The sequence below is a fragment of the Micromonospora sp. Llam0 genome (genome assembly GCF_003751085.1).
Lineage (GTDB): Bacteria > Actinomycetota > Actinomycetes > Mycobacteriales > Micromonosporaceae > Micromonospora_E.
Genome location: NZ_RJJY01000001.1, coordinates 5,866,467 through 5,924,137 on the forward strand (window position 1 = coordinate 5,866,467; position 57,671 = coordinate 5,924,137).

The 57,671-nt window shown below is 69.6% G+C and carries 29 protein-coding genes (2 of these 29 cut by a window edge); 3 read left to right on the plus strand and 26 right to left on the minus strand.

Features of this window, described 5'->3' with window-relative positions:
- From EDC02_RS25550 to EDC02_RS40420, 15 genes are all read right to left on the minus strand, one after another.
- A protein-coding gene (locus tag EDC02_RS25550; RefSeq protein WP_233606285.1) for a sigma-70 family RNA polymerase sigma factor crosses the window boundary here: on the minus strand, positions 1–466 show its 5' portion. Its footprint begins 74 nt before the window's first position; 466 of the gene's 540 nt are visible here — the first part of the coding sequence; it begins with the start codon at positions 464–466; the stop codon falls past the left edge of the window.
- Between the two features lie 212 nt (positions 467–678).
- The gene (locus tag EDC02_RS25555; protein WP_148083619.1) at positions 679–4,311 is read right to left on the minus strand and encodes a discoidin domain-containing protein; all 3,633 of its coding nucleotides are present in this window, start codon (positions 4,309–4,311) and stop codon (positions 679–681) included.
- 206 nt (positions 4,312–4,517) lie between these two features.
- On the minus strand, positions 4,518–6,455 hold the full coding sequence (locus tag EDC02_RS25560) for a DUF1996 domain-containing protein (protein ID WP_123604137.1): 1,938 nt from the start codon (positions 6,453–6,455) through the stop codon (positions 4,518–4,520).
- Between the two features lie 76 nt (positions 6,456–6,531).
- Positions 6,532–6,942 carry a zf-HC2 domain-containing protein gene (locus EDC02_RS42880; protein WP_123604138.1) on the minus strand — a complete coding sequence of 137 codons (411 nt, stop codon included), beginning with the start codon at positions 6,940–6,942 and terminating at the stop codon, positions 6,532–6,534.
- Between the two features lie 119 nt (positions 6,943–7,061).
- Positions 7,062–9,401, minus strand: a complete 2,340-nt coding sequence (locus tag EDC02_RS25570; protein WP_199757765.1) for a right-handed parallel beta-helix repeat-containing protein — start codon at positions 9,399–9,401, stop codon at positions 7,062–7,064.
- A gap of 129 nt (positions 9,402–9,530) precedes the next feature.
- On the minus strand, positions 9,531–9,845 hold the full coding sequence (locus tag EDC02_RS25575; RefSeq protein WP_123604140.1) for a hypothetical protein: 315 nt from the start codon (positions 9,843–9,845) through the stop codon (positions 9,531–9,533).
- A complete protein-coding gene (locus EDC02_RS25580) occupies positions 9,838–10,305 on the minus strand; it encodes a YbaB/EbfC family nucleoid-associated protein (protein ID WP_123604141.1) in 468 nt (155 codons plus the stop codon). Before EDC02_RS25580 ends, EDC02_RS25575 begins: the two co-directional genes overlap by 8 nt.
- Positions 10,298–11,233, minus strand: coding sequence for a hypothetical protein (locus EDC02_RS25585; RefSeq protein ID WP_148083620.1), 936 nt, complete (start codon positions 11,231–11,233; stop codon positions 10,298–10,300). Before EDC02_RS25585 ends, EDC02_RS25580 begins: the two co-directional genes overlap by 8 nt.
- Positions 11,234–11,244: 11 nt before the next feature.
- Positions 11,245–13,911 carry a hypothetical protein gene (locus tag EDC02_RS25590; RefSeq protein ID WP_148083621.1) on the minus strand — a complete coding sequence of 889 codons (2,667 nt, stop codon included), beginning with the start codon at positions 13,909–13,911 and terminating at the stop codon, positions 11,245–11,247.
- A 95-nt stretch (positions 13,912–14,006) separates the two neighbouring features.
- Positions 14,007–14,303, minus strand: coding sequence for a WXG100 family type VII secretion target (locus EDC02_RS40415; RefSeq protein ID WP_158632299.1), 297 nt, complete (start codon positions 14,301–14,303; stop codon positions 14,007–14,009).
- 37 nt (positions 14,304–14,340) lie between these two features.
- Positions 14,341–14,667, minus strand: a complete 327-nt coding sequence (locus EDC02_RS25600) for a type VII secretion target (protein ID WP_158632300.1) — start codon at positions 14,665–14,667, stop codon at positions 14,341–14,343.
- A gap of 117 nt (positions 14,668–14,784) precedes the next feature.
- Positions 14,785–16,197 (minus strand): type VII secretion protein EccB, encoded by a 1,413-nt coding sequence (gene eccB, locus EDC02_RS25605; protein WP_123604146.1) that lies wholly within the window; start codon positions 16,195–16,197, stop codon positions 14,785–14,787.
- Positions 16,198–16,212: 15 nt separating this feature from the next.
- Positions 16,213–17,610, minus strand: coding sequence for a type VII secretion integral membrane protein EccD (gene eccD, locus EDC02_RS25610; protein ID WP_123604147.1), 1,398 nt, complete (start codon positions 17,608–17,610; stop codon positions 16,213–16,215).
- A gap of 26 nt (positions 17,611–17,636) precedes the next feature.
- A complete protein-coding gene (locus EDC02_RS25615) occupies positions 17,637–18,503 on the minus strand; it encodes a hypothetical protein (protein ID WP_123604148.1) in 867 nt (288 codons plus the stop codon).
- Positions 18,504–18,788: 285 nt separating this feature from the next.
- Positions 18,789–19,697 carry a hypothetical protein gene (locus tag EDC02_RS40420; RefSeq protein WP_158632301.1) on the minus strand — a complete coding sequence of 303 codons (909 nt, stop codon included), beginning with the start codon at positions 19,695–19,697 and terminating at the stop codon, positions 18,789–18,791.
- A 165-nt stretch (positions 19,698–19,862) separates the two neighbouring features.
- Here EDC02_RS40420 and eccCa point away from each other — a divergent pair, with 165 nt between their 5' ends.
- On the plus strand, positions 19,863–23,831 hold the full coding sequence (gene eccCa, locus EDC02_RS25625; RefSeq protein WP_123604149.1) for a type VII secretion protein EccCa: 3,969 nt from the start codon (positions 19,863–19,865) through the stop codon (positions 23,829–23,831).
- A 36-nt stretch (positions 23,832–23,867) separates the two neighbouring features.
- On the opposite strand, the gene mycP is transcribed toward eccCa, so the two are convergent.
- The 7 genes from mycP to EDC02_RS25660 form a co-directional block, all read right to left on the minus strand.
- Positions 23,868–25,091 carry a type VII secretion-associated serine protease mycosin gene (gene mycP, locus EDC02_RS25630; RefSeq protein WP_199757766.1) on the minus strand — a complete coding sequence of 408 codons (1,224 nt, stop codon included), beginning with the start codon at positions 25,089–25,091 and terminating at the stop codon, positions 23,868–23,870.
- 2 nt (positions 25,092–25,093) lie between these two features.
- Positions 25,094–25,873, minus strand: a complete 780-nt coding sequence (locus EDC02_RS25635; RefSeq protein ID WP_123604150.1) for a zf-HC2 domain-containing protein — start codon at positions 25,871–25,873, stop codon at positions 25,094–25,096.
- Positions 25,874–25,897: 24 nt separating this feature from the next.
- Entirely contained in the window at positions 25,898–27,610 is a 1,713-nt protein-coding gene (locus EDC02_RS25640) for a S8 family serine peptidase (protein WP_123604151.1), read from the minus strand.
- Complete coding sequence (locus EDC02_RS25645; RefSeq protein WP_123604152.1) at positions 27,607–29,280, minus strand: RICIN domain-containing protein; 1,674 nt, start codon at positions 29,278–29,280, stop codon at positions 27,607–27,609. The genes EDC02_RS25640 and EDC02_RS25645 overlap by 4 nt, the downstream gene beginning before the upstream one ends.
- Before the next feature lie 173 nt (positions 29,281–29,453).
- Positions 29,454–30,011, minus strand: coding sequence for a sigma-70 family RNA polymerase sigma factor (locus EDC02_RS25650; RefSeq protein WP_123604153.1), 558 nt, complete (start codon positions 30,009–30,011; stop codon positions 29,454–29,456).
- 62 nt (positions 30,012–30,073) lie between these two features.
- Positions 30,074–30,382, minus strand: coding sequence for a hypothetical protein (locus tag EDC02_RS25655; RefSeq protein WP_123604154.1), 309 nt, complete (start codon positions 30,380–30,382; stop codon positions 30,074–30,076).
- Complete coding sequence (locus EDC02_RS25660) at positions 30,379–30,669, minus strand: hypothetical protein (protein WP_123604155.1); 291 nt, start codon at positions 30,667–30,669, stop codon at positions 30,379–30,381. The genes EDC02_RS25655 and EDC02_RS25660 overlap by 4 nt, the downstream gene beginning before the upstream one ends.
- Positions 30,670–30,791: 122 nt before the next feature.
- Between EDC02_RS25660 and EDC02_RS25665 the strand changes: the two genes are divergently transcribed.
- Both EDC02_RS25665 and EDC02_RS25670 read left to right on the plus strand, forming a co-directional pair.
- Complete coding sequence (locus EDC02_RS25665) at positions 30,792–32,030, plus strand: hypothetical protein (protein WP_123604156.1); 1,239 nt, start codon at positions 30,792–30,794, stop codon at positions 32,028–32,030.
- Entirely contained in the window at positions 31,967–34,099 is a 2,133-nt protein-coding gene (locus EDC02_RS25670; RefSeq protein ID WP_123604157.1) for a hypothetical protein, read from the plus strand. The genes EDC02_RS25665 and EDC02_RS25670 overlap by 64 nt, the downstream gene beginning before the upstream one ends.
- 5 nt (positions 34,100–34,104) lie before the next feature.
- Here the strand turns inward: EDC02_RS25670 and EDC02_RS25675 are convergent, their stop codons facing one another.
- From EDC02_RS25675 to EDC02_RS25690, 4 genes are all read right to left on the minus strand, one after another.
- A complete protein-coding gene (locus EDC02_RS25675) occupies positions 34,105–36,849 on the minus strand; it encodes an AAA family ATPase (RefSeq protein ID WP_123604158.1) in 2,745 nt (914 codons plus the stop codon).
- A 19-nt stretch (positions 36,850–36,868) separates the two neighbouring features.
- On the minus strand, positions 36,869–39,586 hold the full coding sequence (locus EDC02_RS25680; protein WP_123604159.1) for a LuxR C-terminal-related transcriptional regulator: 2,718 nt from the start codon (positions 39,584–39,586) through the stop codon (positions 36,869–36,871).
- A complete protein-coding gene (locus tag EDC02_RS25685; protein WP_123604160.1) occupies positions 39,587–40,075 on the minus strand; it encodes a hypothetical protein in 489 nt (162 codons plus the stop codon). It lies immediately after the preceding gene.
- A gap of 109 nt (positions 40,076–40,184) precedes the next feature.
- Positions 40,185–57,671 carry the final stretch of a toxin glutamine deamidase domain-containing protein gene (locus tag EDC02_RS25690; RefSeq protein WP_123604161.1) on the minus strand. It continues 25,653 nt past the right edge of the window, so 17,487 of the gene's 43,140 nt are visible here — the last part of the coding sequence; its start codon lies beyond the right edge, outside the window; the stop codon is at positions 40,185–40,187.

The window sequence follows — 57,671 nt, forward strand, 5'->3', positions numbered from 1 at the left end:
CGGTGCCGACGGGGATGCCCAGCGATTCGGCCGCCTCCGCACCTGATCGGTCCCGAAGATAGACTTCGACCAGTACGCCACGCAGCCGGTCGGGCAGCGCCGCGATCGCGGCCCGCACCTCGGCCGCGTCGAGCATTCGGTCGACGGGGTTGTCTGTATCCGCGTGTTCGTCCACCGGCTGCGTCTGTCGGGCAGTCCGCAGGTAGTCGATGGTGAGGTTCCTGGCCACGGTGAACAACCACTGCCGGCGCCACCGGCCGTCGTCGGACCGGGCCTGCGGGTGCCGCCATGCGCGCAGCAACGTCTCCTGGAGGATGTCCTCCGCGCGGTGCCGATCCCCGTTGGTGAGCCGCACGACATAGCCCAACAGCGCTGGAGCCTGGGTCTCGTAGAGCTCTCGCAACGCGTCGTCGTCCGTCAACGGCCGCCCTGGTTGCGCGGCACCGGCATCCGCCACCTCGGTCACTCCGGAGATCCGTCCTGCCTCGCCACGTGGTCGGCACCCGTCCGTACTCGTTGACAAGCTATCCGACTGATATCGACCGCGTCGAGACGAGACTGGCAGATTGACCGTTTCCGACCCTCAAGATGACGTCCATGTTTCACACCGATATCAAGTTGACCCTCCGTGTCCAAGATGTTGCTACGGGATGGCCATGTGCCGCATGGAGGGCCTTGTCAACGCACCTCGAACTCATACAACGAGTAGCCGTACGAGCCCGACCGTGACGTTCCGTACATGCGTACATAGCGGGCGACCGCGGATGGCACGTCAACGACCAGGGTGCCGCCGCTGCCCCTGCTGGTGCGGAACACCGTCGTCCAGTTTGTGCCGTCGCGCGAGACCTCGACCCGGTACTCAGTCGCGTAGGCAGACTCCCAAGCGAGCCGCACTTCACTAACGACCCAGTTCTCGCCGAGGTCCACGCGGATCCACTGCGGATCCTTCCATGCGCTGCCCCACCGGGTGCTTGCGTCGCCGTCGACGGCGAAGGCCGGCGCCCAGTGTTCGCCCTCCGAGCTGGACGCGGTAACGGTGGCACCGAGCGCGAGGTTGCGGCCAGCGGAGTTCGTCCGTCCACCGGCCGGCGTTTGCGCCGGGGCCGGGGCCGTGGTCCGCGCGGCCGTCGGCACCGGGGTAGTCGCCGGCGGACCTGCGGGCACCGGCTCAGGGGCGGACTCGGTCCGGCCAAGGGCAACCGTCGACGGGGTAGCTACCGAGGTTGGCCCGGCCCCGCCACCCGACGGGGTCGCCGAAGCGCTGGGGGCGCCGCCGGGGGTGATCGGATCCGCCACCCGCACCGGCGCAGGGGTGGTCGGTGAGTTCGACGGTTGCTGCTCGGCCACCGCGCCACCGGGATTGAAGATCTGCGCCGCAGCCCCACTGCCCACGGCCACGATCGCGACGACCGCAGCCGCCACGAGGGCCACTTGCAGGTTCCGCCGGGACGGCGACGCGTCTGGCTTCTCTCCTGGTACGGGCACCCGGATCGGCACCGTCGGACCGGACAACGCCGGCACCGCCGCATCGGACAACGCCGGCACAGCGGGACCGGACGTTGCCGGACCGGACAACGGCGTCGGCCGGTCGGCGACCCACGGACGCGGCGGCCCGTCGATCCCTCGGACCTCGGTCTGCGACTCATCGGTCGGCGCGAGGGCGGCCGGTGCCGGCCCGAGTGCAGCCGGTCCGAGGGCCGGTGCCGGCCGGAGATCGGGTGCCGGTGGGTCAGGTAGCCGCCAGAGCCGGGCCGGCATCACCTGTTCCGCCGGTAGTGGTTCATCCTCAGACAGGCTGTTCACATCGTCGTGAACAAGCCTGAGGGTCGGACGCGGAGACTCGGCGGCATCGGCATCGCATGCACCGACCGTCACCGGATCCCCGGCTACATCGGCATCCACCACGTCCGAATCCGCCACCTCGGCATCCGCTGCGTCGGTCGAGCTGTCCGGCGCCACTGCATCATCGTCGGTGTCGAGGGGGACGAGATCGTCAGGCGGCTCGGCGAGAACAGTCATCAGCGGTACGCGGTCCCGCTGTTCGAACGGGTCGACCTGGTCAACCGCGCCTGGCCGGCTGGACGGATCCGCCGGAACCGGAGGCTCCACTGGTGCGGCCCGGCCCGGTAGACCTCGCAGCGCGATGGCACGCCGGATGCCAGCCGCCGCGTCCAGCTGCCCGGTTCGCTTGAGATCGGCGATCGCGCTGCCGTGATCGACCCCGGTCCCCGTCGGTCGACGGGGACGAACGTGGTACCACTGCGTCTCGTCCCCGCCCGGATACTCAGGGAGTCGATCAATGGGCACCGTCACCTCGGCACCGAGGTAGTTCGCGAGAAGCTGGAGATTGACCTGGTCAATCTCCTCGATGTCCAGCCTGACCAGACAGTCGCCATGGGTCCACTCGGGCCGTTGGGTCGCGACCGCCGTGGCCACGAACCAGACACCTGCCGGTATGTCAAACAGCCGAAACGGGCGCCGGACGTCGGGACCACGGCCGACTACGATCAGCGGACCGGGCGTCGACGTGGTGGCTGCGGTCGGTTCGTTGTCGTACCGAGGCTCGGCGGCGCTGGCCTTGGCCCGGTCGGTACGCAGGTCCAACGTCGCCCAGGTGCCCTCATGTGCCGACCGGCTCAGGGCGGCGGGAGCCGCCACCGAGGTGTCGACCAGCGCCTTCAGGTCAGCGTCCGAGAACGGGAACCGACCGCGAATGCGGACCGGGCTCGACTCGTCCCGGCCGATCTGCCGAGGCAGGACCGCCGTCCAGCCGTCGTCGGCGGGCTCGCCGCTGATGACGGCCGCTTGGACCTGGTCAGCCAACCGCTGGCAGAACTCACGCGGCACCGGGTCTGCCGAGATCAACAAGATCGGCCGTCCGGCCCACTCACCGTGCGCGGCGGCGATCTCGCCCAGCTCACCCGCCCCCACCTCGCCCGATTGGGTCACCGTCCGATCACCATCTGCGGCACCGATCAGCACCGTGAAGAGCCTCGGGTCGGCACGCCACCAGTCTGGCGTTTCGGTTCCGTCGTCGACGAGCGCGATGTCGGGCGCGTCCTGTCGCGGCTCTGGACCGAGTCCCAGGTCCGCCGCCACCTCCGGTGGGGAAACGACGACCCGCCGACGGACCGTGGCGGGCAGCCGGGACAACAGCTCGTGCAGCACCGGCCGCACGTCGTCGCCTGGCGATACACCGGGCACTCCGACCACGAGTTCCAGCCGGCCGGGCTGCCATGGGCGGCCCCGCACCGCCGGGCCGTGTCGCCCGGCGAACGGCGGGCGAACCCACAGCCCGCACTGCACGGCCTCGACCACCCACCGCTCGTTCAACCGGTAGGTAGCGGGCTCCGCCGGGACCGAACTCGCCGGGGCCAGATTGGCCAGCGCTTCGACCGGTCCTGCCGGCCGCGGTGGACCGGACGGCGCAAAGACGAGTTGGCGGACCGGCTGTGGCCAGCAGTTCGATGGATCGGCCTCGACTGCGATCGACGCCGGCCGGTCGTCGACGTCCAATGTCGGTAGGCCGGTGGCCATCGTGACGGCGCTGCGCCACCGGCCGCACAGCGCCTGGGTCAGCTCCCGACACATCGCCCCGCCGGAGCCGTACGGCACGACGATCAGGCGGCTGCGTAGCTGGGCCGGCAGCGCGTCGACTGCGGCCACCACCGCGCCCACGTCCGGTGTCGGGGAGCCGGGTCGCCCGACCAACAGGACCGGGCGGTTCACGTCGAGCGGGATGGCGTAGGCGAGATCGTCCGGCCCGGGCGCGGCCAGGTCCGGACTCTTCGGATAGATCCATACACCGGCTGGAATCGCCGTTCGGATCAGTCCGGGGTCGCCGTCGGCGGTCAGGGCGTCGATCGCGGCCTCCCAGGCCGGCGTCGGATGCCGCCGGCCCGCCATCACCGGTACGGCCGTTCGCCGGAACCGGCGGAAGCCGTCAACGGCGAACAGCGCGGCGCCGGGAACGAGTAGCAACCGGCCGGCGGGTGCCAGCACCTCGGACCCGAGCTGCTCGGCGATACCTGCTGCCGGAGACCAGCCGGTGTCGTCCGACGCGCCGGCCCTGGCCACCGCCAGCAACGCCGAGACGCCGGGCGGAACCGCGATCGGGAGGGCCTCGACGACCGCCCGCCAGTCCGCCGGTCCGTTGAGCTGCCCCACCACTGTCACGACCCCGGGCACTGTGGGTATCGATCGGGCCAGCTCCGCGGTCACCTCGTCGTCGGCTGCGCCGACCATGGCGACCGTGTCGGAAAGCCAGCGTAGCGCCGTCGAGCCCGAGGACGAGGGTCGGTTCGTTTGCATGTCGCCATCCCTGGTTGGGTCGCCGGGTGTTGAGCGGTCCACGTCCTGCCTGGTTCGGCGCAATCGATCGTCCGGCGCGGCGGTCACCGCCGCAGCCGCAGGTCAGTTGTCCGTCCGCAGGCTCCACCATCAAGACGATCCGGCCTGCCCCGAGGTTCACGATGGCGAGTGCGATCTCGTCAGGGCAGGCCGGATCAGTGGGTTGACTAGTCGTACGCGACGATCTCGGCGATCGACCACCAGTTGCTGCCGGATCCGGTCTGCACCACTTTGATGTAGCGGGCGGCGCGCCGGTCGAACGAAGCCACGGTCAGCTCACTGGTTCCCTTGCCGCTGGCCACCGGTCCGCCCCAGCTGACACCGTCGGTGGACAGATACACCTCGTACGCACGCGGATGGTCGGCACCGCCGGAGCGTAGGGCGATCTGGCTGACCGACCGGACCGCCGACATGTCGACCGTGACAGCCATCCCGGGGGTCATCGCGGTTCCGCTGGTCCACCGCGTTCGGGCGTCGCCGTCAAGCATCTTCTGCGGGCCGTCCGAGTCGCCGGAACGCGACGAACTGGCGGTCCAACCGGCGCGGCTCAGCGCCGTACGGCTGCCGGGCAGCTGGTACATCTCGTCGAGCGCGGCGCCGGCGTCCGGGTCGAACTGGGAGTAGCCGCGGGCGTCACACTGACGTCCGGCGTTGATGCAGTGGCTGACCAGGGCTTCCAGGACCGGCATCTCCCATGCGTTGTAGAAGTCGTAGTGGAAGGAGAACCCGCGGCCGCTGGCGAGCTCGACCTGCGACATGTCACCGCTGACCGGGAAGGCCATCTTGAACTCGATCATCGGAACCGCCACCGGGTGGTCGTCCGGGCAGACACCGTCCACCGGATAGACGATGTGACTGACGTGGTCCGGGGTGTCGAGATGGCGCCCGTCCCAGCAGCTGGGCGCCTGCATTCTGATGTTCAGCTGGGTGCCCGCCGGGCAGGTCGCCGGGAAGTCGACGTTGTCGTAGCTGTCGCCGCACTCCCAGCCCTTCTGGTACGCGGGCGAGGCGACGAACTGGGCAGCGGTGGTCGTCGGGCTGCCGACCAGGAACCGCAATCCGGCCGGGAACGGGCGGACGCTGGTGTAGTCACGCACCCCGCTCTTGTAGTAGATGACCTGGTGACCGACCGGCGGCACCGGGGTGTCCCCGTTGAACAGGGTCGGCATCCAGTAGCCGGACCGGTCTCCCGGGACCCGGCACAGGGTTCCACCGGCCAGCAGCGACTGGGTGGTGCTCGCGGCGTCGGTGGTGGTGTTGCCCATGAAGGTGTGGTTGTGCGAGTCTCCCGGCCGGTTGGGGAAGACTATCGGGTCGTCCGACTTGAGGTGGCTGACCGCACAGTTCGCCTGGAATTCGCGGTGCGCCTTGCGGGGCGGGTTCGCCCGCGACGGGACCACTCCGGTCACCGGGGGATCGGCCAGGACGTAGTCACCTGGGCCGGGGCCGTGGTCGCCGGGTGAGGAGCCAGGGGCCGGCGTCCCGGGGTGCGACGTGTCCGGATCGGGCGTGCCCGGGGCGGCCGACGGCGAGTGGTCGTGGGTGGGGCTGGCCGACGCGCCCGGGGTGGCGTCGGACGCCAACTGGCCGAACACTTGGAACTCCCACAGCGAATACCCGTACCTGGTGGCCCTGGTGATGCCGTGCATCCGCACGTACCGGCCCTGCCCGGTGATGTCGAGCCGCTGGACGCCGCCGGCACCGTCGGTGGTGCGGTAGATCGGCGCCCACGCCGAGCCGTCCACCGAAACCTGGATCTCGTACGCCGTGGCATGCGCGCTCTGCCAGTGCAGCACGGCCTGATCGACGTTCACCAGACCGCCGAGGTCGACCGCCAGCCATTGCGGGTCGCTGAAGGCGCTGGACCATCGAGTGTCGAGATCGCCGTCGACCGCAGCCGACGGCGACCAGTGGCGGCCCTCGGTACTCGACGCGGTTGCCGGCTTCCCCTGCGAAATCGGTGTCACGTCGGCGGCTGCCGTCCGCCACGGGCCGGCGACGGACCAAGACGCCGCAGCGGTCGTGCCGGCCAGGATCGCGGCTACCAGAAGGTACCGCCAGGGTCTGTTACGTCGCGCGGTCGCGGGCAGGGCTCGGGAGAACATCCGGCCTCCAAGGCTCGTTCGGGTCGACGCGGGCGCGTCTCGCTCCGCATTGCAACCCGGTCGATCCGGCAGCGGCTCAGGGCTGGCGTACCGGCGGGCAAGTCGCGGGGGTTCCCTCGGGAGCACCGGACACCTCGGAGGTGCCGCTGTCCCCGACGGTCCGCCGGCCCGGTGGCGAAAGGCGAGGCCTGCGCCGGTCACGGGCACCGGCCAGCAGGTCGGATCGACAGCGGGTCGGCACGACCGGAAGGGGTCCGAAAGAGCCGGCGCGGGTGGTCGGCGCTGGTCCGTTCGGGCCGCCTGCCACCTCCGAGCGGCGCAGCAGCTTCAGGGCGACGGCCACCGAACGCAAGCTGGTCACCGACTCCCGACACGACCGGCAGCCGGTGAGGTGTCTACGAATCGACTCCGCCTGGTCCAGGCTTCCGAGTACGTATGCGCCGAGCAGACTCTGCGTCGCCGAGTCGCCGCATGCTCCGCCGATCATCCGTCCAGCCGATCCGGAGCGTTGTCATCTGTGGTGTTCATGCCTCTACCTTCAGCGAGACGATTGTTCAGTCAGTTAACGAGCGGGGAACGAGGGCAGTTCAAGCTGAACACTACGAACTATTTCGTCGAGCTGACCTCACGTACGTCATTCACCGCGACCGGCAGATCCTCGACGGTGAGCAGGGCAAGATCAGCGTTGCTGACCTCGTCGGCGGCGGCCAGCCGGGACGCCTGCATGTCGGCCATCCGTTCGAACACCTTCCTGGCTTCCCGGCCGTTGCCGAACGTCCCGTCCTTGGGGATGTGATCGAAGTACGCCAACAACGCCGAGGCCGCGGCCGGGTCGAGTTGGTAGTCGTGTCCGGCACACTGGTTCTCGACGATCGTCACCAGCTCCGCCGGGCTGTAGTTGGCGAACTCGATGGTGCGGCTGAATCTGGATTCCAGCCCGGGGTTGGCCCGCAGGAACCGCTCCATGTCGGCCGAGTAGCCGGCCGCGATCACCACCACGTCGTCCCGGTGGTCCTCCATCAGCTTGACCAGCGTGTCGATGGCTTCCCGGCCGAAGTCCGGGCCGGTGCCGCCTCGGCTGTTGCTCAGGGTGTACGCCTCGTCGATGAACAGCACCCCACCGAGTGCCGAGTTGAACGCCTCAGTGGTCTTGATCGCCGTACCGCCGATGATCTGCGCGACCAGGTCGGCGCGGGCCACCTCCACCAGGTGGCCTTTGCGCAGCACGCCGAGCTCGGCCAGAATCCGGCCGTAGAGCCGGGCGATGGTGGTCTTGCCGGTGCCGGGTGAACCGGCGAAGACCAGGTGGCGTGCCATCGGAGGGGCGGACAGCCCGGCCTCCTGGCGACGCTTGGACATCTTGTTCAAGTTGATCAAAGAGGTCACTTCCTGTTTGACGCCGCTCAACCCGACCAGCGACTGCAGCTCACGCAGCGGGTCGGATCCTCGCGCCACCGGCTGCCGTTCCTCCCCGGTTGCCGCCGCCGGTCCGGCCGAGGCCCCGGCGGTCGTACCGTAGGCGTCCGGCAGCCGGTTACGGCTGCTGGTCAGCCCGTCAACGGTCAACTGGGCATCCGGATCGTGCTGCCGCAGACCGGAGCCCTCGTTGTCGCGCACCTGGCAACCCGTCAGCCGCACCGCACCCTGGGTGCGCACGACGATGCCGTCGCCGGCGTTCGCGGTGAACTCCGAGTCGACGACCGTCGCGGACGCGCCCACCCCCAGGTCCAGGCCGGCACCGTCCGCGTCGTGCACCCGGCAGGCCGTCAGGGAGACGCTCGCCCCGGAGCCGATCCGCATCCCCTCGGCACCCGCTCCGGCGATCTCGGAATCGGTGAACGACGCGACGGCATCGGCGATCTCGACTCCGACGGATCCGCCGCGCAGACTCAGCCCCGCCACCGACGTCTGTGCTCCCCCGCCGATCGCCATGCCGACGCCACCGCACCGATCGATCGTGACGTTGTCGAAACGGCCGCGTGCGCCGTCGACGACCTCGATCGCCGGGCCGCCGCAGCCGTGTACCTCCAACCGGTGCAGCAAGGGATCGGCACCGCCGTCCAGGCGTACCCCGACGCCGGTGCAGTCGCTGACCACCATGCCGGTCAGCTCCGGCGTGCTCCGGTCGCCGATGCTCACGCCGACACCGGCGACGCTGGTGGCGGCGCAGCCCTCCAGCCGGCCGGCGGATCGACCGCTGAAGCGGAAGCCGCTGCGCCGGGTGCCGCTGACCCGGCACCGGCGCAGCGTCGGCGCGCTCCGCTCACCGGTGAAGACACCGTCGGCGGCGCTCCCGTCCACCAAGCAGTCCTCCAGCACCGACGCTCCGGTGGTGGCGAGATAGACACCGACGCCCTTGGTCTTACGCACCGTCAACCGGCGTACGGTGACCTCGGACTGTTGCTCGGCGGCGAGCGCCGGCTTGGTCGTACCGCTGATCTCGGAATCTTCGATCGAGATGCGGCCGTGGCCGTTGAGGCAGATGCCGTTGCCCCTGGCTTCCCGCACGGTGCAGGCACGGACCCGCAGTGCGCCGTGCTCGGCGACGACCACACCTGAGGTGCCGAGCTGCTCCACCCGGCAGTCGTCGAGCATGCTGCCAGCCGCCGACGTCACCACCACCCCGGCACCGACCTGGTTGGTGACCCGGCTGCCCCGCATGGTCAGCGAACCCTGGTCGCGGACGAAGACCGCCGCCCAGGCGGATGCCGTCAGCTCGCACTCGGTGACGCTCAACTGGCCCGAGGTGAGGGCCAGCGCAGGGCTGTCACTGTCCGCCGCGACGATCGTCAGCCCGGACAGAGCGGCCGACTCGGCGGCGAGCACCACCGGGATCCCCGACTGGGGGGTTACCCGTACCGTGCCCGGTCCGTCCTGCGCCGCGATGGTGACGATCTTCGTCAGGACCAGATTCTCGCTGTAGCTGCCCGGTTGTACGGTGATCACCGATCCGTCCACGGCAGCACGCAGCGCCTCACCGAGAGTCCGGTACCCAGATCCCGCCGACTGGCTGACGGTAATCCTGCGCTGACTCATGCTCGCCCTACCTCCATTTGACGGCCACCACCAGCCGGATCAGTTGTCCGGCCTCAGTCTCTTGCTGTTCTCTTCGTCCAACTTTTCGAACTCGTCGATCGCCCCAACGCCCTCCTCGCTGAGGCCGGTCAGGCCCTCGACCACGAACCCGACGGCTTTCAGCGTGTCCTTGGCGTTCTCTTCACGCTGTCCGGCGAAGGGCCTGCCGTAATCGTCATTGCCCCACGGCTCAACCACAGTAGACCGAATGTTGTACACGCCGGACAGGGCGACGTCGAGGTCCTTGCCGACTTCGCCGAGCACGCGGAACATCCGTCGCGCGCCGTCCGGATCGATCCTGGTCTCGTCAGCCATCGCCGCGACCCTGCTGTCCGGCCTGTCCGGCCTGTTCGGCGGCCCGGACGATCCCGGGCAGATCAATGGCCGAGGTCATCAGACCGCCGACGACGTCGTTGAGGTCGACCTTGCCGGCTGCCAGGTCGCCGAAGTTGACGCCCGGCAGCACGTCGCGGCCGGCCATTGTGTCGATCTTGGAAAAGGCCTGGGACCGGCCGCGCCGGACGACGTCCAGCAGCATCTCGGCGAGCTCGTTCGGCGCCATCGTGCGGTACTTGGTGTTGTTGACCGTGAACCGGACCAGTTCACCCCGGCCGTCGAAGGTCGCCGTGAGCATCTTGTTCGCGGACTCGACCGTCGTACTCGCCTCGTTCATCTTGCGCTGGAACTCCGCCAGCTTGCGCTGCTCCTCTGCGAGCAGGGCGAACATCGATTCAAGTTGACCCGACACTCGCATCGGGCCGTCCTCGTCAGCCATTGCGGTCTCCCTTCGTGAACTTACGGAACTCCCGGTTCAACCCTTCCCGCACTTCCTCCTGGGCCTTCTCGATCCGGGCCCGTTTGCCGAGGACGTTCCAGCCCTCGTCCTGTGCACCCCAGGCGCTCGAGTCGCCCTGTACCGCGCTGGTGGCCCGCCGCTGCTGGGAAAAGGTGTCCTGCTGCACACCTCCTGCACCGCCCATGCCCATGCCACCCATTCCACCCATTCCCATGCCGCCCATCGGCATCGGCATCATCGGCATGCCGCCGCCACCGCCCGCCGGTGGTGGCGGTACCAGCTCGCTGGGCTGACCGGCCCCGAGCGCTGGTCCTACCGGCCGGAACAGCTCGACATCAGCGTCCGATCCGGATGCCAGGACGACCCTCTCGTCCTGGTCGCGGGCCTGCCGACTCAGGTCGGCGCCGATCGACGGTTCGTCGACGGACGCCAGCGTCGGCGGGGACGTGCCACCCAGTGCCCGGCCAATGTCCTGGTACGCCGCCGCGATGTCGTGCAGGACGAGTTGCGCCCGCTCGTCGTACCCGCCGACCAGGCTGGGGTCGGCAGCGCGCAGGGCCTGGAGTTCACGCACCCGCGCCTGACCGGCCGCGAGCGCGTTCGCGGTACGCCGCAACTGTTGCCCGTACTCGCCCTCGTCGAGGGTGTGCAGCAGTTCTCGGGTCCGGCGCAGCGGCTCACCCAGTCGTGACGCGTCGATGTCGCCACCCGGCCAGGCGATGCCGGCTCCCTCACCCTGCCAGTAGTCCTCCAGCCTGCTCAGGGTCCGTTCCGCTGTGACGGCGATGGTCCGCAGACTACGCCGCGCGTCGTCCAGCAGTCCGGCCCCGCGCTCGACCTCCGCGAAATCGGCCGCGCCGAGCGCTGCGGCCACCTCGTCGAGGGTGCACGGCCTGCCGCTTCCCACCTCACCCATGGTCAGTCACGACCCAGCGCCTTGCTGGAGGCCGCATCGGTGTCGTCCTCACCCCACATGCCGTCCTCCCCGACCAGCCAGGTGTTGCGCTCCCGGTCCCGGTCCCCCTGCTGGCCCGCTCCGCCACCCATCGGCGGAGACATCGGCATCCCCGATCCGCCGGCCGGCGTCATCGGGGACAGCGACATGGGCGACGACGTGGTGGGGGCGAGGCTGCCCTCGGTCACCGGTGCCAGCTCCAACGGTGCAGGTTCGTCGCCCTCGTCACCGCGATCACTTTCGTTGCTTCCATCGCCGCCGGAGCCGCCGCCGCCCGAACCGCGGTGGTCCTCGCCGCCTTCGTTGAGCCGGCCGTCGGTCTCCGCGCCGGTGAGGAAGTCCGAGATGGTGGTGTGGTCGCCGTCCTCTTCGATCAGTTCGTCGAGAACTTCGTCGACGGCTTCCTTGGCATCGGTCAGCGCCTCCACCCGTGCCTCGCGATCCGCCTCGGTCGCACCCTCGCCCTCGCCGGCCAGCTCCTTCTCGATCAGCTCGTCGATCGATTCGTTGACCGCTTCCTGGGCCTCCGCGAACGCGTTGTCACGGGCCTCCTCCAGCAGATCAGGAGTGCCGTCGCCATCCTTGTCCTCGTCGCCGTCCTCGTCGCCGTCCTCGCCGTCGCCGTCTTCGATCGGGCCATCCGATATGAGGTCGTCGATGGCGTCGTCAGCAGCGCGTTTCGCGTCCTCCAGTGCGTCCTTGCGTGCCTGCTCCTCGTCGTCGTCCGATCTGTCGTCGTCTCCCGACTCGCCATCCGAGTCGCTCACCCCGTCGATCGCCTGGCCGGCCGCCTCCTTGGCCTTGTCGAGCGCCTCATCGACCGCGGCGTCGTCGCTGGAAAGGCCACCGATGGCGTCGTCGACAGCGTCCTGGGCCTGCTTGAGCGCCTGCTCCCGGGCCGTCTCTGGCGACACCTCGCCAGCGCCCTGATCAGCCAGGTCGTCGATAGCCTCCCCGGCGGCCTCACGGGCGTCCTCCAGCGCCTGCTGCCGGGCCTCGTCGACCTCGGGATCACCGGTCGACTCGGTGCCGAACAGATCCTTGATGGCGTCGTCGGCCGCTTGGCGCGCGTCGTCCAACGCCTCGTCCCGAGCTTGCTCGGCAGCCGGATCCGACGACGAGGTGGGTGGAGGTTCGCCGGCGCCGCCGCCGATCAGGTCGTCGATCGCGTCGTTCGCGGCCTTCTGGGCATCCTCCAGCGCCTGGTTGCGAGCCTCCTCGGCTTCACTCGGGCTGGAACCCGAACCGCGGGAGCCACCAGTTTTACTGCCCGGCGTACCGCCGCCCGGGGTACCGCCAGGAGTACCGCCGCCCGGGGTACCGCCAGGGACGCCACCAACCGTCTCGCCAGGTGTACCGCCCCCTGCCGGATCCATCAGGTCGTCGATGGCTTCGTCGGCAGCCTTGCGGGCGTCCTCCAGCGCCTGGTTGCGAGCGTCGGCGGCCGGATCGCCACCGGGAACGCCGGAGCCGCCAGAGCCCTCGGTTGGTGGAGCGTCTTCCTCACCGAGTTTGTCGATGGCATCGTTCGCGGCGTTCTTCGCATCGTCCAGCGCCTGCTTGCGCGCCGCATCGTTGTCCCCGCCCGGGATTCCCGAACCGCCGCCGCTACCGGGACCAGCGCCCTCCTCGGTTCCACCACCGCCCGGCGACTCGTCAGCTAGATCGTCGATGGCCTGCTGGGCGGCTTCGTTCGCGTCGTCCAGTGCGGCGTCGTACTCCGGGTCGCCGGTCTTGAGGTCCTCGATGGCGTCGTCGACAGCGTCCTTGGCTTCGTCGAGCGTCTCCTCACGGACGTCATCGCCACCTTCGCCCTCGCCCCTTTCGTCGCCCTCTTCGTCGCCGTCGCCTTCGCCCTCGTCTCCAGCCCCTTCGTCGTTTCCACCTTCGCCCTCGTCGCCGCCGTTCTCGTCGCCGTCGCCTTCACCTCCGCCCTCTTCGTCGCGATTGTCGTTGCTGGTGGTGTCGATCGGATCCAGCAGCCCGATCTGCAGCTTCGTCATCCGGCCGCCGATATCACGGAAATCGTCGGACAGCTCCATGAGCCGGACCCGGACGTTCGACACGATCCATTGGTTAGCGGCCCTGACCGCCGCCTTCTCGGCCCGTTCTATGTCATTCGCTTTTGCCTGACCCGCACCGGAAACACCGTCGTAGATCTCCTCGACCATTCGCCGCGCGTCTGCCTTCAACGCCGCGCGCAGATCCTGACCAATATCGATGATCCGCCAGTAGGAACCCTTAAAGTCGAAGAGAGTCTGGCGGATGTCGTCCACATGTTTGTAGTAGCGACTACCTTCGAGGACGTTGAACACACCCTCGCGACTCTTACGCTTCAGCTCGGCGACGTGCTCGGTGAAGGCGGTTGCGGCCTCACCGGCGAAGATCGGCGAATCACCGGAAGTCAGCTTGTTGACCTGGTCGGTGAGGTCCTCGAGGATGTCCTCGAGAGCCGTGATGGACCGCTTGACCGCCTCGGCGGCTTCACCCCACGGCTTCGACACGTTGAGGTCCATACTCTTGATGTCAGAGATATAGTCCTCGATGTCCTCCATGCTCTGGATCTGCGCGAACGTCTGACCCATGGGAGGGCTCTTCTCGTCGAAGGTCCCGACTTCACCAACGGCCACGACTCACCCCGCCCGGAACATCGAAAGAACATCCATTGTCACCAACGCCTAAGGGCTGCCGGGGTACCCGTGGGCCCCCGGCGCCATTCGACCCATTACTGGTTGAACCGGTTACCAGAGCGGATGTCTTGCTGCTTCATGTCATCGGAACTGAGCTGGATAACCTTTGCCAACTCATGCACGATCGTGTTCATGTCGCCGAAGTTCTTCTCGATCCGCACCGACAACTCGTTGTAGTTCGCCGCCGCCGGACCGGTCCAGTTGTCGAGGGCCTGACCGGTCTCCTGCGACAGCTTCTCGATCAACGCCTCAACACTGCGGTTGACTCCCTGCATCTGACTGATTCCCTCGAACAGGATATCGTAGTCATACCCCATCTTGCCGTTCGCCATTAGCGTTCCCTTCGTTCCGGTAGCCGCACCGAGCGGCTCAGATGTCCCTGAGAATGTCCAAGCCGACAGCGCCGACCTGGCTTGCGTTGGCGTGGTCCTGCGCGTCGAAATCCTGCACGGTGCCGTCCACGTTTCCGGCCATCTCCCGCAGGTCGGCGACGATCGCATCCACCTCTTTGACCCAGGTTTCCCGCGCGCTCAGGACCGCCCTGATCATCGCCCCCTCGCATGCGCCGTCCATCAGATCGACGGCGTCGTTGAAGGTGGCCTTCTGTCGATCGACGTCGTCGGCCGTCGACCGATGATCGCTGGCGACCCTGTTGGCCACCACAGGATCGAGAACTGTGTTCGTGATGCCGGCCATGGGTTCCTCTCTCTTCCGTTCGGACGCAACGTCCCTGCCCAGGTCCATGCAACCAGTCGGGAACGGGCCAACCCTGACTATCGGGCACCGGGACGCATTCGGCGGGGATATCCCCCGTCAACCGCCCCAGACCTGGCTCGCCAACGCTGCCGCCGGATCCAGTACCGGGCCGGTCGGCAGCAGTTCCAGCAGTTCCCCGGGAACATCGACCGGCTGCACACCGCCGTACCCCAACGCCTCGGCACCCGCCGGCGGCAGCGGATACTTCACCCCGAACTCGGAGATCAGAAACATCGCGCCACCGACGGTGCCCGGGGCGTACGGGTTGCGGGCCAGCACTCCGGTCCCCGGAGCGATCATGATGCGATCCGCAGTGCCGGTCGCGGTCGCCGCCCGAGGGGCCGGCAGCGCCCCGGCAAGCGCGGTGGCCGGCGCCCGGTAGAGCCGCACCGCCACGGTCGAACCCGCCGAGTCGAATCCGACGCAGGGCAATCCGCCACCGCCGGCCAGCGGCTGCGGCGGGTCCGGCGGGTAGCCGTCCACGAAATCCATACTGGCCGCGACCGATGCTGCCGCCAGTTCGTCCGGACGGACCGGGATCGGCCCAACCGGACCATCGGGGTACGCCTGCCCGATCGCCGGATCGGCCAGCACGAGCGCGGCGGCGGTCCGGCTCAGCCGGACGAGACCGTCGGTGCGGACCAGGAACTGCTCGGCCGTGCCGGTCATCGGGTTGCGGACCTCGTAGACCTGGCCGACTCTGGTCGGCCGTCCGCCCACCGACGGACCCGGCTGCCCCCGATCGCTGACGGCGGGGAAGATCAGATCTCGCCCGGCCGGGATCGGATTCAGCCATGCCGGAGTCACCAGCACCGGCGCCTCGGCGATGTAACCGAGCGCCACCGCGCTCGCCACCGTCATCCGGTACCGGCGGCCCTGCCAGACCAGGTAGTTGTGTCCATCAGCGGTGCGGACCAGGAAACCCTGGTCATCAGTCAGCGGCACCGGATCGGCGAGATCTCCCAACAGTAGCGTCACCGCCGGTACGCCGGCCGGCGACGGTGGCGGCGCACAGACCGTCCAAGGTCCACGATAGAGCCGGTCTGCGGCAGGCACCGCGTCCGGGGCGCCCAGAATGCCGATCGGCGATCCCATCGGCACCCCGGTCAGAGAGTGCCGCGACACCCGTACGATGCTGGCGTCCATGGCCCCACCGAGCACCAGGCGGGCGGAGGTGTAGTTGAGCACCGGCCGTAGGTGTCCGTCGAGCAGCAGATAGCGGGCCCCGGACTCCTTGACCGCGATGATCACCCCAGGACGGTTCCAGGAGGTGTCCCCGCCTGGCCGGAAGATCCCGTAAATGCCGAAGCCGCCGGCGATCACCAACGCCAGCAGGATGCCGATCACCAGGCCGATCATCGGGCGGCGGTTGGGCGGCTCGTAGGGGTCCGGCCGGCCCATCATGAGGGCGGCGTTGAGTCGGCCCAAGATGTAGAAATAGGCGTGGACCTGATCCCGGCGTGACTCCATCGGGGCGCCCTCCCGTCAACTCGCCCAGGCGCGGATCATCGGATAGATCCCGAGCACGGCACCGAGCACCGGGATCAGTGCCACCGCGATCACGATCTCCAGGATGTCCACCGTCCTCCCCCAGTAGGGCCGCAGCCGCCGGCCCGGCAGGGTGCCCCCGGCGGTGAGAATGGCGCCGGCGATCACCACGACCGCTGGCGCAAGGACCACGGCCCGGGTCAGGTCGGATCGGTCAGCCGCGAACCGCAGCAGGTCGAACAGCACCAGCGCGATGGCCGGGGTCAGCGTCGCCCAGCGGGTGACCAGGCCACTCATGTGCCGGGACCGCATGCTGATCAGTGCGGCGATCACCAGAGCCAGCATCATCGGCCACAGCCCACCGGGGGCGACGAGCACGGCGGCACTGATTGTCTGCGCGGCACCCATGCCCACCGTCAACGCGGCGTGGTAGGCCAGGCCGGCGGAACCCCGGTCGACCACCATCCGGTACGGCGCGGGTTCGATGTCCTCCGACAGTTGCTCCGGCCTTCCGGGCAGCAGCGGCAGCGCCAGGCCACCCAGCCGGAAACCGAGTGGCGGCAGCATCAACGCGATCAGCAGGGTCAGCACCAAACCGCAGGCGGCAGCTTCCTGCGGTGTCACCGGCCCGACCGCGGCCAGCAGCGCGGTCACCGCGCCGGTAGCGACGAAAGCGATCGCTCCGGTGAACACCAACGCACCGGCGGCGACCAGCGAAGCGCCGGCAGCGAGCGTGACCAGCAGAGCCAGGCAGGCCACCGCCACCCGGACCGCCGTGCTGGAGTACGGGGCGATCGCCTCGGCGCCGAGCCAGCCGGCCATCGCCGCGTAGGCCGCCGCACCGCCGGTGAGCAGGGTGCCGGTCTGCGGATCCGGAACCGCCCGGCTGACCAGCCCGGCGGCGGCGAGCAGCGGCAGTGCGAGCAGCGCGGCGACGGCGGCCCGGGCCCCTACCGGCCCGTCCAACCCGAGTACCAGCAGGCCGCCGGCGAGGGCCAGCGCGCCCATGGTGAGCAGCATCGCTCGGGTGCGGGGAACCGACCAGCGGTACGGGCTGGTGCGCGACTGATCCGCGACTCCGTCGACCAGGTCGTCGAAATCGATCGGCGGCAACTGTTCGGCCCGCGGCCGGAAGTGCAAGGTCTCGCCGTCGAGCAGCTGCAGCTCGACGGCGGTGCGCTCCTCGTCCAGTGGTGCCCTGCCGAGGCGCTGCAGCACCCAGCCGTCGTGTTCGGCGCCGCGGTCGGCAGCATCCGGGTCGAGTTGCAGCAGCACCTCGGGGAGCAGGTCGACCAGCGGGGTCTCCCCTGGCAGGGCGAGATCCGCCGTCCGGTTACCGAGCACGAACCGCAACCGGACCGGGGCCGCCAAACGCTGCCGAGTCAGTGGTTCCATGTCGATTCAGTCAATGTCCGCAGAAATCATTCCGTCCACTCCACCATCCTACTTCTTTGGTGATTATTGTAGAAGATATATGGCTTATTGTTGAGCCAATAGATCTGCTCACCATCCTCATCTTCCTGCAGGTCGCCGCCAACGTAGTAGGTCCGATAGGTGTTTCCTTGGAAATCCTTCTCCTCGTATTCGTAGTCGTCAGCGCTCGGCTCGACCGGCTTGAAGTGTTCACCCGTCGACGGCCGGTCGCCGCCGCCGTCCCCGTCGTCCTCTTCTTCGTCTTCGTCCTCTTCTTCCTCGTCCTCGTCGTCGTTTTCGAACGTCAGGCCGTCTTCAGCGTCCTCGATCGCGTCGCCCTCACCAAGGTCGATCTCCTCATCGTCGTCCTTACCGAGATCATCGACCTCAAGCTCGTCGCTCATCCCGTGGATCTGATCCGGATCGAACTCGACCGTCGCCTCGCCGTCCTCGATCGAGTACGTCTTCTCATCACCCAGATCCTCGTCGTCCCCGGTGTCGTAGTCATCCTTCGACTGCACCTCGGTAGGAACGAACTCCGCATCGTTCATGTCCTCGATCGCGGTCCTGGCAACACCGGTCGCCGCCGCCACCGCATCCCCGTTGCTCATGTCGACGCCCTCGAACGCGTCAGCGACCCTGTAGAGCCCCGCGTTGATCTCCTCAAACGCCATCCGCAGATACTTGGCGTGAGTCACAATCGCGTCACGTCGGTCCGCGAACAAGTCCTCCAACCACTCCGCCACGTCGAACTTGCCGGCGTTGGGATCCATCGAGCCCAGATTCCGGAAGACCGCGTCGTAGTCGTCCATGATGGAACCAATCGCCTTGGCGACCCTACGCAACTCTTCCGGCTCGACTCGTGTCTCGGACATGAACGCCCCTCCTGCTATGGTGGGTCCGTCTCCTACGGGTCCCCGATCGCCCTGGCCAGCGACACCAGCACCCAGCAGACGGTAGGCACGGTGATCCCACGCGCGTAGCCACGCGACCGGACACCGGACCGATCGGAGGGAAACCCCTCACCGAAGGAGACACCCGTGGGTTCGGCCCCCTACTCGCGCAAGGCCCGCACCTCAGGCGAGGACCTACACGCAGTCACGGACCGCTGCCCGGATAGACTCAGTGGTTCCGTGTCGACTCGATCGAAGTCCACGTAATCATTCTTCCCACTTGCGCCATCCGGTTCCTGCAAGCCCTTCTATGTAGAAGTACGGCTCGCTGTTGTACCAGTAAATTTGCCGCCCCTCCGCGTCGACCTGCGGCCCGTCGCCGATTATGTAGTACCGATAGATACGATCCTCACCATTCTTCTCCCGATAGTCGTAGTCGTCAGCGCTCGGCTCGACCGGCTCGAAGTGTTCACCCGTCGACGGTCGATCGCCCCCGTCATCGTCACCACCGTCATCACCTTCCTCGTCGTCATCACTTTCCTCGTCGTCATCACTTTCCTCGTCGTCCTCTTCCTCGTCTTCCTCATCGTCGTCGTTCTCGAACGTCAGGCCGTCTTCAGCGTCCTCGATCGCGTCGCCCTCACCAAGGTCGATCTCCTCATCGTCGTCCTTACCGAGATCATCGACCTCAAGCTCGTCGCTCATCCCGTGGATCTGATCCGGATCGAACTCGACCGTCGCCTCGCCGTCCTCGATCGAGTACGTCTTCTCATCACCCAGATCCTCGTCGTCCCCGGTGTCGTAGTCATCCTTCGACTGCACCTCGGTAGGAACGAACTCCGCATCGTTCATGTCCTCGATCGCGGTCCTGGCAACACCGGTCGCCGCCGCCACCGCATCCCCGTTGCTCATGTCGACGCCCTCGAACGCGTCAGCGACCCTGTAGAGCCCCGCGTTGATCTCCTCAAACGCCATCCGCAGATACTTGGCGTGAGTCACAATCGCGTCACGTCGGTCCGCGAACAAGTCCTCCAACCACTCCGCCACGTCGAACTTGCCGGCGTTGGGATCCATCGAGCCCAGATTCCGGAAGACCGCGTCGTAGTCGTCCATGATGGAACCAATCGCCTTGGCGACCCTACGCAACTCTTCCGGCTCGACTCGTGTCTCGGACATGAACGCCCCTCCTGCTATGGTGGGTCCGTCTCCTACGGGTCCCCGATCGCCCTGGCCAGCGACACCAGCACCCAGCAGACGGTAGGCACGGTGATCCCACGCGCGTAGCCACGCGACCGGACACCGGACCGATCGGAGGGAAACCCCTCACCGAAGGAGACACCCGTGGGTACGGTCCCCTACTCGCGCAAGGCCCGCCGGGCCGGGCCCGTCGCGCCGGCCGAAGAAATCAACCTCCAGGAGCCACCGGTCATCCCCGAGCCGGCCGAGCGCGGCATCAGCTCGGTGCTGATGCTGGCTCCAATGGGCATTGCCTCGCTGGCCATGGTCCTGATGTTCCTGCGCCCCAACGCTGGCGCGTTGGCGTACGTCGGGGTCTGCCTGATGGTGCTCGCCGCTGTGACGATGATGATCGTGCCGCTGATCCGCAACGCCGGGCAACACAAGCATCGGCTCAACGGCGAACGCCGCGACTACCTGCGCTATCTCGGCCAGGTACGGCGCAAGGTGCGCGACTCGCTCGTCGAGGAACGGCGCGCCGCCCGCTGGTTGCACCCCCACCCGGGCGCGCTGTGGACGATGGCGCTGAGCCAGCGACTCTGGGAACGCCGTACGTCGCACGAGGACTTCGGTGAGGTGCGGGTGGGCCTGGGTGCCCGGCGCTCGATGACCCGACTGATCGCGCCCGCGAGCAAGCCGGTCAGTGATCTGGAGCCGCTCGCCGCGCACGCGCTGCGCCGATTCCTGCGCGCCTACGCCACGTTGCAGGACGCCCCGATCGCCCTCTACCTACGCGGCTTCGCCCGGATCGGGTTCAAGGGCGATGCGCGTACCACCCGCGCGACGGTTCGCGCGATGCTGGCCCAACTGGTCGTCGCGCACTCACCACAGGATCTCCACCTGGTGGTCGCCACCACTGATGCGGCCTGGGACTGGGCGAAGTGGCTACCGCACGTCCAGGACGACTCCGTCCCGGACGTCACCGGCACCCGCCGGCGGGTGGTGACCGAACCGGCCGAGGTCGACGAGGTCCTCGCCGCACTCGGCGTACCGGACCGGCCGGGCTTCGAACCGGACACCCCGGTCACCGCGCTGGAGCCGCTCGTCGTGCTGGTCCTCGACGGTCCCGCCCTGCCGTCCAACCACCGGCTCGGTACCGACGGCTACCGGAATCTGATCACTCTCGACGTCCGTGCCGCCCTCGGCTGGGAAGCCCAGCCACACACCCTGCTGCTTCAGGCGACCGAGGAGCAACTGAGTGTCGTCTCGTTCGACCATCTGGGCAAGTCGAGCAGCCGCCCGCTGTGCCGCCCGGACCTGATGAGCGTGACATCCGCCGCGGCGCTGGCCCGCGCCGTCGCCCGGTACCGGGTCGGTCAGGGTGGCGACACCGAGGAACCCCTGGCCACCGACTACGACCTGGCCGGCCTGCTCCAGCTCGGTGACCTGACCACCTTCGACCCGGCGGGGTACCGGGCCGGTCGGACGGCGGCACAACGGTTGCGGGTGCCGATCGGGATGACCTCGACCGGCAGCCCGATCGAGCTCGACATCAAGGAGGCCGCCGAAGGCGGAATGGGGCCGCACGGCATGCTGATCGGTGCGACCGGTTCCGGCAAGAGCGAACTGCTACGGACGTTGGTCCTGGCCCTGGCCGCCCGGCACACCTCAGAGGAGCTCAACCTGGTCCTCGTCGACTTCAAGGGTGGCGCGGCGTTCCTCGGCTTCGAACGGCTGCCGCACACCTCGGCCGTGATCACCAACCTGTCGGAGGAGCTCGAGCTCGTTGACCGGATGCAGGACGCGCTGACCGGTGAGCTGAACCGGCGACAGGAACACCTCCGGGCCAGCGGGTACCCGTCGCGGCGCGACTACGAGCGGGCCCGCGCCGAGGGGGTCGCGATGGAGCCGATGCCGGCGCTGTTCATCGTCGTCGACGAGTTCAGCGAGATGCTCAGCAGCAAGCCGGAGTTCATCGACGTCTTCGGCATGATCGGCCGGCTCGGCCGCAGCCTCGGGGTGCATCTGCTGCTGGCCAGTCAGCGGGTCGACGAAGGCCGCATCCACACCATCGAGTCGCACCTGTCGTACCGGATCGGGCTGCGTACCTTCTCCTCGATGGAGAGCCGCAGCGTACTCGGCGTGCCGGACGCCTACGAACTGCCGAACGTGCCCGGCAACGGCTATCTGCGGCCCGACACCCAGACGCTGATCCGGTTCAAGGCGGCGTACTGCTCCGGGCCATGGCGAGCGCCGCATCAGCGGCGCCGCGCCTCGGCGCAAGGTGGTCTCGTCCTGTTCGGCACCGCCCATCTGCGGCCGGAGCAGCCCGCCGACCCGCAGCCGGACGACGAGGCCGACAGCGGGGAGAAGCCACCGATCCTGGCCGACATGCTGCTGCAGGTGCTGCGCGGGCACGGACCAGCGGCCCACCAGGTGTGGCTGCCACCGTTGACCGACACGACGACCTTGGAGAAGCTCCTACCGCCGCTGGTCGAGCATCCGACCCTGGGGCTGGCGCCGATCGGCGGCTTCGGCACCGGACAGCTCACCGTCCCGGTCGGCCTGATCGACCTGCCGGCTCAGCAGCGCCGCGAGCTGCTGCAGGCCAGCCTGGCCGGCAGCACCGGCAACGTCGGCGTCGTCGGCGGGCCACAGTCCGGCAAGAGCACGCTGCTGCGTACGCTGATCTGCGCCCTGGCGCTCACCCACACCGCGGCCGAGGTGCAGTTCTACTGCCTCGACTTCGGCGGCGGGGCGCTGGCTTCACTGTCCCGGCTGCCGCACGTGGGTGGCGTCGCCGGCCGGCTGGACCGCGACAAGGTCGCCCGTACCGTGCTGGAGATGACCACCCTGCTGGCCCGTCGTGAAATGCTCTTCGCCGAGCACGGGATCGACTCGATGGCCAGCTACCGCCGGGCGCGGGCCACCGGCGCGTTCCGCGACATCGACCCGTACGGTGACGTCTTCCTTGTCGTCGACGGCTGGTACACCGCCCGGCAGGACTTTCAGGACCTGGACGACCGCTTCGGGGAGCTGGCGGCGCGTGGGCTCGGCTTCGGCGTACACCTGCTGGTTTCCGCCGGTCGATGGTCCGAGATCCGGCCCTGGCTACGCGATGTGCTCGGCACCCGCTTCGAGCTCCGGCTCGGTGATCCGGTCGAGTCTGAGGTCAACAGCAGGGTCGCGGCGACCGTCCCGGCCATCCCGGGCCGGGGTATCACCACCGACCGGCAGCACTTTCTCACCGCGCTGCCGCGCATCGACGGCGACCCTGGTACCGAGGATCTCGCGGAGGGAACGGCGGAGCTGGTCGAGGCGTTGGACGTGCCCACCGCGCCACGCGCGCCCGCGGTGAAGCTGCTCCCGGACCGGCTGGTCGTCGCCGAGTTGCCGGCGCCCACCGCACCGTCGCGGGAGGCCGAGATCCGCATCCCGCTCGGCCTCGACGACGTGCGGCTGGCACCGTTGTGGCACGACTTCGACGCCCACCCACACCTGTTGATCTTCGGCGACACGGAAACCGGTAAGACGAACCTGTTGCGGCACATCGCCCGCAGCGTCGTCGCACACCATTCGCCGAAAGAGGCGCGGGTGGTGTTCGGTGACTCCCGGCGCGAGCTGCACGAGGCCATCCCGCAGGCGAACCAGATCGGCTACTCGATGTCGGCCGAGCGGCTCACCGCAACCCTGGCCGAGGCGGGGCAGGTGCTCACCTCCCGGCTGCCGGGGCCGGAGATTGCGCCGAGCCGGCTGTCCAAGCGGGACTGGTGGACCGGCGGCCGGCTGTTCATCCTGGTCGACGACTTCGAACTCATCGAGGGCGGCCGGGACTCCCCCCTCGCCCCGCTGCTGCCGCTGCTGCCGCACGGCGCCGAGATCGGTCTGCATCTGATCATCGCCCGCAGTACCTCCGGGGCGGGCCGGTCGATGATGAACCCGGTGCTGCGACGCGCCTGGGAGCTGGGATCCCCGGCGGTGCTCTTTTCCTGCCCACGCGAGGAGGGCACCTTCCTCGGCAACGTGCGACCCCGGGTCCTGCCGCCCGGCCGGGGCCAGTACATCGACCGTCGGCGCACGGTCCGGCTGGTGCAGACACCCGAGTTGCCGGTTCCCGAGACGCCGACGTCCTGACCGGCGGTTCAGGCCACTACTGAGTGGTTCAGGCCATTACGGATCGGCGCGGTCGGCGGTCGGCCGGCCGGCGGCGTGGGCAGGTCGCCAGCCGCGGGCCCGGCCGGCCGGCAGCAGCACCCGCAGCAGCGCCACCAGTCCGATCAACACGACCGACAGGCCGGCGGCGAGCGCGGCTATCGTCGGCCCGATCGGGTCGGGCGGCGGTAGGTCGGGGTGGCGGGCGCTGCCCACCGGCGCGGCCGGACCGTCGGCGCCCTCCTCGGCGAGTGCCGCGGACACCGCCGCCGCAGGATTGACGACCCCCCAGCCGTAGCCGGCGTCGGGCAGGCCAACCGCCGGATGGTCGGCGGTCGTCAGCAGCCGGTGTCGTACCTCGGCGGCGGACAGGTCCGGCCGGTACGCGCGGATCAGCGCGGCGACACCCACCACGAACGGCACCGCGTAGCTGGTGCCGCTGCCACGCCAGTGTCCGGGCCCACCGGGCCCGACGCTGACCACCTCGACCCCCGGCGCGGTCAGCCCGAGGTGGGCTCCGGTCTGGGAGAAGGCGGCGAGCGTTCCGGTCGAGTCGATCGCCCCGACGGCGAGGACAGTCGGCAGCGCTGCCGGGTACGCGGTCTGCTGCCCCTGCCCGGCGCTGTTGGCAGCGGCCGCCACCACCAGCACGTCGCGCTGTTCGGCGTACTCGATCGCCGAAACGAGGCTCTGCTCCGCGACCGTGGTGCTGGCCGAGATGTTGACGATGTCGGCACCGCTGTCGACCGCGGTGCGGATGCCCCGCGCCAGCAGCCCGGCGGTGCCGTCGTCCATGCTGTTCGCCACCCGGATCGGCAGGATCCGCACGTCGGGAGCGATGCCGTGAAAGCCGGTACCGTCGGCCGGCGCGGCGCCGATGATCCCGGCGACGAAGGTGCCGTGGCCGAAACAGTCGTTGTCGGCCCGAGGCTGGCCGGGGCTGGTCAGGTCGATGCCGCGTAGCACCCGACCGCGCAGTTGCGGGCTGTCCGCCGCCACGCCGGTGTCGACCACACCCACCGTGACTCCCGCGCCACGGGTCAGCGGCCAGACCCGCTCCACCCCCAGCCAGGACTGGGTCCAGGGCACGCCGGTCTCCATGCTCTCCGGTGCCCGCAGGCAGTTGCCGCCGCTGTCGGGCAGCGTCGGCGGTGCGGCCGCACCAGCGGTACCGGCCACCACGGCGGTGATCAGACCGACGGCCAGTGCGGCGACTGCCCGGACGAGCCTCGGTGGTGACACGGTCAGCCCGGTGGTGTCGACGTCGGGTCCGGCCGCGTCGATGCCGCGACCACGAGTGACCCGTCCCTGGCGGTGATACTGAACCGGGCGATACCGTCGATCGGGACCGGGCAGGCGGTGTCCACCTGCTGAAGGCGGCCGACCCCGGTGAAGGTGACCAACTCCCAGCTGCGCCCGCCGATGTCGGTGACATAGAACCGGTACGGCTCACCGGCGGTGAGGCCGGTCACCGTGGCGTACAGCTCAACGTCTGCGCCGCTGGCGGTGACGGTCACGGACAGGGTCGCCCCGGTCGACTCGTTGGCGGCGTCGGCGACAAGTGTCGTCGGTGGATCGGCGCCGATCAGTCGGGCGAGCATCGGTTGACCGACGGTGACGGCGGCGAGCATGAACAGCACGACCGCCAAACCGGCGCCGGCCAGCGCCAGCCGGCGCGGTCGGCGCCGGACGCGGCGGGGCCGCACCGGGCCATGGGGACGGGGACGGGTGCCGGCGATGTCTGTACCGCCAACCCGCGACGTGCCGGCATCGGGCAAGCCGACAGGGGCCGACGTGCCGGCATCGGGCAAGCCGAACTCGGCCACCAGGTCGTCGCGGTCGGCCGACGAGAGCAGTGCCAGCATCATCGCCGCCTCGCCCAACTCATCCGACTCCGCCAGGCAGCCAGCGCAGGTCGCGAGGTGACCCGCAACGGTGCTCATCTCGTCGTCGGGCAGCGCACCGGCGTAGAACAGGCCGAGCGCCTCGCGCAGCTGCGGCTCACCGCACCTGTCGTCAGCCATCAGCAACCACCTCCGTCAACCCGGTCACCCGCGCCACTGCGGCGCCGCGGTTGCCGGCTCGACCGACCGCCCCTGCGGCCACTGGGCGTCCAGTCCTTCGCCGGTCTCGTCGCGTTGGCGCATGGATCGCCGCAGCCGGACCACCAGCAGTCCGGTCAGGACAACGGAGAGTAGCAGGATGACGAGGAAAGCCGTCCGTGCCGCCTCGCTGTCACCTACCCGACCCGTCGAGCCAACGTCGGAGATCGGTGTCACCTCTTCGGGTAGTACCCGGACCACCGCAGCTTCCGGATTGACCATGCCGTAGCCGTAGCGGGGGTCCGGTTCGGCGTCGCCCATCCGGTCGGACGTGACCGCCACCCGGTGGGCGACCTGGGCAGCGGTCAGACCCGGATGGGATGCGCGGACCAGGGCCGCGACCCCGGCGACCATCGCGACGGCGTACTGGGTCCCGCTGCCGGTGAACGACCCGGTCCCGTTGGCGCCGATGCTCGTCACGTTCACTCCTGGGGCGACGACGTCCACCGAGCCCGGCAGGTAGTCCGCAGCCGTCATGCCGTCGACTCCGATCCCACCGACGACGATGGTCTCGTCGGGCACCGTCGCCGTACCGACCGCCTCCCCGTCTGCCGGAGCCCCGGCCACCACGACGATGTCCTGCGACAGCGCGGTCGCCACCGCGTCGGCAACCGGGGTGGCGGTAATGTCCACGTGGGAGCCCAACGCGATCACGTCGGCCCCGGTCGACACGGCGATCTCGATGGCCGTCGCCTGCACGGCCGGGTCAGGGGCCGCGTCGTCGGTGACGATTCGCACCGGCATCACCGTCGACTCGGGTGCGACACCGGTGAAGCTGTCGTCCGGCGTCGCCGGCTCGGCGGCCACCAGGCCGGCCATCGCCGTCCCGGTGCCCAGGCAGTCGACGTCGCCCCGACCGTCACCGGTCACGATGTTCGCGCCGATCGCCACCCGGCCGCTCAGCTGCGCGCTGTTGCCGTCGACGCCGGAGTCGACGATCGCCACGAGCTGGCCGTGTCCCCGGCTGTGCGGCCAGGCCAGGTCGGCGGCGATCCGTACCATTCCCCAGTCGGACGGTTCACTCGCGGCGGTCGCCGCCACGCACTCGTCCTTGTCGGCTGGTGGCGGTGGCGCGGTCGGCACCTGCCCGGGGTTGGGCGGGACGCCGGCGAGCGACGGTCGCTCGACCGATTCGGGCGACGACCCTGGGCCGGCCGACTGCCCCGGTGCCCCGGACTCCGCCGGCCGGGTCGGGCCGGCCGGCCGGGTCGGTGCCCCGGGCTCGGCCGACATCGGTGGGGTGACGGGCCGCACCGGAGAAGTCGTCGGATTTCCGGTCACCGGCGCGGGGCTTGGCGGCGGCTCGGTCGGCAGCACGCCGTACCGGATGCCGGGGCCGGCGGCGTCCCAGGGCATCACCAGGTACCAGCCGGCACGCAGCGAGTCAGGGTCGGTCAGCGCCTGGCCGACTGGTTGGCCCCGCCCGACGTTGAGGTTGTACACCTCGTCCCACCGCTCGCCGTCGCCGAGCAGCCGGGCCGCGATGCTGCGGAGGGTCTCCGGTTTTCCCTGATATGACGCCGCCACCGTGTAGTAGGCCACCTGCTCGTCGGCGTGCGCCGACCGCCCGGTGGTGGCGAGCACGAGCAGGACCGCGACGATTGCCGCCGCGGTCCAGCTCGCTGCCCGGGGCGTTGCCACGCTCCCCGACCGGATCATCTGCTCAGGATCCATCGCTGGTCGACAGCGTGGTCCTGCAGTGTCCACTGGGTGACCGGAGTGCCGTCGCTACCGCTGGTGTCGTTTCCAAGAATGTCGAGCACCTTGCCGGAGTTGCGGTTGAGGATGTTGTAGCTGCCATCCGCCCGGCGCAGCAACTTCCAGTGCTGATAGTGGCTGTCCTTCTTCGGCTCGGCGATGGCCGCCTTGGCCCGGTCCTCCACCGAGGCGTGCCGGATGGCGAGGTTCTTGCCGTTCAACGCGTTGGTGATGATCACCCAACCGGCGTCCGGCGCGGCGGTGATGTGCCAGTACTGGTCCTCGCTGCCGATGTTCCGCCACAACTGCACGACCGTTCCGGCCGTGTGGTTGTCGTCCAGACCCGGCACCTCGAGAATCTTGCCGCTGAACGCGTTGGTGAACTGGTAGCGGACCGTCGGGTCCCAGACCTGCGGTGCCGGCGCGGTGGTCTTCGGCGCCTCGGGCCGGTCCGACAGGGTCGGCGACGGGCTGGCGGGCTTCGGGCTCGGCGACGGCTGCTCCGACGCTTCCGCGCTGGGCGACGGGCTGGGCGACTGCGACGGGGTCGGCGACGGGGTTGGCACGGTCAGCCGGTCGTCGTCCGCGTACCCGTCGACGTAGGTGTCCACCAGGTCGACCAGCTGCGGGATCGCGGCCTGGCGCGGAACACCGCCGGCAGCCCGCACCGCGGTGACCCCCCACTGGTACGCGGCGAGCGCCAACTCGTAGGAGCCCGAGTCATCGACCTTCATGCTGGACAGCTGGTTGGTCAGGTCGCACATCGCGCTACCCAACGCCGGGATCGCCGCCACCGGATCCCACACCGTTGCCGACTGCGACGGCCGGTACTGGTCCCACATGGCCTCGGTGAACTGGGCGATGCCCTGGCCACCGTGGCCGCCTTTGAGGTTCGGGTCGAACCCGGAGACCGCCATCAGTTGAGCGGCGATCTGCGCGCTGGACACGTCGTCCGGACACACCTGGCCGGCGGCGAGCACCAGATTGACGTACTCCTCCGGGACTTTGACCTGGCCAGCCGCCGAGTCGGCCGAGCTTTCCGGTGGCGCCGCAGTGGCGTCGGCGAACTGCGGCTGGTCGGCGTACCAGTTGGCGTATCCGACCACGGTGTCGACATGCTGCCGGGCGCTGTCCGGAACTCCGGTGGCGTCGATCACCGGCTGCAACCCGACGCGTTCGGCGGCGACCGCCGCCTCCCACAGGTCACCGTCCACGCCCGCCGCCCGAGCCTGCCCGATGAACGCGCAGGTACGGTGGGCCAGGGCGAGCACGTTGGCCCGCCCGTCGGCGCGCTGGGCCGACTCCCACGGTGCCCAGTCCTGCCACGCCTCGGTGTCCATGCCGGCGAGGCCCTCGCCGTGCGCGGTCCGGGCCCCGGGCTCGAACTCGGAGGCGGCCATCAGCTGGGCGGCGAGCCGGGGTCCGGTCAGCGTCGGGCAGGCGGTCGTCCCGACGACGATCGCCGCGAGCACGTCCTCCGGCACCGGCTTGCCCTCGATCTTGGTCTCGGCCAGCGCCGGGCCGACCTGCACGCCGGCGGCGACGACACAGGCGACCGCCGCGGTGAACGCCACCGCCGCCTCGACTCGTTGGCGGGTGGACCGCAGTGACCGCCACGGTCGCCGCAGCACCGAGCGCGATCTGGGCGAGGGCTGGCTCGCAGGGTTCGACGAGGGCTGGGGCACAGGTCTCGATGTCACGGTTGGCTTCCCTCTCCACCGGGTGTGCTCTGTGAACGAAATCGACCTCGGGCGGGTTCACGACCCGATGAAGTTTCTCGGGAGTTTCGGTGGTCGCCGGATGGTCAGAGGGTGAACCCGCGCGAGGTGAGGTCCTCGCGCAGGGCACGCAGGGCGTAGAAGGTACGGGACTTGACGGTGCCCTCCGGAACGGACAGCCGTTGGGCGGCCTCGGCCACCGAATGCTCCTGGAAGTAGATTTCGATCAGCGCGCTACGGAGCCGCTCCGGCAGACGGGCGACTGCGGCCCGAACCTCGCGCCGGTCGAGTAGCCGGTCGGTTCCGTCGGCCGCCCCGTGCCGATCCTCGATACGCTCGTCGAGCCGTTCGGTGGGCCGGCCCTGGCTGGACCGTATCTGGTCGATGGCGATCCGGCGGGCCACGGTGAACAGCCAGCCGCGGCTCCACTCGCCGTCGGTCGTGCGCGCCTCTGGATGGTTCCAGGCACGCATCAGCGTCTCCTGCAGAATGTCCTCTGCCATCGCGCGGTTGCCGAAGGTCATCCGCAGCAGGTAGTTCAGCAGGATCGGTCCGTGCGTCTCATAGGCGGTCCTGAGTGCTTCGTCGCGCGTCGGAGCAGCCGACGAGCCTCCGGACGGCCCGTGCCTCGTTGCCGGATCCACGGCCGTGGTAACGAAGTCTCCCGCACTCAAAGTTCACCGCCCGCGAGTGGTATCCCGAAAAGTTATCCGGCGTGCCGATGCGATTCGGCAACGCCGAACTCCGGGTCGGGCCAGCCCACGTCCACGTGCCCCGGCCACTCGTAGCGGATAGCACCGCTGATCAGGCCGAGGATGCCGTCCGGACCAAGGATGCCGTCGGCCGCGAGGGTCCACTCGACTTCCGGGTCGAGGTCGACGCCCGCGCCGGCCCACGGCCCGCTGCCGGGCCCGAGTTCCCGTCGCAGCTCGATGAGGCGCCGGGCGACCTGACCCGCCAGGGCGTCGATGGCCTGGGCCACCTCGGCCGGGTCGACCCGGCTACCGCCGGTCATCTCGGGTCACCGCCGGCCAGAATCGCCTCAGCTCGGTGCACCGCCCGACTCGGCCGCAGGCGACCGGCGATCTCATGCAGAGCGTCGTCCAGCATCCGGACGTAGATGTCGTAGCCGACCAGCAGGTCCTGCAGCCGGCCAGCGGGCAGGTCGGTCAGGCCGACCCCGTCGAGGCTCACCAGATGGTCACGGAGTTGACTCAGACTCGCGGCGATGTCGGCTGCGGCGTCGAGGCAACCGTCGGCTGCGTTGCCGGCTGTCGGCCGATACGGTGTAATCCCGCTCATACTGCCTCCATTCTCAGGGAGAACACCCTCAGAACGACCGGCGACCAACCAAGGTTCACGGGATCCGCCCCCGACTTGTCACACCCGTACGACCAGACCGAGCGCCCGAAGGACACGACCGGATGAGACGACGCACCCCGACCCGCCGCGGCCTGCTCGTGCTCATCGTCCAATGCGTCATCGTCCAATGCGTCGCGCTGCTCCTGACCCCTGCCCCGTCGGCAGCCGCTCCGGCCGACCCGACGATCCCGCCACGCAACGTTCCCACCGAGACCGGGAAGTACTACGTGGTCGGTCCGGCGGTCGACGGTCAGCGGGAGTTCCTGTTCGCCATCGCGGCCGAGACCCTCGGCGACGGCAGCCGCTACCGGGAGATCTTCGAGTTGAACAAGGGTCGGCCGCAGCCGGACGGGCGGCAGATGGTCGGCGCGGCCACGGTCGAGCCGGGCTGGATCCTCATCCTGCCGGCGGACGCCGCCGGTCCGGACGTCCAGACCGGCGCGTTGCCCGAGCCCATCGGATCGACGGCCGGACCGGACGGGCCGGGTACGCCGGCCGGTGACTCCGGCGGCTGGTTCAGCACCGGGTTGCGGATCGCTCTGCTCGTGCTGGCCGTAGTTCTCGTCGTCTGGGCCCGGGTGGCGCTGGCGGCCCGTCGGTCGGCGGTAGCCGAGTCGGCGGCGTCGTCGCGCGCCGCAGCCGACGGGCGGGTCGGGCCGGTCACGACGCAACGACGACTCGCGGCACCGCCGCCGGACCTCGGCGCGGCTGATCTGCTGCCGCCCACGCCCCCGAACCCGTTCGGGACGCTGATCACCGAACTGGACTGTGGCGGCCGGCCGGCCCAGGTCCGACTGGTCGGGACGCGACCGGCCCGCTGGGGTCAGGCGTACGGCTGGCTGCCTGCCGGCCGACGACTGCCCCCGTCGGCGGCGGCGCTGGTCCTCGGCGAACGTGACGGGATGCGGTTGTGGGCCGACCTGGATCACGCGCCCGACGCGCTGACCATCGTCGGCGACCCGGCGGCTGCCCGATCGCACGCGGCGACCCTCATGGCCCAGCTCGGTCGGGACGCCGAGGTCGTCGTCACCGGAGACGTTCTCGGCGGAGAGGCCCCTGGCCACGCCCGGTGGATTCCGGTGGTGACCGATCTCGGTCCGCCCGGGTCGCCCGCCCGGCCGCAGGTGGTGGTCTGCTCCGCAGCGGACGCCCCGGCCCTGCGCGAGCAGCTGCGGAGGTTGGCGGGCGACGGCACACGTACCGTACCGGTGATCGTCGGGCCAGCTCCGGAAGCCCGGTGGTCGATCCGGATGCCCCGGCAGCCGTCCTTTCCGCCGAGCAGGTGGGCGGGCTGGTGCTGACCCGGACCGGACTGGCGACCCTGCCACTGCCGGACGGCATCGAGTTCGTTGCCCCCGAGAATTTCGTCGAACGCCGATCGGCGGTGGCCCAGCTCGGCAGCGGACATCCCGGACTGGTCACCGTGGGTGTCGCCATCGGTGACGACGGGTTCCAACTGCCGACGTACGACTTCGACGACGCACCGGTCCAGGCAGGCTACGGCGGTCAGGACCTCGCCGCCGCGCTCTCGCAGATCCAGTTGTACGGCGGTGACCTGCGCATGTGGCTCCGCTGGCCGGACGACCCGGCGCAACACCACCGGGTCGAGACCGAACTGGCGACACTCGCCGAGACGACCGGCGCCACCGTCTGGGTTCCCGCCGCAGGTGGCGAGGCGGTGCTGCTGCCGGGTTGCCGGGACCTCGGCGCGCGGGACCGTTTCGGGAACGTCACCAGGTGGCAGGAGTACCGGCCACCGGACACCCGGGGACAACCACGGTTCACCACCGACCTCGACGGACGGCTGGCGCCGACCGCAGGGCCGACGGCCGGCACGATCGGCGCGGTGACGATGGTCAGTACCCGGCGGCGGTCACCCACGGCACTGCGCTCCCGGTACGCCGGCCTCACCGCCGAAGCAGGCCGCGCACTGGTTGACCTGTCCCTGTTGGACGATGGTCGGCTCGCGCTGTGGTACGGCGACGGCAGCCGACTCGCCGTGGCGGGCGGTGTGCTGCGGGCGCTGCTGACCAGTCTCGCCTGGGCCGGAGAGGACCTGCTGCTGCTGACCCCGGTGCCACCCGACGCCGCCGACGGACTGAGCGCGCATCTCGCCGCTGTCGAATCCGTACTCCGTGTCGAGTTCTGGTCGCTGCCGCCGGGCGCCTCCGTGGTGGTGCGGGACGGGCGGGTCCGGGCAGTCGACGAGCAGCGGCGGCCAGCAGCCTGGCTGCGGACCGGCCGGCCGGGACCCGCGCCGGAAGGCAGCCGGTGGTACAGCGACGACGGCTACCTGCTGCCGGTGCGCTGCGGCACCGGACGCCCGACCGTGCCCGCCCCGCTGCCGCAGCCCGCCCTGGTGCCGCCGCCCGCCCCCGCCGTTGCCGCGCCGCGACCGCGCCGGGTGCTGCCCGAGCCGAACCGGTACCGGGTGGCGGCGTCCAGTCGGCGTGCTGGCGTCGGGCACGGGGTGCGCTGGGTGCCGGACCGTCCGCCGACCAACGCCGAACCGGTGCGGCTGTGGGTGTCCTGCCCGGTTCCGCCGGGCCGCGCCCTGGTCGAGGGGATTCCGACGGCGAACCTGTTCCTGGTCGGCGATGTCGACGGCGCCCGGGTCGCGCGGGCCAACCCGGGTAGCTACCTGCTCTGCCTGGGCGCCGACGCTGGCAGCGCCATCGCACTGAGCCAGGTCCGCAAGATCCCGGACGAGGTCCGGCTCCGGCTGCGCGACGCGAGCGACGGGGACGGCGGGGACGGCGGGGACGGCGGGAGCAGCGGGAGCAGCGGGAGCGACACGACGGGCCGGTTCCTCCTGCCGGCAGCCTGGCTCGACCGGGTCCGGCTGCTGGCCGGCTACCAGGTGGACGACGACGGCCGACCGCATGGTCACGTGCAGCTGCCCGGGGTGCCGGTGCCGCTGAACTACACCGGTGCCGGGCACGGCGTGGACGGGCTTCCGGACGAGGTGGTGCGCTGGCCGGCCGGCCGACGGGCCGGACACGCCTGGGTGGTCCTGCCGCAGACACCCGCCGCGCCGGACGGCGACGTCCTTCACGCGTCGCGGCAGCGTCCGGCGGTACGCGCCGGTCATCGACTGGTCCGAGTGCGACTCGACGCCGGCACGGCGATCGACGTACCGGCCAGCGCCGCTGCCCTGGCCGGACTCGTCTCGGTGCGCAGCCGGCTGTCCGATCTGCTGTTGGGCGGTGCCGAACTGGTGTTGCCGTCCGCCTCGTACGACCATGCCCGGGTGGACCAGGTGTGGTACGCCGTCGGCGACCAGTGGCAGCACCGGGCCCGGCGGGTCGGCCTGCCGCTGTCCGCACTGTTCGAGTCGGATCCGCTGGTCGAATCGGATCCGCTCCGCTGAAGCGGTCAGCCGGCCCGGCGTTCCCCGACCAGCACCGCCGCCGCCAACTCCACCCGGGACTGGTAGCCGGTCCGGGTGAACAACCGCGACAGTCGGCCTTCGACGCCCTTCGGGCTGCTCTGGGTGACCGCGGCGAGCTGGCGGTTGGTCAGTCCCTCGGCGACCAGCGTGGCGAGCAGCTGCTCACCCTCGGCGAGGGTGTCGGCCCGGCCCGGCACCGCGACACCATGCTCACGCATCGCCCGCCGCACCCGGGACCGGTGCAGGATCGCGCCAAGACCCTCGTAGAGGTCGTACGCCTCAACAAGCAGCTCCGGATGGTGGCCGGTCCACCGGACCACCCGTTCCAGGGTCCGCGCCAGTACGTGGGGCTGGCCGAGGTCTCGGGCGAGGCCCACCACCTCGGTGACCAGGGCCCGGTCGTCCGGGTCGTGGCCGGCGACGAGAGCGGCGCTGGCCGCCCACAAGGACGCTGCGGTGCCGCCCAGCGCGGCGGCGGCCGCGGCGGCGTGGTCTGCCGCCGTCAGTGCCTCCGCCCGGTCCCCGCGTGATGCCGCCAACTCCGCCGTGACCATCCACAGTTCGTCCGTGCCGATGAGCGCACCGGACCGGGCTGCGGCGGCAAGGGCCTCCTCGGCGATCCGGCCGGCTGCCGCAGCGTCGCCGAGGGCCAGCTCCACGTCGACCGCTGCGGTTGCCGTCAGGTACGACAGCGGAACGTGACGGGTCCGAGCGTTGTCGAGCATCGTCCGGGCGCGCATCGGCCAGCCTCGGCCGAGTAGCACCTCCGCCCCGGCCCGGTGCACCAACGCCGGAGCCAGCCGGCAGCTGGCCGCCAGGCCAGCGGCGATGCTGACCTGGGCCGCGTCGAGCGCCTCGGTCCACCGTCCGCGCTGCCAGTCGGACAGGCAACGCTCCGGCACGGGTAGGTCGGTCCGACTCAGACCGGCCGCCGCCAGCACCGCCTCGGCTGCTGCCGGCTCGCCGGCGGCCGCCGCGAGACGGTACCGGCCGAGGGCCGCTGTCACCTGCCGGCGCCGATCACCTGCCCGGGCCGCCGGCCCGGGCAGGTGCGGACCAGGCAAGGCCGCCGGCCCGGGCACGGGTGGCCCGGCCCGGCCAGTCACCGCCGCGACCTGGGTGGTGACCAGACCGGTCAGCGGCTCCAGCCCATCCGGCGCATTCGCCGACGTCACGTTCGGGGGCGCACCGGCCCCGAGCAGCTCGGCTGCTTCGGCCCACCGGTCCAGCAGGCCCAGTGCCGCCGCCCGGGTCACCGTGGCCGGCGGTGGGCTCCCCGGACGCCGGAGCTCACCAGCCGCGACGGCCTGCGCCGACCCGGCGTCGCCGGTGCCGGCGACGCGGGCCAGTTCGAGCAGTTCAGCCTCCAGCCGGGCGGCCGGGGACAGCTGGTCGCTCTTCTCGCCGAGCAGCCGACTCAGCGGCGGTCCCGCAGCCGCGTGCCGGCCGGCGTGCAGCGCGGCGAAGGCATCAGCGAGTAGCGCTTCGACCCGATCCGCCGGGTCCGTGCTGAGCTCGGCTGCTCCGGCCCACCAGCGGGCGGCCGGTGCCGGGCGGGTGGCTTCGGCGTCGCGCGCGTGCCGGCGCAACAGGCGCACTGCCCGGTGCTGGTCGACCAGCCGCCCGGCGATGACGACCTGGTCGGGCAGGTAGTCCGGGTCGGCGCAGGACGCCTCGCCGGACCAGACAGCCTCGACCGCCAGCTGGGCCAGCCGCCGCCGCTCGTAGGGCCCGAGGCAGGCGGTGAGGGCCACCGCCACCGCCGGTACGGTGATCCGCCAACCGCGAGAATGCTTGCTCGCCACGCCTGCCGCCCGTAGCGCGGCCAGGTCGTCGTCCACTTCGGCCGGCGATCGGCCGCTGGCCCGAGCGGCCAGTGCCGGGACGGCCGCGCACAGCGGTTGCAGCACCGCCACCGCCCGGGCGGTGGCGAAGGCGTCTGGGGCGAGTTGGCGTACCGGGGCCAGCAGAGCATGATCGGCGGGGATCCGCGGGGTGACCGCAGAATCGATCAGGTAGGCCCGCCGGTCCAGTACCCGGACGGCGGGCGAATCCTGGTAGCCCCGCACCGCCGCGAGCAACGCGCCCGGTCGGCCCCGGCTGAGCCGGCGCAGCTCGTCGCGCAACGCGCCGTACGGTGTCGCGTTCAGGATCTCGGCGGCGAGTTCGTCGGTCTCCGCCGGGGTGAGCGGGCGCACCGGGACGATGCGCACCCGTCCGGCGGCCCGGAGCCGGTGGAACGCGGCCGACACTCCGTCGGCGACTTCGACGCCGATCCCGGAACGGACCGCCGTTACGCACCGAGCCTGGCCTTCGGGCAGGCCGTGCAGCGCGGTCAGCAGGGCGGTGGCCGACTGCGGATCGGCCCACTGGGCGTCGTCGACGAAGACGACCAGCCCGTGGTGGCGGCGCAGCGCCCGGCCGAGCGTCGCCGTGGACGGTTCCGTGACGCCCCGTCCCCGCCCAGCGGCGAGTCGGGCGGGCAGCGGCGCCAGGCCGGCGAGCACCCGCCCGGCCAGGTACCAGGGCTCGTCCCGGTCCTCGGTGGCCAACCTTAGGTCCAGCACCGCTTCGCCGGCGGCCTCGGCCGCCGCACGGAGGGCACCCAACGCACGGGTACGCCCGACCCCGGGCGGGCCGACGAGCAGGGTGAGCGCCGCAGTACCGGGCGGTCCCGGCCCGGCCGGTGGCCGTGGCGGGGCAGTCGCCGGCACCAAGGTTGCCGTCATCGGGCGTCTCCCGTCGAATTCAGGACGCGATGTCCAGGATGTCGGAGGTGAAACTGGCCGCCGCCAGCTCGACTCGCGACCGACAGCCGGTCCGGGTGAACAGACGGGTCAAGTAGTTCTCGACGGTCTTCTCGCTCAGCCGGATCTGGACGGCGATCTGCCGGTTGGTGCGCCCGCGCCGGACCAGCTCGACGATCTGCGTCTCGACCGGGCTCAGTCCGGTCCGGGGGGCACGGCTGCGGGGACGGCGTACGCCACGGACCCGCATCGCGTCGACGGCGGCATCGCGCAGCCAGGGGGCACCGATCTCTTCCGCGGTGTTCACCGCTTCGAACAGCCACTGGTGCGGATCGTCGACGACCCGGCCGATGCCCAGGAGGGCGTAGCCGAGCTCGACGCGGTCGTCCCGGGCCCGGATCGAGTCGATCGCCTCGGCCGCGCCGGACACGTCTGCCGTCGTCACCGCGCGAACCATCCCGATGGTGCCGCGATCGACGACGCCGGCGCTGTCGTGCCGGCCGGGTGCGAGGTCGACCCCGACCAGCCGGGCGATCTCGGCCCCCTGCTTGGGCAGGCCGAACCGGGCGGCGAGCCCGGCTGCCCGGACGAGTAGCCGGTCGACGCCGATCCGGCTGCCGAACGACAGCTGTCGTCGGCAGGCTCGGTGGGCCGCGTCGATTCGCCGTTCGGCCTCGGCGGCGGTGCCGGGCTCACCGGCCGCGCCGTTCGCCACCCACCACCGCAGTGCCGCGTACGGTGGCTCGTCGGGGACCGACGCCAGCCAGACCGCCGCGTCCTCGGATCGTCCCTGCAGGGCGAGCGACTCGGCCGCCCACAGCCGGGCCAGCCGGCGCGACACCGTGGCCGCACCGCCGGCCAGCCCGACCTGTCGTGCCGCCGACACCACTCCGGGCAGGTCGCCTCGGGCCCGGCTGACCAGCATGCGGTGGTACGCGGCGAGCGGTCCATCGCCGGGCACCCGGTACCGTCCGGGTCCCAGGGTCAGCAGCAGCACCTGGGCCAGGTCGCCCATCGCGCCCGCGATGAGCAGCGGGTCGGTGTCCAGCGGTCGGACCGCGTCGACCAGGCGACGAGTGCCGTCGGCGGTGGCCACCCGCAGGTCGGCAGTGCCGCACGCCCACCCCGCGAGGGCGAACTCGACATCGGTGACCAGCGACGGTGTCGCGTCCGTCGGGGCGTCCGCCGGGGCCAGGGGCGGCAGGTCGGCGGCGGTGGGGTTCGCGGTGAGCCACCGGTCCACCATGGCCGGGACCGGCCAGCCATCGGGCGGCGTACGGAGCACCCGGGTCAGCGGCACCCCGATGTGCAGGGCGGCGAGCGTTCCGGCCGCAGCGAGATCGGGGTGGTCCGTGCCGGCCGGCACCGCCCGCACCACGTCGCCGAGCCGGGCGAACTGACCGGTACGCACCAGCAGGCGCAGCAGCCGGGCAAGGATGTCCGCGCCGGCCGGGCCACCACCACTGTGCCGCAGCGCGGCGTCCAGCCAGTCGGCTGCCCGGGCCGGCTCCCGCTCCATCGCCTCGGTCGCCGTGGCGACCAGTGCGAACGCGGTTCGACGGTCGACCGGCAGTGTGCCGCCGGCCGACGTGACGTGGTCGGCGAGGGTCGCCCGATCCGCTGGCACGCCGGAGCCGGAGCGCCGGAGCATCGCCGCCGCGTACGCGCGGTGCAGCCGGGTCACCGCCGCGGCACCGGCGTCGGCGATCAGCCTGGCGGCGAGCGCCGGGCATCTCGGGCTGATCACGTCGTCCGGCTGCACCACCAGCACCCCGTCGGTGACCAGCCCATCGAGCACTCGGCCGGCGTCGTCGGCCCGGCCGAGGGTCGCGTTGGCGAACAACGGCAGGTCGCCGACGTGGAAGCGGGTGGCGGCGGCCATCGTGGCCAGGCGTACGGCCGACGTGCCGCGCCGCCGCGCCGCCGTCATGAGCGGGTGTTCGGCCGCCAGGCTGATCGTCGTCTGCGGATCGAGTAGACACAGGTGACCACCGAAGACGCCGAGTCGACCCGTGTCGGCCAGCTCGGCGGCGGTCTGCAGCACTGTCGCGGGATGGCCGGCCAGCGGGCCGAGTGCGGCGCCGAGTGCCGCCAGTACTGCGTCGTCGACCGGCGTGCCGTGCCAGCGGGTGAGCAGTTCCCGTACCGCTGCGGGGTCCAACGCAGGCAGATCGACGACCTTGTCAGCCAGGACGGCCAGCCGGCCGGTCGCGGTCCGGCTCGCCGCGACCACCAGGCAGTTGTCCCGTACGGCCGCAGCCAGCGCCGCGACGAGCCAGGGCGTGTCGTCGACGTCGTCGGCGACCAGCACGGTCGGCAGCTGCCGGCCGATCAGCCCGAACGCGGCGGACGTCTCCTGGGCGAGCAGGGCCAGTCGGCCGGGTGACGGTGCACCGGCGTCCGCACAGAGCGCACCGATGGTGCTCAGCGGACCGGCCAGCATCGGGTTGGCGAAGCGTCCGTAATGCTCGCGCAGTACGCTGAGCAGCGCGGCGAACCCGTCAACGGGGCATCCGGATCCCGGCTCCGACGGCACCCGCAGTACGGCTGCGCCGGCCGCCTGCCAGGCGCCACTGGCCGCAGTCAACAAAGCGGTCCGTCCGGTGCCCGCTGCCCCGGTCACCAGCGCGAACCGGCCACCGGCCGATGCCTGGCGGTACGCTGCGTCGAGAGCACCGAGCTGTGTCCGGCGGCCCGTCAACACCTGCTTACGCTGCATCTAGACCTCAGCTGCGGATGGGGCCGCGTCGGCGAGATCGGTGGCATCCCGCCTGATCATCAGCAGGATCTCGCCGGCCATCGCCATCGACCGCAGGTATCCGTCGTCGTCGCTGGTCTCCAGCCAGACGGTCCGGCCGGCCCGGTCCGGTCTCGGCCGACCAGCGAAGTGGGCGTCGACGAGGATCAGCGGCACGTCCACCGACCACGATGGTGGTGCCTGCTTCGGCGCTGGCTCGTCGAGAAAGGCCCGCTCCTCGTCCGGGGACAGCCCGCTGGGGCCGTACGCGGCCAGTACCCGCCGTTGCAGTCGGGCACGGATCTGTTCGGCATGCCCGATCCGGGCCAACTCGCGCAGCTCCTCGGGAATTTTGAGATAGCCGCCGATCAGGACATCGACCAGGAGTTCGGGTTCGTCCGCAACGACGTGGCACCCGCCTGCGGCGTACACCATCCGGTAGCGCCGCTGCGAGTTGTCCCGCTCCGACACGGTTGCTCACCTCCGCGCGGCCGGGTCCGTTCGGCGGCCGCGCCTCTCAAACGAGATCCAGGCCCGATCCGTTCACCGCGACGGCAAGTCGGTTTTCTGCCGCCCAGGCTCAGCGCTCGTCGGCCGACCCGAGGTCGGCGGAGTCGGCGACACTCGATGCGCTCGACGACGAGTCGTCGTCCGGGGGCAGGATCTCCTCGATCTGGTCTGATGACCGTTGGGAGGTCTGTGCCAGTAGCGGCAGGGTCAAGCTACCGATCCCGTGCTCCCGCGCGGCCAGGTATCCGACGGCCAGCAGGGTCTGTCGGGCCCGCTGCGGGTCCGGCAGCGCCGGATCATCCAGGCCCAGCCGGTCGGCAAGCCCGGAGAGAGCGGCGACGAGCGTGGCGGGGTCGGTCACCGCCGGGTCGACACCCGCCACGTCCAACAGCGCATCGACCACGTGGTACGCGGTGAACGATGCTCCGGGACTCTCGTGGGCCAACTTCTCCGGGTCCGGGCCGTGCCGGTCGCCGAACGCGGTGCGGAACAGTTGCCGGTCCTGGTCGGTGATCTCGTGGATCGACCCGAGGCCGACGTCCGGCAGTTCCGCTGGCTGTGGCTCGGGCCGATGGACCCGCACGTCGCCCGGCCTCGGCGGCACCCCACCAGCGACTTGAAGTCTCCGGACGATGTCCAGCGCCTGCCACCGCAGATGCCACGGGATTTCCCGCGATGGCGATCCGATGACCACCGGAGGGTCACCGTCCTCGATCTGGGGAACGTCGTCGGGCTCCCCGATCCAGAGCCGCCCGTCAACCGCCCGGAATTCCAGGTCGGCCAGCCTGAATTCCCGACCGCTACCGTAGTGAAATGGCAAGCTCTTGTTCAGATCAGGCCGGGAGGGCTCGGCAGAAACCTGGTAGTGGGCGGCAAACGGATGCATCGTTGGGCGGAATGTACGGCCGAACGTTAGGAAATGATCTGCGAACTGGCCATCGGGATCGACTAGGTCAACGCCGAGCAGCAGTTGGCGGGGGCCGCCGAGTAGCTGGGCGAGGCTCACCGCCTGCTCTGCCGACGCCCACTGCCCCGCCGTCGAGCCGTCGGTAATCAACTCCACCAGCGCACCATCCGGAAGGTGCTCACGCAGCTCAGTCAGCACTTGTTCGGCCTGCGCCGGGCCGGCCACCTGCACGACCACCAGCGGATCGGACGGCGGGGGCAGCCGATCCGGCGGCACGGCCGACGCACCCGCCGGGTGAATGAAAACCCCGGCCGCGCCGAGGCTGACCACCTCGTATCCGTCAATCGGAGGCACCTGACCACGCGGATCCGAGCTCCAGTCGCGCACCGATCCACCGGCTTCGAACACCGCCTGCAAATGCAGCGCGGGTGCCTCCACTGGTCGGGCGACATACTCGGATGCTACATACTCTCGCGTACGACGCCACTTGGCGTCGCCGGCCTGCAGGCGGCGATGGACTCGACTGCCGGCCGCAACTGAGCCTGAATCGACCCTCGCTCGTCCAGCATCAAAAAGCGACGCAACCGGATCACCCAAATATGATGTCGCCAACTGGCGAGCTTTCTGCCGGAGGGCGAGCTTCGACACAAGGGCATGCGGATCTACGACCCGCAGCAACTCGTCGGCGACAGCCTTGTCTAGAGGCTCTGTTTGCCGCACCATCTCAAGCATATCTTGGCTGCTGCGATCAGCGTCGGAATCGACGTCGGCGTCAGTATCGTTGACGGCGAGTCGTTTCGCGCGAACGTAAGAACCCGCGCTCTGCTCGGAATGCAGCAGCTCGTGCACGAGCGTCGCGAGAATGTCGTCTACTGAGCGATTCATCAAAAGCGATATCGACCAGTCGTACCCACGGAATTCGCCAAGTTTACCGGGCCTGTAGCCGCGTTCATAAGGCTCCAGAATGGTAAAGGGTGACGGCACGGCGATCCGGTAGGCGACCAAGTCAACGATCTGGCGCCATGCGTCGTTCCGTTCTTGCCAGTTCGCGAAGGAGAAGGGCGACAGCGGCCCCAGGTTCAGTCCGTGGTCCAGGATCCGGTAATTGGCACGCGCAAATGCACGTATATCGGCATGGAGCGCCGGGTCGGCGACCCGGAAGAACCGGCTTTCCCGGGCGTACGTCAGACCGAGCAGGGCATCATGGGCCTCCAGGAAGGCGCCGGTGTCCGACTCGAAGACGTCCACCTCGAGCAGCCGCGACTCGCCGTCGATTTTCTGCCACGTTCCGTGCCGAACCTGCCAGCCGGCCTTCAGCAGGTCGGCCGCCAGCCAGTTCAGCCCGGCGCGATCCAGCGCCTCGTCGATCGGCAACGGCCGCAGCGCCCGCACCACGTCACCCTGCCCATCGACCTCGGCGCGCACGAGCACACTCCGCCCGTTCACAGTGGCCACGTACAGGCCGTAGCCGGGAAGCAGGAAGTCGTTACGGACCCGCCGGCCGGCACCGACGATCCACCGGACGAACTCCCACGCCTTGTCACGCGGTGGCCGCCCGTCCTCCGCCCGGCCATCCGCCGACGTCCAACCGGCGGCATCCTGGGCGGTGTCGGAGAAGTGCCGGATGTCGTCGGAAGAGAGCGCCGCTTCGGCATCGTCCCCGAGCCGCACGCCGTCCGCACCGGAATCCACCGCACGGAAGCCGTCGAAGTCGATGTTCCGCCCAACGACCTTCTGGCCTCGCTCGGAGTCCTCCTGGCCGCGCTCCGATTCCTCCTGTATCCGTTCGAAGTCCTCCTTCGTCATGTCGTTCACGGTGTCCCAGCCCTCGCCCGCGCCACCGCCAACGAACAGCACCCAGGAACGCCCGGCACCGCCCGGGTCCACCGCCCGGGTTATCAGCTGCGGCGCATCTGAACGCTGCCCGTGAAACGGCGAATCGAACGGCACGTAGAGATCGTCCCGGGAAGCCAGCACCGTGCCATTCCGCGCATCCGCGTACCGCTGTGCGAAGCCCTCGTCGAGCTCGCCTATCCGGCAGGCCAGCAGCGCCAAATTCCCCGGCAGGCCGGCGGTCACCATCGCCAACTGCTCCGCCGTCAACAACACCTGCCGCGTCCGACCGTCACGATAGACCGGCACCCGGACGAATTCGCCGTCGCCGTGCACCACCACCGCAGGTAGCTCGCCGGGCGGAAGCCAGCTGCGATTCGCCGCCCCCGCCAAACCGGTGTGATCGGGACCACTCACCCCACTCAACACCTGCGCCCAGTCATCCGAAGACAGCAACGCCAGCACCTGTCGACCAGAAACAACAGTTTTGTGGATGACCAGCGGTGCCCCGTCAGCCAGGAACCGGTCAGCTATGGATCCCTCATCCCGCACCAGATCGTGGACCTGCGCCGCCTCCACGACGCTGTCCGAGAAGTCGTCAACCGGGTCGACGCCGGCGGGGTCAACGTCGGCAGGGGCGACGACGCTTGGCCCGCTCGACAGCCAGTAGTCGTTCGGGTGCAGGATCTCCTCGATCGCGTCTGACGACAGCGACTGGAATGTCTCTGCCAGTCGCTGCTGGGTCAAGCTACCGATCCCATGCTCCATCGCCGCCACCCATCCGACGGCCAGCAGGGTCTGTCGGGCCCGCTGCGGGTCCGGCAGCACTGGATCGTCCAGGCCCAGCCGGTCGGCAAGCTCGGAGAGAGCGGCAATGAGCGTGCCGGGATCGGTCATCGCCGGATCGACACCCGCCTCATCCAACAGCGCGTCAACCACGTGGGACACGGTGATCGAGAAACCCGCGCGGTCGTCGGCAGAATCCGCCTGACCAAGTAGGCGCGTGTTACCGAACGCGGTACGGAACAGTTGCCGATCCTGGTCGGTGATCTCATGGATCGACCCGATCCCGACATCCGGCGACTCTTCCGGCTGCGGCTGCGGCCGATGAACCCGCACGTCGCCGGGCCTCGGCGGCACCCCACCGGCGGACTGAAATTCCCGGACCATGTCCAGTGCCCACCACCACAGATGCCACGGGATGTCCCGCGACGGCGATCCGATCACCACCTGAGGATCACCGTCCTCGATCTGGGGAACATCGTCGGGCTCCCCGATCCAGAGCCGCCAACCGACCGCTCGAAATTCCAGGTCGGGCAGGCGGACTCCCCGGCCGCCACCCTCGTTGAAACGGAGGGTTCCGTCCGGGTCAGGTTGGACGGACTCGACAGCCACCGCGTAGAAGGCGGCAAACGGATTAATCGTTGGGCGGAAGGTACGGCCGAACGTCAGAAAATGATTAGCGAACTGGCCTTCGGGATCGACCAGGTCCACACCGAGCAACAGGGGATGAGAATCACCGAGTAGCTGGGAAAGGCCTACCGCCTGCTCTGCCGACGCCCAGTGCCACAACGTCGAGCCGTCGGTAATCAACTCCACCAGCGCACCATCCGGAAGGTGGTCACGTAGCTCAGTCAGCACCCGACCAGCCTGCGCCGGGCCGGCCACCTGCACGACCACCAGCGGATCAGACGGCGGGGGCAGCCGAACCGGCGGCGGGGCCCACGAACCCGCCGGACGAATGAAGACCCCGGCCGCACCGAGGCTGACCACCTCGTACCCGTCGATCGGAGGCACCTGACCGCGCGGATCCGAACTCCAGTCACGCACCGATCCACCTGCTTGGAACACCGCGTCCAGATGCAGCGCGGGCGCCTCCACTGGTCGGGCAACATATTTCGATCTCAAACCCATTCGCGTACGGCGCCACTTGGCGTCGCCGGCCTGCAGGCGGCGATGCACCCGGCTGCCGACCGTTACCGAATTCGGGTCAACCCTCGCTCGTCCGGCGTGATCGAGGGTAATCCGTGCGTCAAGACCATATTCTCCTTCTAAACTCGCCATGATCTGCCGCAAGGCGAGCTTCGGCATGAGAGCGTTCGGATCTCCGATTCGCAGTAGCTCGTTGGCTACATCGTCGTTCCGGATAACCGTTTGCCCCACCGGGTCATTGGTGTAGCTGCGGTCGGAACGGTTGTCAGAATCTGAATCGGAGATGGAAGCGTCCAGTCTCGCGCGATAGTGACCTGCTCCATACTGTTCTAGATGCAGCTCCTCATGCAGGATCGTCGTAAGAATGTCATCGACCTTACCGTCCATCAACAACAATATGTGCCAGTCGCTACTGCGAGCTATGCCCAGTCCGTCGCGACCCTCGATGGCATCGAAATCGTCTGTGTTACCGTCGGACGGGGGGACGAAGGTGATATCTGGTGGTGGAAAACCGACCCGGTCGGCGATCAGGTGCACAATCTGTCGCCAGGCATCGGTGCGTTCTTCCCATTGTAGGAATGCCAAGCCCGGCTGGCCGTCCGGGTTCGCTGCACCATCCAGATCCTGGTACCTCTCACGCGCAACGGCGCGCACCTCGGCATGGAGCGCCGGGTCAGCGACCCGGAAGAACCGGCTTTCCCGGGCGTACGTCAGACCGAGCAGGGCATCATGGGCCTCCAGGAAGGCACCGGTGTCCGACTCGAAGACGTCCACCTCGAGCAGCCGCGACTCGCCGTCGATCTCCGGCCACGTTCCGTGCCGAACCTGCCAGCCGGCCCGCAGCAGGTCGTCCGCCAGCCAGCTCAACCCGGCGCGATCCAGTGCCTCGTCGATCGGCAACGGCCGCAGCGCCCGCACCACGTCACCCTGCCCATCGACCTCGGCGCGCACGAGCACACTCCGCCCGTTCACAGTGGCCTGAAACAGGCTGTAGCCGGGAATCAGGAAGTCGTCACGGACCCGCCGGCCGCCGGCGACGATCCGCTGGACGAACTTCCACGCCTTGTCACGCGGTGTCCGCCCGTCCTCCGCCCGGCCATCCGCCGACGTCCAACCGGCGGCATCCTGGGCGGTGTCGGAGAAGTGCCGGATGTCGTCGGGGGAGAGCGCGTCGCCGGTCCAGGTCACCGCCCCCGCCCCGTCGGTGCTCTGGCTGAGCTGGTAGATCGTGGCACCAGTCGCCGGGTCGACGATCTCGAACCTGTCCGGGGCGACCGGCCGGCCCGCCACCGGCCTGGTCCGGCCGTCAGCCAGCGTCTCCGCCACCACGTTCAGCGGCGTGCCGTCCCGGGCGACCGGGGACCATCCGTCCTCATCGCTGGTCCACATCGCTCCGAGCCATAATGCGGCAGAAACCGACGCCGAGTCGGATTCCGGCCCGACCACGTTGCTGTCCAGCGGGTCGGCGATCGATACATTAAGGCCGCCCGCCCGACGGTCCAGCCCGGCCAGGTCGGCGCGGATCGGACCGATCTCCACCGGCCCGTCGACAACCGGCACCAGCAGAACCGGGGCCGACCGATCCGCCCTGACGTCCCATCGGACAGCGTCGGCCAGCTGCACGAGAAGCGCGGCGCCGCCGGGCACCTGCCAGTCGGCCGGGGCGAAACCGGCAGCCGCCGGGTACGCGACTACCAGCGTCCCCTCCACCGCAGGAATCCCGACCGGCGGGGCGTCGCCGCCCAACCACCAGACCTGGCCATCGCCGTCGAACGAAACGACCCGGCCAAGTCCGGTGGCCAAAGCGACCAGGTGCGCGGAGCGCACGTATCGCGTGAACAGGCTTCGCATACCCGGCTTCCGGGTGGACATCCGGGCGGCGAGTTCGAGCACCCGCATGAGCCGGATGGTGGAATCGGTGTCTTCGTCGTCGGCCCGCGCCTCGGTGAGCAGCCGCTCGACCAGTGCCTCGCCGACCAGGTCCGAACTGTCGGGTTCCCCGCTCAGCATGGTGAGTGCCCGCTTCGCCGCGTCGAGCCGGGCGGCGGTGACACCGTCGGCCCCGTACGCCCGCACGGTCAGGTAGCCGATCGACGGCAGATCGGCACGGGTGACCTTGAGCTGGCCGGCCAGGCTGTCCAAGCCGTGCTCGCGGTCGCTGGAAGCCGGGGTCCGGGGGTCGAGACCGGACACGGTCAACAGCGCCTGGGTAATCGACCGCAGGTCGAACGCCGCTTCCGCGTTCGGCGACCGGTACGCCAACTCCTCGGCCGGCACCGCCGATCCGAAGATCCTGGTCAGCAGTTGGTCTTCGGGGCTTGTTGGCCTGCTCGCCTCCGCCGACGGTGCCAGAAACTCAGCAAGTTCCGACGGTGTGGACGCCGATCGGACACCCCCCGCAGCGCCCTCCTTCAGGTCGTTCCCTGGGCCGAGGTCGGCGATCAGCGCGCGGGTCTGCTCTGCGGCGCGGGCCGTCTCCCTATCCCGGCTGCGCACCAGCGTGGCGAGCGCCGTGTGCTCCGTTGTCACCTGTGTCGGGTCCTGCGCCCACAGCAGCAGGAGCCGGTCATCGGTGTCTGTCTCGCTTCCGGCCGCCCGGTCGATCACGATGCTCAACAGTGCGACGTCGACCTGCTCGGCCTCGGTCAGGTCGACGCCACGGGTCAGCTCCGCCGGCCGCGCCGGATCCGACAGGTCCGGATGGCGAAGTAGGTCGAGGAAGAGCCGGCGGCGTTCCTGCGGGTCCGGTTCCGTCAGGTAGGCGTAGGCCTCGTCTGAAAGGTTGTCGCTGGCAAGCTGGACGATGGCCTGAGTGGCGACGGCCCGGTCATCGGCGGACTCGCGGCTACTCTGCTCGGTCAGCCGGTCCAGCGCCCGAGATCGGGCCACGTCGCCGGCCCGACGGAGGACCTCGGTCATCGAGCCGAACGCTTCGCGGGACGCCTCCCAGGTAGGCGAGTTGCGCCACTCGTCGATGCCACTGTCGACGATCCGGTCGGCCAGGCCGACCACGTCGACGTCCTGGGAGCTGACCCGCTGGTCCAGGATTCCCACCCAGTGGGCCCGGGCTGGACCGTCGAGCGAACCCGCTACCGCGCCGACGATCGCGCCAGCCGTGTCCGAATCCCCACGGACAAGGGCGGCGATCGCCCGCACCATCTCGACATCGCTACGTCCGCTTTCGTCGAGTTCAACCGAGGTGAACAGCGGCAGGAGATTGCCGAGCTCTGCCGGTGGTACCGCAGCGACGAGGTCACGCACCGCGCGTTGCCGTTCGGCCGCGTCCGGGGCCGTCAGCCGGGCCAGTTGCCGGCCCTGGCGAGGGGCCACCAGGTCGAACACCTGATCGGCCCGGGAGCGGCCCGCATCGCGGTGCGAGCTGCCCGCAGTGTCTCGGCTTACGAGTCGGACGGCCACCTCGGGCAGCAGCAGCCGCGCCGGACCGGTGAGCAGCGTACGGATCGCGCCCCAGCTTTCGGCGACGAGCACCTGGTCCGGTTCGGCCAACCACTGGTCGATGAGCGGCATGATCAGGTCGGTGCCAAAGGTAGCGACCGACCGGGCGGCTGCGGGCGGTCGGTCAGCCGCAAGCCTGGCGAACATTACGGACCATATCGCCCGTACGTCGCCGATCTGTCTCGACTCTGATTGCCGGATCCGTCGCAGCAGTGACAGCTCCGACTCGCCGGGAAAGACTCCCTCGGCCCACATGAACAACCAGGCTGCCGACGCGACCCCGTTCTGGTCGATCAGTGATGTCAGTTGCTCGACCCGGCGGTCCGGATCCGGATCGGCCAGGAAGTCCAACGCGGCGAGATCCGCACCGGACTGTACGATCTTGAGCAGTTCCTTGACCGCTACGATCCGGATGATGGCATCAGCCGACGAGGCATCGTGCTCCCGCTGTTGCAGATGCCGATCCAGATTCGCGGCGGCCTGTTCTCCGATGTCGTTGGGTGACAGGTCGCGGGTGTCGGTCCACGTATCGGCCGCGTCCTGCCAGGTCGGTGCGTCGACGACAGCATCGATCCAGCGGGTGAGCAGTGTGTCGGCGAATCGCTGGAGGTCCTTGCCAAACTGACCACGGTCGGCACCCATGCCCTTCTCGGCGTTGGCGAGCACGGTGAGTGCGGCATTCCACCTGCCGGCATGCTCTGCGGTCACCTGCGGCGTCGCGTCGACCAGACGTACCGCCGCGTCGAAGTCCCGACGGGCGACGAGATCCACCGCCCGGTAGAGGGTTAGCACGCCGAGGTCCGCGTCGGCCGGCGCGGTGTCCGTCGGTGGCAGCGGCTCGTCCCGCAGCAGTACGGGATACGCCGCCGCTTCCTCGTAGGCTGCGGCAAAGACCTCCCCGAGCCGCTCGACATGCTCACGGGTTTGCGCGACAGTCAGCCAAGGCGAGCCGTACGAGCGGATCTCCAGCCCGCCGACCGGGACCCGCAACCGGCCGTCATTGGTGTCCAGCTGCGACCATTCGGTCATCCGGCCGAAGGACTTCACCTGGCTGATCTCGCGGCCCCGCAACGGCGCGGTGAAGTACTCCTCGACCCGGTCCCACCCAGGGATCTCAGGCCCGTCGACTGAGGATTTCGGGTAGTGGCTGATGAACCCGTCGAGGATTCGATCGACGTTCAACAGCTGCTGAATCCGGATCCACCACGGCAGCTCAGCCCAGAAGCGCACCATCGCCACCCGGGAAAGAACGGCGTTGTGTTGCTTGCGCGGAAACCACGCCTTGGCATTGCTGGCGGCAATGGCACTCGATTGTGAGTAGAGCAGGCCCAGGAAGCCGTGGACGGCGTGGAGAACCCGGTCGGACGGCAGCAGACCGAGCTCACCGAAGTGCTGTCGGGTGTCGCTGGCAACGGCTCGACCGAAATTGAGTCCGTCGGCCAACCGCTCCTTGACCGGCATTCCGGTGGATTCGTCACGCCAGGTGTTCCCGGCGATGTGCGTCAGGCCCGCGAGCAGGCTTTCCGTCGCAGCCGCCGTGGTGATGTGCACGTGGAACCTGCTCGGCTCCCCCACCGGGGTCGGTCCGATCAGCATCTTGGCGGCTGCGGGGTCGACCGTGAATCCGAGGCCGTCGAGGACCTCCCCGAGTGGCTGGGTCGGCACACCCGGCATGCCCGTCCCCGGGCCGAGGCGTTCGTTGAACCGGCGCTCCAACGCCTCCATCTGCCGCCACAACGCGTCGGTGTCCTCGACGCGTCCCTGCTCCTCCGGAAAATTCTTGAGGACCCCGGAGACGATCTCAGGCAGCGCGACCCTGCGTCGCTCGGTCTCGTCGTCGGCGGCAATCGGCTCCTCGATAAAGACCCGGAATCCATCCCCCGGCTGCCCCTCGGCAACGTACAGCGGCCGGGTCTCCACCACGATGGTGAGTGACCTGTCGGGTGTCTCGGCGAGCACGTCCTCCCTGACGTCGCCGGCGTCGGCGTTGCCCGGCAGCCGGATCGGCAGCAGCCACTCGGCTTCGAACCCGATCCCCCGGTACGGCCCGCCGAGTGGCGCGTCCACGACCGCCAACGCGGTCGACGTCGACTCGAGCGCCGCCAGATCGTCCGGCTCCGGAGACCGCACGACACCGTCCGCGCCGATCGTCAACGCCCGCGCCGCAGCCGGCGCCTCCAGCCCCAGGGGCCGCTTGGCCAGAGTGAAGACGCTGTCGCCGTCGCCACGCACCGGGTCCAGCCAGCGCACCACCCCGCCCGCGTCGTGATACGCGGCGAACACGTGGCCTACCTCGCGGCCCGGCCGCCGCATCAGGACCACGGTCATCGCCCCCGGTCCGGCGTCGATCAGCTGATCCTCGATCGTCTCCCAGGTCTGCACCCGAGCCCAACTCGACCGGTCGGCCAGCCAGGATTCAGCTGTCCGACCCAGGTCGATGTCGTCACGGGTGTACGGCACCCTCGAGGCCAGACCGACCGGATCGGCGCCGATCAGCCGCCGGGTGAGCGTCCGTGCCAAGGTGAGGCAGTCCGCCTCCGTGAGCCGTCCGTTCAGCCGGGCAACCCTGCCCTGCGCCGCGACCTCGCGTACCTCCCGGGTCAGGGTTGCTTTGTCGAGCGGTGCCCGCCGGGCCGGACGCACCGGCCGGAGGTCAACTTTTGGTTTCGGCCACCAGCCGAGGTGATACAGCGCCGCAGCCTCCCGCTGGTCGTCCGGTTCGACGAACAGTTCGTCGATCATCCGGCGGGCCGGGAGGGTCTGGTCCGGATCCAACGGCTCGTCGGAGCGGAGTTCCACCTCGCGCTGGTCGGCTGCGGCGTCGTCGGGTTCGGGCAGGAGATCCAGGGGCAGGTCGTGGTCCAGGTAGTGGCTGCCACGCATCGCGGCCGCCACTGCGGCGGCGGCCAGCCGGGCCAGCGCCTGGATGATCCCGGGGCTCAGCCGGGTGCCTGTGGCGCGCAAGTCGATCGCCTCGTCGGCATGAACGAGGGTATCCGGAAGGGTTTCCTGATCATACGGCGTGTCGGCAGCCGCCATCCGCGCGAGCGTGGCCGCATGGCCCAGGGCGAGCTGGTGCAGTCGGTTCCACGCCGCGTCGTCGAACGCTCCGCCGCGTGGGCGAGCGGTGACGGTTACGGAAACTTCCTCTGGTGCGATCAGGCTGAGGATCGCTCGCGACACCCGGACGAGCAGCGGGTCCCGGCCGGTAACCGGTACACCGATAGCAACCCCGCCGACACTGCTTGCGACGTCGACTCCCGGGGTAGCCAGCAGCCGGTTCAGCCTGTTCTCGTTGATGCCGTCCACGTCGAATCTGAACCAGACGCCGGCCCCTACCTGGCTGATCCCGTCCACGTCGACCAACGGCAGGCGATCGCGCAACGGAATCAGGTCCAGAGTCTGATCCAGCCGCAGCCGCATCCGGGCCCGCTCCGTGTCGAAAATCTGCGGCGACTCAGTAAACCTCAGCGGCTCAGGGCGCGGACCGTAGCTGTCGAAGCCGGTCGGGTCCCGCCACAGGTGCAGCGTCCGCGTCGACTCCGGCCCGAACGCGACAGAGCGTTCCGGCGAGGTCAACACGATCTCGACACCGAGCGCCCGCGCCACGAACGCCACCCCGGCCGGGGCCGCGACGCTGGACCCCATGTCCGGCCGGGCCAGCAGTCTGGTCAGCAGCCGACCCACGCTCGGCAGTTGGGCGCTTCGCTCGGTCAACCCCCGCAACACATCAAGAATCGGCTCCTGGCCAGCTTGTTCCTGTTCTTGTCCCGCCGTCTGCAGCCACAGCCGCAACAACAGCCGGATGCGGTCGTCACCCCGGTCGATACCGGCGGCCACCTCGCCCCGCAACCCCAACCGCGTCCGCTCGACACGACCCGCACGACCCGCATCAGGCAGCAAGGCGAGCTGAACGCCCAGCGGCAACGCGGCGGCGATCACCTGACCGACCGTCGGCGCCACCCCGGCACCCGACGAGTCCACACCCGCCCGTCCCTCCAGGAAACCACCCAACCCCTCGACAGTGGCCGCCTCCGCCGGCAGGTCCACCCCCTGACGGCGAGCGGCGTCCACAAACACCTTCAGGAACGAGCCCTCGCCGACAGGCAACTCGACACGGCGCAACAACGCCGGATCAGGTGCGGACGCGGGACGGGCGCCACCATCCGGTACCGAGACAGCGGCGTCCGACACGTCGACCCGCTCAGCCTCGGCCGTGAACCACCGATGCCAATCCGCCAACGGAATACCGCTCGCGCGCAACTCCGCCCAGACCGCATCCGCCGCCCGCGTACGCGCCGCGACCACCGAAGCGCCCTCACCAGCCGGCGCCAGCGACCACGCCTGCCGGACCCGGTCCACGAAACCCGACCAGAACGACGGCGGCAACGTGACCCCGGCAAGATCGTTCACGCGCATGCCCGGGGTGATCAGCCCCTGCTCCATCAGAGCAGCCAGCACGATCGCCGGATGCTCAGCGGCAGATTGGGCCAGATCGTCGCCGAGCCACGACGGCGGAAGTCCGAGCCGCTGCGCCTCATCCGCGCTCAGGCCGACCGGCAGCCCTTCATGACCCGGCCCCGGATGCCAGGGATTCACCAGGAACAACGCGGCCACCTGCCAAAGATCGGCTCCGTCGCCGAACAGACTCTCCAGGAAGGTCCATGTGGCATCGTCGGGATCGTCGTGCAGGAGCCAACCGCCGCCCGGGTGATCGGCCGTGCCGACAGCCCGGCCACCGGCCTGCGGTCCGTCCCCGCCCTGATCGGTGCCGCCGCGACCGGCGGCCCGCATCAGGGCCAACGCGATCTTGATGTTCGCCTGGATCAACGCGAAGTCCAGAGTCGACGGCTCGAACAGACGCAGGGCAAGGGACCCGGCGGCCGACTGGACCGGGCCGTAGTACCCGTCACGGCCACGCGGACCGGGGACCCGGCCCGCAGCGGGATCGGCGGTCAGCCGGTCGAAGACGTCGGCGTGCCGCTCAACGAGACGGACCGCCTCCGCGGCCTTCACGTAGTCATTCTCGACGGTCACTTTGAACGAGCCGGGCATCGGGCGGGCACCGTAACGGCGCAGGGCGTCGAGAACGTAGCCGAGCCGGCGCCACGGTCGCCCGGCCCCGCTGAGATGCAACGAGATATTTACGGTCCTGGCGTCGAGGTCGATTGTCAGCTCGTTCGGGCCGATGCCGGCCTGCCGGGCCGCCCGCAGGATCCGGCGGCTACGGTCTTCCGGGTCCACGGAGGTCCACGGGTTCACCGACCGCGACACCGGCAGGCCGACCGTGAAATCAACCCACACCTTGTCCTGACTGCGACCCCTGCCAGGCAGCAGCCCGTCCGGGTCGTCGTCGGTGTGCGGCACCGGATACAAACCGCGCCCGATCCGATCCGTGACCCATTCACGCAGGCCCGAATGAGTACGGCCGGCCGGCTCCCCGAGCACCGGGGCAAGCCACGCCCGCTCCTCGAGCTCGGCCCCGTCCGGCCGCCGGCCCTCCGCAGGGTACGCCTCGTCGATCAGCCGACCATCCCGAACAGTGTCCGCCCATTCCTCGTCATACCGTTCCAGGTCTGACCTGCTCCAGTCGTCGGTGGGTCCCGGGTCCGGCGGCAGGCCGTTGAACATGTCGTGTGCCCGTGCCAGCACATTCGCCGGCAACGGAAGCTGCTCGGTCCGCAACAACCACACCGCATCACCAACAGTCAGTCCTACCCCCGCGAACTCAGGAAGGACCTGCGCCGGCGTGCTGAAGATGAGCAGAAGCTCCGAATCGGTCGCCCTCCCCCCGGACCAGCGCCGGAGTTTGTTGAACCACAAGCGCCCACTCTCCGTCAACCCGCGAACCAGCCCGCCGCGACTGCGCGACAACCCGAGTCGTCGCCCTACCGCCTCGAGATCGGCTGACTCACCACGTACCGGACCGATAGTCAACGGAGGCAACTCGTAGGAGTTACGGAGTCGAACCTGCCGGGGCGAGCTCGGATCGGAGTCGGTATGCGGGCCAGGTTGCGGGCCGGATTCGAAGTCCAAACCACGATCGAGAAGCGGGACATCGTCAGGGCCCGACTCCGGCTCGCTGTCCTGGTCAGCTGGGTCCGACTCGTAACCTGGGTCCGACTCCTCGGCCGCGACACGGTCCAGGCCCGGGTCACGCCGCCAACCGTCGACGAGGAACAACGCCGCGAGTTGCGCCTGAGCGGTCGCGTCAGGCACAGCGGAGAACAGATCGCGCGCCGCGTCGTAGGGGTCGACGACCGTCCGCTCGATGATCGTCCGCTGAGGTTCGTCGCCAGCCGGCGCAAACACCGAGTCTCTCGGCAACCCGCCGGGGTCAATTCTCATCGCAGCCCTGACCAGGCTGTAATAGAGCAGCACAGCCGCCTGCAACCGTGGTCCGCTGACGCCGGACAGCCGGAACGTCACAGTGTCCGTCTCACGCCACTCGACGTCCAGCCACAGCGCACGGCCCGAGTCACGACGATGATCGGCCAGAAACGCCGGGACAGTCGGATAACCGAACCGTTCGACGTCGTCGGCACGCGACACCTTCGGGAGGATTCCCAACCGCCGTAACACCGGCTGATGCGCGTAGAACGCTTCCGCCAACCGCAGATAGGAGACGTAATGCTCACCGTACCCGGTTTGGATGGTGACCGACTCCACATCCGGCAGCTGGTCAGCGGACCTCTGATACCTCTCCCAGAACCTGGGGTCGCCGTTCAGCGGCACGCTCAGGTCCAACTCATCGTCGATCTGGCTGGCAACCCGCACGCCGGACCTACGCATCAGGTTACGGACTGCGGTCAGGTCGGAGCCTGCCTTTCTCTCGAACTCGACGGAAACACCTGGCGGCACCGGCAGACTGTCGATGAACGGGGTGACATCGACTACAGGCATGTCTACTCGGTCGACCGCCGCCCGCAGCAGATCGAAGGAATCCTCCGGGTGATCCTCCGCCAGTCTGGTCAGCGACCAGACTGAAAGCCGCCAATCCTCGATGCGCAGGGCAAGGACCGCTTCCCTCGCGGCGCGACTCTCCACCGGCAGATGCCGCAGGCTCAGGCCGTTCGAGCGCAGCCGCCTCCACGCCCATTCAATGTCGGCTACCTGCAGGTGCGCGTGCCGCTCCAAGCGGTCTACCCAGGCGGCGAACTGCGTCTGGACAGTTTGAGCGACTCCCTTGCCGGTCGGAACGATGTCCCGCGCCGCGACCGACACCAGTTGGTGCGACTGCATTAGCCTGCCGGACACGGCTGCCAGCTCAGCGGAGGTGAGCCCGGCGCTATACGCGAACTTGTCGAGATCATCGATCAGCTGACCGGTCCACCTGAAGACCGCCCAGATCCACTCGAGCATCGTCGGATCAGGGCGCCTCGGCGAGGTGTCCGGAAGCTGCTCGACCGGCTCGAACCGCCGAGAAGGCGGACCGGACGCCAGCCCACCCAGCCCGTCAGCCTCGGTAAGCTCCGCCGGGTCCAGAGCCCGCTCCGCAGCGTACGCCAGAACCAAACCCGCATCGGCGACACCCAGACGTCCGGCAATCTCCGGCAGGTCGGTCGGCACCCGACCGATCGTCAGACTGAACGCCCGCACCCAATCCACGCTCACCCGCAGCCTGGCCGCTAGGAGCGCGATGTCGTGCGGGTCAAGCCCCGCATCGTCGGCGAGCGAGCGAACAACCATATCCCAGTTGCGGAGTTTCCCGTAGGGCACCGTATCGGTGTCCCCCAGTCTGGTCCGGCGGAGCCCGAGGGACCGGGCGAGGCCGAGGTAATACTGCTCGTCGGTGTAGCCGTTGGTGACGACCTGACCGACGTCGGCCAGCATTTTGAGGTACGAGTCCGGCGGGCCCTCGTCGGCAGGCTGCTGCCGCACTTTCTCCAACGCGGCCGCGACGCTACCGGTGCCGCGCACACCGAGCAGGACCGGGTCGACACTCCAGTCGCGTGCATACGTGAACAGATCCTTCGCTGCGACCCCGAACTCGTCCGCCAACGCCAGCAGGTCGGATGGCACCCGGCCGATGGTTAGGCTGAACTCGCGCACCTCGTTGGGTGAGACCCCGATCGCTTCCGCCAACCGCAGGACAGCGCGATGGTCGAGCCAACGTCGCTCGGTGAAGTCCACAAAAAGCTCTGCGGGCGGAATTCCAATGAACGCTCCCCCCTCCAATGAGTAACGGATCCACGCATCGCCGCCGCGCGCCAGTTGCTCGTCGGTGAGCCGGGGGTCGGGCAGTTCTTCGAGTTGGCCGAGAAGGTCCAGATCGGTCATGGTGTCGACGGTGCGGTGCAGCGGAAGGTACGGCAGCGTTTCCTGGTACAGGGCAGCCAATGCCGTCAGGACGGCCGCGAGGCCGGTCACGTCGGCCTGGTTACGGTCCGCCGGAAAATGCAGGTCGGGTGCCAGTCCCAGTGTGGTCGCCGCCAGTGCGGCGACCGCCCGCACATAGGCGAAATCCGCATTGTGCAGGGCGGCGAGACTGATGGCAGTGCTCTGCGGCTCCTGAAAAGCTGCATAGGCTGTGGATCGTTCCTGACTAGCCCGGAGGAACTCTCCCAGACGGTGGGAGACCTCTTCGAGGCGGGCCCGCAGCCGCCGGTCGAAGCCGCTGGCCGCCGCCTGTGCGGCGTGGGTGAACGCCGACGGCACCGCCTGACGTGCCGTCTGGTCGGACGGGCTGTCCTGAAAAATCGCCAGCAAGCGCCCTTGCAATTCCTCGATGTAGTCGGAGACGACCGGGTTGATCTGCTCAGCCACGCCGGGCCACAGGGACGGTTCCACTCGTCTGCCCATCTCCGGCAGTGTTGTCCGAAGATCCTGGGCGAGCTGGCTAACGATGTCGTCAACGATGTCGGAAACAACTGACGCACTATCGCCAGCTCGTCGGCCGACAAGCTCCACCACCTGACTCTTGGTCGCGGCCACTGACCGGTTCACGCCCTGGTCGAGCTCCGCCTGCATCATGATTTCAAAAGGCAGGTATCGGGTCCCCTGCTTGCCCGCGTCGAGGAAATTACGCGCGATCTGCTCTGCGGCCCGTTCCACTTTGACATCGAGTTCATGCCGATCAGTTAGCTGTTCCGGCATATCCGCAGTCAGACGCAATTGCATACTCTGCAGGCCGATGTAAGCAAGCTGCAGATCCTGTCGAAGCCGATTGACAACACTGGGAAGCCACGCCTTGAGCGCAATCGCCAGATTCAGCCCGGCACCGCCCTCGGCGGTCGGAGCGAGTCCGTTCAGCGTCCCATCCAAGGCACCCAACGCGCGGTTGGCGACCAAATCTATCTGACGTACGAGCACGGCAATGTCGTCCTGGGGCACATCATCAACAAGCTTCGGGAAGTGCTCGCTGATCCAGGCCGGGTCGTAGCGCCGACCCCCCTGCCCGGCCATCCACCGGAAGACCTGCCGGAAGGT

Coding starts and splice junctions, on each gene's coding strand:
- EDC02_RS25555 (WP_148083619.1), bottom strand. CDS start 4,311: ATGCAAACGAACCGACCCTCGTCCTCGGGCTCGACGGCGCTACGCTGG.
- EDC02_RS25560 (WP_123604137.1), bottom strand. CDS start 6,455: ATGTTCTCCCGAGCCCTGCCCGCGACCGCGCGACGTAACAGACCCTGG.
- EDC02_RS42880 (WP_123604138.1), bottom strand. CDS start 6,942: ATGATCGGCGGAGCATGCGGCGACTCGGCGACGCAGAGTCTGCTCGGC.
- EDC02_RS25575 (WP_123604140.1), bottom strand. CDS start 9,845: ATGGCTGACGAGACCAGGATCGATCCGGACGGCGCGCGACGGATGTTC.
- EDC02_RS25580 (WP_123604141.1), bottom strand. CDS start 10,305: ATGGCTGACGAGGACGGCCCGATGCGAGTGTCGGGTCAACTTGAATCG.
- EDC02_RS40415 (WP_158632299.1), bottom strand. CDS start 14,303: ATGGCGAACGGCAAGATGGGGTATGACTACGATATCCTGTTCGAGGGA.
- EDC02_RS25600 (WP_158632300.1), bottom strand. CDS start 14,667: ATGGCCGGCATCACGAACACAGTTCTCGATCCTGTGGTGGCCAACAGG.
- eccB (WP_123604146.1), bottom strand. CDS start 16,197: ATGGAGTCACGCCGGGATCAGGTCCACGCCTATTTCTACATCTTGGGC.
- eccD (WP_123604147.1), bottom strand. CDS start 17,610: ATGGAACCACTGACTCGGCAGCGTTTGGCGGCCCCGGTCCGGTTGCGG.
- EDC02_RS25615 (WP_123604148.1), bottom strand. CDS start 18,503: ATGTCCGAGACACGAGTCGAGCCGGAAGAGTTGCGTAGGGTCGCCAAG.
- EDC02_RS40420 (WP_158632301.1), bottom strand. CDS start 19,697: ATGTCCGAGACACGAGTCGAGCCGGAAGAGTTGCGTAGGGTCGCCAAG.
- EDC02_RS25635 (WP_123604150.1), bottom strand. CDS start 25,873: ATGGCTGACGACAGGTGCGGTGAGCCGCAGCTGCGCGAGGCGCTCGGC.
- EDC02_RS25640 (WP_123604151.1), bottom strand. CDS start 27,610: ATGATCCGGTCGGGGAGCGTGGCAACGCCCCGGGCAGCGAGCTGGACC.
- EDC02_RS25655 (WP_123604154.1), bottom strand. CDS start 30,382: ATGACCGGCGGTAGCCGGGTCGACCCGGCCGAGGTGGCCCAGGCCATC.
- EDC02_RS25660 (WP_123604155.1), bottom strand. CDS start 30,669: ATGAGCGGGATTACACCGTATCGGCCGACAGCCGGCAACGCAGCCGAC.
- EDC02_RS25665 (WP_123604156.1), top strand. CDS start 30,792: ATGAGACGACGCACCCCGACCCGCCGCGGCCTGCTCGTGCTCATCGTC.
- EDC02_RS25675 (WP_123604158.1), bottom strand. CDS start 36,849: ATGACGGCAACCTTGGTGCCGGCGACTGCCCCGCCACGGCCACCGGCC.
- EDC02_RS25680 (WP_123604159.1), bottom strand. CDS start 39,586: ATGCAGCGTAAGCAGGTGTTGACGGGCCGCCGGACACAGCTCGGTGCT.